The following is a 55207-nucleotide window of genomic DNA, read 5'->3' as shown; positions in this document are numbered from 1 at the left end:
CGAAGAGGAGTTGATCGCCCATGCGACCGGCACCCACTGAAGCCGTGCAATCCGGCCGCGCGTTGCGCTTCGCGCATCGACTGTATGCGCTCGGGCCGCTCGTCGGACTGATCGCGCTGTGCGTGATCGGTACGCTGCTCAACCGCGATTTCGCCACCGTCGACAACATGATGAACGTGCTCACGCGCACCTCGTTCATCGGCATCATCGCGGTCGGCATGACCTTCGTGATCATTTCGGGCGGCATCGATCTGTCGGTTGGCTCGATGGCGGCGCTGATCGCGGGCAGCATGATCTGGCTGATGAACGGACTCGCGGCGGGCGTCGGCGGACACGCGTTTCCGCCGCTGATGATTCTCACGCTCGGCATCGTGGGCGCGCTGATGCTCGGCGGCCTGTTCGGCTGCGCGCACGGCTTGCTGATCACCAAAGGACGCATCGAGCCGTTCATCGTCACGCTCGGCACGTTGGGCATCTTTCGCGCGGTGCTGACCTGGCTAGCCGATGGCGGCGCGCTGACTTTGGATAATTCGTTATCCGATCTGTACGGCCCGGTGTATTACGCGAGCCTGTTCGGCGTGCCGGTGCCGATCTGGGTGTTTCTCGTGGTCGCGGCCGGTGGCGCGTTGATTCTCAACCGCACGGCATTCGGCCGCCACGTGCAGGCGATCGGCTCGAACGAACAGGTCGCGCGTTACGCGGCGATTCGCGTCGACACCGTGAAGATCGTCACCTATGTGCTGCTCGGCATCTGCGTGGGAGTCGCCACCGTGCTGTACGTGCCGCGACTCGGCTCGGCCACGCCGACGACCGGTTTGCTATGGGAACTCGAAGCGATCGCTTCGGTGGTGGTCGGCGGCACCGCGCTCAAGGGTGGCGAAGGGCGCGTGATCGGCACGGTGATCGGCGCGATCCTGCTTTCGGTGATCGCCAATATTCTGAATCTGACCAGCATCATCAGCGTGTATCTGAACGCGGCGGTGCAGGGCGTAGTGATTATCTTCGTCGCGTTCGTACAACGTGGACGGCGGTAGCGGTGGCGCTTCATATTGCGCCTTGAATTTTGCAATCACGGCGAGTTGAGAATCGGGGCGCACGAACGCCTCACACAAGGAGACACAACCATGAAGCAGGTCATTCGAGCGGTCGGCGCCGGCATGCTGGCGTTGGGGATACTGGGCACGGCGAACATTGCGCGCGCCGATGAAAAAGTCACATTGGGCGTTGCGATTCCGACGGCCGACCACGGCTTCACGGGCGGCATCGTCTGGTGGGCGAACAAGGCCAAGACCGATCTGGAGAAGGCGCATCCCGATCTGAAGGTGATCGTGAAGACCGCGGCCGGCGCTCCTGAGCAGGCCAACCAGTTGCAGGATCTTGTGACGGTCAACAAGATCAATGCGCTCGTGATCTTCCCGTTTGAATCGGCCTCGCTCACGCAACCGGTCGCGCAGGTGAAGAAGAAGGGCGTGTACGTGACGGTGGTGGATCGCGGCCTGACCGACACCAGCGCGCAGGATGCGTACGTGGCGGGCGACAACACCGCGTTCGGCAAGATTCCGGCCGAGTTTCTGGCGAAGGAGCTGGGCGGCAAGGGCGATGTCGTCGCGCTGCGAGGCATTCCGACGACGCTCGACAACGAACGCTGGACCGCGTTTACCGGCGTGTTAAAGGCGTATCCGAACATCAAGATTCTCGATGCGAAGTACGCGAACTGGAATCGCGACGACGCCTTCAAGGTCATGCAGGATTACCTGACGCGCTTCAAGCATATCGACGCCGTCTGGGCCGCCGACGACGACATGGCCGTCGGCGTGATCAAGGCGATCGAGCAGGCCAAGCGCACCGACATCAAGATCGTGTTCGGCGGCGCGGGCTCGAAGGGCATGGTGAAGAACGTTATGGACGGCGCGCCGATGATCAAGGCCGACGTGTCGTACTCGCCGAAGTTCATCTACGACGCTATCAAGCTCACTGCCGAAGCGCGTCTGAAGGGCGACAAGCTGCCGGCCACCACGATCATTCCGTCGGTGCTGATCACGAAGGAAAACGCGCAGCAGTTCTATTTCCCGGACTCGCCGTTCTGACCTGAGCATCCGGGGCGCGCTGCCTGATGTCGTGCAGTGGGTGGCACAGCGAGCGCGCCCTCGTTCGAGGAACCGTACGATGAAAACCATCAAAGGGCCGGCGATCTTTCTCGCCCAGTTCATGGGCGACGAGGTGCCGTTCGACAACCTCGCGCATCTCGCCGAGTGGGCCGCGGGTCTCGGCTTCAAGGGGATTCAGGTGCCGTGCGACAGCCGCCTGATCGATCTCGAGAAGGCGGCGGCGAGCCAGACGTATTGCGACGGGTTGCGCGAGATCGTGGACGACGCGGGCGTGACGATCACCGAACTCTCGACGCATCTGCAAGGGCAGCTCGTCGCCGTGCATCCGGCCTATGACGCGTTGTTCGACGGCTTTGCCGCGCCGCATGTGCGCGGCGATCCGGCCGCGCGCACGCAGTGGGCGATCGAGCAGATGAAGCTTGCGGCGAAGGCTTCGCAGCGTTTGGGACTGACCACGCACGTGTCGTTTTCAGGGGCGCTAGCGTGGCCGTATTTGTACCCGTGGCCGCAGCGTCCCGCAGGTTTGGTCGAAGCCGCGTTCGACGAACTCGCGCGCCGCTGGACGCCGATTCTCGATGCGTTCGACGCGGCGGGCGTCGACGTGTGCTACGAACTGCATCCCGGTGAAGACCTGCACGACGGCGTGACCTTCGAGCGGTTTCTCGATGCAGTGAAGCAGCACGCGCGCGCGAACATTCTGTACGATCCGAGCCATTTCGTTTTGCAGCAGCTCGACTACCTTGCGTTCATCGACATCTATCACGAGCGTATCAAGGCTTTCCATGTGAAGGACGCGGAGTTTCGTCCGAACGGCAAGCAGGGCGTGTACGGCGGCTATAGCGGATGGGTCGAGCGGGCGGGGCGCTTCAGATCGCTCGGCGATGGCCAGATCGATTTCGGAGCGATCTTCTCGAAGATGGCGCAATACGATTTCCCCGGCTGGGCCGTGCTCGAATGGGAGTGCGCGCTCAAGCATCCGCACGACGGCTCGCGCGAGGGCGCGGAGTTTATTCAGCGGCACATCATCCGCGTGGCCGAGCATGCGTTCGATGATTTCGCCGGCAGCGGCGTGGACGCCGCGCAGTTAAAGCGTGTGCTCGGCATTTAAGGTGCGCGGCCATACCGCGAAGGAGTAACGGCGATGCCACAACGAAGGCTCAGGCTGGGGATGGTCGGCGGCGGGCAGGGCGCGTTCATCGGCGCGGTGCATCGGATCGCGGCACGGCTCGACGATCGGTTCGAACTGGTGGCGGGCGCGTTGTCGTCCGATCCGCAGCGCGCGCAGGCGAGCGCCGATGAGGCGGGAATCGCGCGCAGCTATGCGGACTGGCGCGAGATGGCGCGCGCCGAAGCCGCGCGCGACGACGGCATCGACGCGGTAGCGATCGTCACACCGAATCATCTGCACGCGCCGGTCGCGACGGCGTTTCTCGAAGCCGGCATTCACATCGTGTGCGACAAGCCGCTGGCGATTTCGCTGGCGGAAGGCGAGGCGCTGGCGAAACTGGCTCGCGAGAAGAACAAGCTGTTTGCGTTGACGCATACCTACTCCGGCTATCCGCTGGTGCGTCATGCCCGCGAGTTGATCGAACGCGGTGAGTTGGGCGAAATACGCGTCGTGCAGGTCGAATACGCGCAGGACTGGCTGGCGGAGCCGATCGAAACGAGCGGCACGAACAAGCAGGCGGGTTGGCGCACCGATCCGGCCTTAGCGGGGCCAGCGGGATGTCTCGGCGATATCGGCACGCATGCGTATCACCTTGCTGCATTCATCACGGGTATGACGCCGCATGCACTCGCGGCGGAAGTGCATACGTTCGTGCCGGGGCGCCGGATCGACGATCACGTGCAGGCGATGCTGCGTTATCCGAACGGCGCGCGCGGCATGTTGTGGGCGAGCCAGGTGGCGAGCGGCGCGGAAAACGCTTTGCGTTTGCGAGTGTATGGGACGAAAGCCAGCCTGAGCTTCGATCAGGAACATCCGAATGAATTGTGGTTCACGCCGTTGGGCGGCGCGGCGGAGCGCCTGACACGAGGGCGCGTGAAGAGCGCGATCGCGGCCCACGCGACGCGCGTGCCGTCGGGGCATCCTGAAGGTTATCTGGAAGCGTTCGCGCAGTTGTACAAAGACGCGGCGTTGCAGATCGAAGCGTTGGACGCGGGGCGCGCGCTGCCTACCGAGAGCCTGTTGCTGACGACGGTGGAGGATGGCGTGGCGGGGCTGCGATTTATCGAGGCGATGCTCGCGAGTAGTGCGGCGGATGGGCAGTGGCGGGAGATAAAACCCGCTTGACGCTGAATGCGTGACATGCGTGATTCACAAACATTGTCTCGACTAAAGTGAAGCGATGGCGAAGTCACCCTCTCCCGAAGCAAGTGGAAAGCACGGATGACAAACAGAAAGAGCGAGCCAGGCAACGCGAATGGCGAATCGACAAGGCCCTTGCCGAGCATCATCGGCGCGTGCTTGAACTCGCGTCTCCTACCGGAGCGACAAACTCAAGCACGCAAGGAAAACGGTCTTCAGGAAAGTGAAGCGACGTCTGTGCATCGCGCACATTATCGCCGGGTGTTGGCAGATCAAATACCCAGCCACCGCTCGATATCAGCCATCTGGCTGTTGGCGAGTGTTTCACCGTTGAAGTACCGGCGCACCAGATCTGGCGTCAACTGTCCGAAACCGTCGTCGATCATTTCCTGCTGTAACCCCTCCGGAGCCGGCTCGTTGCCGTCCAGCCAGTTCAAGATGGCATCGCGCACACGCGGTTGCATGTTGTTCGCGATTTGATCGTCACCGCTTACGAATTGGCGCATTTCCGCACGCCCCCAACCCGGGACCGTGGCCGCACCGCCTGCCTCACCGGCACCGGATGGTCCCGCGACGGGAGAAGACGAGGGTCCGGCTGCGGGCGACGACGCGGACGGCTCCACGCGCTGTCGCTTGGCCGGCGGCTCAGGATTCTCCGGGTCGGAGATAGGCTCAACATAGGCCTGCTTCGACGGCGACCAGTAGCCGTAACCATGCTCGACGTCCTTGACCGAAGACTCGGGCACTCCGGTCTGTTGCGCAATCTGTTGGGGGGATAAGTGGCCTTCGTCGTAGAGCTCGAGGATCTGATCATACTGTTGCCGGGTCATTGGCTCGACGGTGGGCTGCGGCGCGGGTTCGGTCGGCGCCGTCGGATCTGCCGCTCGTCCGGCGCCACCGGCGGCCGCGCGCGCGCGGGCCTGCTCAATTATTTGTTTGGGCTTCCCCGTTTCGGTCGCATAGCGCATCGCGCCACGGTAGGCCACGGAGATATTTCCATTTGTCAACTTATCGGCGAGCACTTGCAGCGGCACTCCGGCTTCCAACTGCTCATAAATGGGTCTTCCCCAAGTGGTCCCGAGCTTTTGCTCGCTGGAAGTTATCTCTATTTTCGGCAATCCGTGATCATCTGCATACTTTGTGTAGTATTTTTGAGCGCTACTTTCCGATATACCCCGTTTTTTTGCGATCTCGCTATAACTGAGACCGGTGTCGTAGTCCGTGTAGACCTGCCGCCCCAGCTCGTCTGTGTACTTCGACGGGGCTCCACCCTTCAGCCCGGTATCCGTATTCACTTCCCAGTTCCCGTCGCTGTTCAGCCGCACCGCATATGACGGCTTCGTGCCGCCTTCCGGCGACTGCACTCTCCACGTTCCATTGTCACGGTCGTAGGCCACTGCGTACGTCTTGTCGCCCTGCTGGATAAAGCCCCGGCCCTTGCTGTCACGATAGATGCCGCGGAATTGCGGGTCCGGCGTCAGCTCGCCTGCCGGCTTGCTCAGGTAAGTGTCGGGCACGTCCGGTACCCCTCGGGCGCCATCTGGCCCGGCGTGTGACGCCTGCCCCGCTGCCGGGTGGCCGAGGCCGTCCACGCCACCGCCGCCGTCCGTGCCCGACGGCTTGCCGTTGCTCTCCCCCGTCTTGCCCGCACCCGGGCCAACTTCGCCCTCGCCACCGGGATGCATTTCGGAGCCGCCCTTCCCACCCTCGATTTCCCCAGCCCCGATTTTCCCGCCCACCCGTCCCCCTGGAATCTTCGCTTCCCCGGCTATTCCGCCAAGCACATTGGTGAACAGGTCGATACCCAGTTTCTCCTCGGGCGTTAGCGAGTCGGCGGGAACGAGATAGTCCGTAAACAGATTCACGCCCGGCACGAGCCCAACCGTGATCCGGCCAATCACGTCCTCAGCCTGCTGCAGCCACTTCGGCCTGGGAGGCATGTGCGCATCCACAACTGCCTTTTCCAACGGGCCGCCCTGACGGACCGCGCCATACATCGTGGAGTTCTCGCCGATACCCATGTATGCCGTCTGGTAGCGGTACAGCAGAGCCCCTGCGAAGTTTCCCATCGGCAGATCATCGGCATGGATGTTTGTGAAATCCTGTGGCGGCTGCGGCGGCTTTACACCGTCCCGCAACGCATAGTCAGGGGTGGTCATCCGGGCAAAGTACGGCAGCTGGGCACTCGCCCATGCGCTCTTTTGAGCCGCATCTTTGTACCAGTTGTTGAGGGCCTGGAAATGCTTGGGATCGTGCTGCATCCGGTAAAGAAATTCCTGTGCGTTGCGCGGTGAGGTAAATGCCTTTTCGGCAAATTTCTGAAGCCGGGCAAACGACATCCTGCCAGTCTCCTGATCATCACCCTGCAGCCCGCTTGCTTCCTTTAGCGCCAGATCCAACTCCCTGTCGGCCTCGGCCCACTGCGCATCAGTCTGCGCATGCGCCCGCGTAATAGCGCTTGCTATCTGCTGTTGCATCGTCTGACGGATCCCGGCCGCCTGCCGGAAAAGCGCCTCGCGTTCCGCGGGTGTTTTCGCCTGCTCGAATTGTTGACCCAGGAGCCTGAGCAGCGCGACCTGCTGCTTTCCCGCAGCGCCCAGATACTGCGACCCGTAGGGCGGCGTGAACTCCAGCTTCACCCGTTGCGCCGGATCGTTCATCACCTGCTGGTATGCCGCATCCACCGGCTCTCGCACGCACGTCGTGAGCGCACTGGCAATCTTCTGGCGATCGCTGGCAGAGGTCGCGTGTTCGTATGCGTCGATCGCTGCCGCCGCCATGCCGAGGTATCGCTCGCGCGCTTGCTGGGGAAGCGCAGCGATTTTCTGCAGGAGCATGGTTACCTGCTGGTCGAACTGCACCGCGTCCTGAGGCATGCCGCGCAGACCGCCGCCCTGCAGATCCGCGAGCGCGGTGGCGTTCTTGCTGTCGTCCGGATGGTTCGTACTGTTCTCGTAACCGTCGACCAGATGTCCTGCCTCCACTGACGAAATGGCTGGGCCGCCTGTTACGGGCGCGCGGGGCTGGGTCGTGGCCGGCTGGGTGATGCCGAGGTGCCCGAGCGTCGACGGGGACGGGGATGGTCGGGCACGGTTGGCGTTTGGCTGTCTCTCGCCGCCAGTCAACGATCGCCGCCCGGCGCCGGGCGATCCGTTTGACAGTTGCTGTTGCGTGACGGCATCGCCGCCTTCGGGACTGTCGTCGTCGTTCAGCTTCAAATTCTGGTCATCCTTGTCATCGGACGTTGAAATGGGAGTATGAGTAGTTGCGCTAGAGACATACATATTGATTCTCCGGAAAGCAAAACGAGGCCGCCCGCGATCGACCGCTCCATCCACGCAGGCGTAGGCTGCACGCCAGCTGAACTTCGCGTTCGCCGGCGCTCCAGGTCAGTTTGCTTTGCGCGTTTCTGGTGTGGTGGTAACGGAGTAGGCGCCCGGGCTTTGTCACGTTGGTCCAGCGAAGTCACCACGTTTGGAGGACATGGACTGTGTGCTCATCGGCTGAACGGATTTTTGGGCGACGCCGTTCAATCCGCGCCAAGCCGGGTGCGGCGCGATGAGGTGGACTGAAGAAAGTGGAGATCGGTTTCGCGTATTGACCCTCCCGAAGGTTTACGCCGCTCGGTCTGCGTGATGCGTTTCTGGTTGCTCTGCTCGTCGAGAAGGTGTGCGATCTGCGCACGCAACTGTTGCATCTTCTGCGTCAGCTGCAGCAGTTCATTCACGTACTTCTGCTGGAAAGCCAGCGCCGACTCCTCCCATGCGCGCGCAAAGCGGCACGCCGCTTTTCAATTTGTTTGATCAGCGTGTTGAATGCCTTCTGGCCCTTCGACTGGGTGGGTTGGTTGTGGCGCGATGCTGAGGGATTTAGCGCTTGTCCGGGGCATGGAGCCGGTATGTTTCATCATTAAATCAGATGAACGCTGCCTAGCTGCCCTTGCTCTTCTTGATCTGCTCTTCGAACGCGATGTCCAGCTTGCTCGCCTTGCGCGGCTTGGGTGGACCGAAAGCGTCGACGAATTTGACGAAGTCATCGAGCGTCAGCGGATCGGAGACTTTTTTGTCCGTGCCGCTCGATTTGTCGACCAGATAGAACAGGCCGCCGGACAGGCTGATCGCGGCGAACTGCGGATTGCCGCTGCGGGCTTTTAGCCGCTCGACGGCGTGGATGGCTCGGGTGGTGCGCATGATGGGAAGGCGTCTAACAGAAGGTCCGGACTTTAACAGTAATCCAGCCCGTGCCTGACTCTTGCAAGGAACGGGCAGACCACGATGCCTTCAGCCGCAGCCCGGATTTGTACGATTTTTTTGATATGTACGATTTTATGATGCGCTGCTAAAAAATCGTACACATGCAAATTTATGCCGCGTGCCGCCAATTCCTTTCTTGAAGCCCAGGTGCTCGCCGACGCATGCGACGCCTTTGGGCGCTCTACCGGCATTTTCAGGGCAACGCCTGCTCGCAAGCATGTTTCGTATAGCGACGCGTCGATCTCTTTCGACCTTGCCGGACGGAAATTCGAAATGCCTACGCTCGTCACGACCCGGCTGGGACTGGCGGAGATGGCAAACACTCTTCTTGCGGAAAGCCGGTCTTCTGCGATGGAGCCACATTCGCTCTACCGCCGGCTCATGCTGGTCGCTCCTTACGTCGAGCCGCAACTCGCCCGGCCGCCTGATCAAGCAGAACGTGCCGTTCCTGGACGCAGCGGGCAACGTCTTTCTGAGCGAGCCCGAAGGTATGGTCATGATTAGCGGCCGCCCAAGGGCGAAGTTGTAATGAATGTGCTGGGGTTCCGGGAGGCCGTCGACGAGTCCGTTGAAATCGATCTGGGCGATGGGCTCATGGTGCCGGTTGTAACTCTGCCCGCGCTTGTGCTTCTGAAAATTCTTGCGTGGCGTGACCGGCGAGTCTCGAAGAATAACGACGCATCTGACCTGCTTCTGATTCTTCGCAACTACGGCCAAGCGGGCAACACGGCCCGCATCTTGGACGACGGCGCAGACCGTGTCGAGCAGAACGGCTTCGATGTCGATCTCGCCGCATCCGCGCTACTCGGGCGCGAATCGCGGCAGATCGCTTTACCGGCATCGTTTAATGCAGTTTCGGCAATCCTTTCGGATGATGCCGTGTATGACACGCTGAGGCGCGACATGCAGGCACGTGCCGTCGCCCAGACGCTGGACGACTTCGCCGATGGATCCGACCGGACGTTGTCAGCATTCCGGAACGCACTTCTGGGCACATCGGCCGGCGTTTGACCGGGTCAAGAGCCGGCCGTGAGCTGCCTCACTGGCTCAAATAAACAAACTTCCCGTTCTTGATCACACCCATCACGCTCGCCCGCTGATCCAACCCCACGTGATCCTTCGGGCTCGTGTTGACCACACCGTTCGGCACGACCAGTTCATGCGCGTGCTCCAGTTCCTCACGCAGCGCGGCGCGGAACGCCGGCGTGCCCGGCTGCGCCGTCTTCAACGCGCGGGCCACGGCGTCCTGCAAACGCGGAAACACGCCCGCAGCATCGCCAGCGAATTGCGTGACACTGCCCGGGCCGTACTTCGCCTCGTATTCATTCGTGAACGCGAGCGCCGCCTTCTTCGCCGGATGATCGGCCGGCAGCGTGCGCGCCACCACGACCGGCTGGGTCGGGAACAGCGTGCCTTCCACGTCCTTGCCGCCCAGCTTGATGAACTCCGGCGTGGCGATGCCGTGCGTCTGGTAGATCGGGCCTTTGAAGCCTCGCTCGATCAGCGTGCGTTGCGGCAGCACGGTCGGTGTGCCGGCGCCGGCGATCAGGATCGCGTCCGGCCTGGCGGCCATCAGCTTCAGAATCTGGCCGGTGACGCTCGCGTCGGTGCGGTTATAGCGCTCGGTGGCGACCAGTTGAATATGGCGCAGCGCCGCTAACTTGCTGAACTCGTTGAGCCAGCTTTCGCCGTAGCCGTCGGCGAAACCGATGAAGCCCACTGTCTTCACGTTGTGGTTCGACATGTAGCGCGTCATCACGTCGGCCATCGCGCTGTCGGTCTGCGCCATCTTGTAGGCCCACACCTTCTTGCCTTCCTGCGGCTCCACGACGCTTGCCGAGCCGATCAGCGTGATCATCGGCGTCTGGCTCTCGGCGACCGGATCGAGCGCGGCCATCGCCGCCGGCGTGATGTTCGGGCCGACGATCACGTCCACATGATCCTCGTTGATCAGCTTGCGAATGTTGCGCACGGCGGCGCCGGGGTCGGAGGCGTCGTCGAGGAAGATGTAGTCGGCTTTCTGGCCGGCGATCGTGGCCGGCCACATCAGCATCGCGTTCTTGCTGGTGATGCCGATCACGGCCGCCGGGCCGGTGCTCGACAGATCGATGCCGACCTTGATGTCGGCGTGTGCAGCGGTGGCGAGCAGGAGCGCGCCAAAACCGAAAGCGGCGGCGAGGCCGCTGAATTTTTTCTTATACGACGTCATCGAAGGGTCTCCGTAGCGAGAAGCGGTAGTGATATCAAAGTTCGTAGGTTTCGTGTTCGCCCTTGAGCGCCTGCTCGATCAGCTTGCGGTTCATGCTCGGCGACAGCAGCTCGACGAGCGTATACACATAGCTGCGCAGATAGGCGCCCTGTTTCAGCGCGACCCGCGTCACGTTGCTGCCGAACAGGTGGCCGACCGGCATGGCACGCAAATGGCGGTCGCGCTCGGCGTTGAACGCGATATCCGCCATGATGCCGACGCCGAGACCCAGTTCCACATAGGTCTTGATCACGTCGGCGTCGATTGCCTCGAGCACGATGTCCGGATGCAACCCGCGCAGACGGAACGCCTCGTTGATCTTGGTGCGGCCGGCGAACGCGTTGTCGTACGTGATCAGCGGATACTGGGTCAGATCATCCAGCGACAAAAGTTTGCGGTCGAGCAGCGGATGATCCGGTTGCATCACCGCGATGTGGTGCCACTGGAAGCAGGGCAGCGAGACCAGCTCCTTATAGTTAGCGATCGCTTCCGTGGCGATACAGAGGTCGGCCTGGTCGTGCAGCACCATCTCGGCGACCTGAGTCGGGCTGCCTTGCAGAATCGAAAGGTGAACTTTGGGAAAGCGCTTCTTGAACTCGGCGATGGCGGCCGGCAGGGAGTACCGCGCCTGCGTGTGGGTGGCGGCGATCACCAGATTGCCCTGATCTTGCGCCGCGTAATCTTTACCGACCCGTTTAAGGCTCTCCACCTCCTGCAGGATCTTCTCGACTGACTGCAAAATGATGCGTCCCGGCTCGGTCAACGAGCGCACGCGCTTGCCGTGCCGCGTGAAGATTTCCACGCCCAGCTCGTCTTCCAGCTCGATGATTGCCTTGGAAACGCCCGGCTGGCTTGTAAACAGCGCCTTGGCCGCTTCCGTCAGGTTGAAGTTCTGCCGCACAGCCTCGCGGACGAAGCGGAATTGATGCAGGTTCATATATAACCTCTCCGCATATCAAAAGAATTTTTTAGTCGTTTGAAATATAAGGGCAGTTTATTACGATCTGTCCATCTTTTTCAATATGGATATCTGTATTTGTCATAAGCAAATGAACGATGGGTCTAAACGTTCGTCTGCGGATGGTGACAAACAGGGTATCCAAGGCGCGGCGAAACCGGATCGCGGCGTATCACTTGCAAAAAATTGGGGTCCCCGAATGTACCAATACGATCAGTACGACCAGACCATCGTCGATGAACGGGTCGCGCAGTACGCCGATCAGGTTCGCCGCCGCTTGTCGGGCGAATTGAGCGAAGAGGAGTTCCGTCCGCTGCGCCTGCAGAACGGCCTGTACATGCAGCGTCACGCGTACATGCACCGCATCGCGATTCCGTACGGCAACCTGCGCAGCGACCAGATGCGCGTGCTCGCGCAGATCGCGCGCGAACACGACCGCGGCTACGGCCATTTCTCGACGCGCTCGAACATCCAGTACAACTGGATCAAGCTCGAAGAAACGCCGGAAATCCTGCGCAAGCTCGCCGCGGTGCAAATGCACGGCATTCAGACTTCGGGCAACTGCATCCGCAACATCACCGCCGACCAGTTCGCCGGCGTCGCGCCGGATGAAGTCGTCGATCCGCGTCCGTGGGCCGAAATTCTGCGTCAATGGTCCACGTTCCACCCGGAGTTCGCGTGGCTGCCGCGCAAGTTCAAGATCGCCGTGTCGGGTTCGAAGGAAGACCGCGCTGCCGTGCAGATTCACGACATGGGCGTGTATCTGCGGAAGAACGAGCAGGGCGAGCTGGTGGCCGATATCCTGGCCGGCGGCGGCATGGGCCGTACGCCGATCATCGGCGCGATCATCCGCAAAGATCTGCCGTGGCAACATCTGCTGACGTACTGCGAAGCCGTGCTGCGTGTGTATAACCGCTACGGCCGCCGCGACAACATGTACAAGGCGCGCATCAAGATTCTCGTGAAGGCGTTGAGCCCGGAGAAATTCTCGGCGCAAGTCGAAGAAGAATGGCAGCACCTGAAGGACGGTCCTTCGACGCTCACGCAAGCCGAAGTGGATCGCGTGTCGCAGTACTTCCAGCCGCCGGTGTACGAAAAGCTCGCCGACACGGACGCTTCGTTCGAAAAGCATCTGCTGGAAAACCGTGCGTTTGCCCGTTGGGTCGAGCGTAACGTGCGTCCGCACAAGGTGTCGGGCTACTCGTCGGTCACCTTGTCGTTGAAGCCGACCACGATCGCTCCGGGCGATGCAACCGATACGCAGATGGAAGCCGTCGCCGATTGGGCCGACGAGTATTCGCTCGGCGAAATCCGTGTGTCGCACGAACAGAACCTGATCCTCGCCAACGTGAAGAAGCGTGACCTGTTCGCGCTGTGGGAAAAGGCCAAGGCGCAAGGTTTCGCGACGCCGAATATCGGCTTGCTGACCGACATCATCGCGTGCCCGGGCGGCGACTTCTGCTCGCTCGCGAATGCGAAGTCGATTCCGATCGCGCTGGCCATTCAGGAACGCTTCAACGATCTGGACTACGTGTACGACCTCGGCGACGTGTCGCTGAACATCTCGGGCTGTATCAATGCGTGCGGTCACCATCACGTCGGCAACATCGGCATTCTGGGCGTCGATAAGGACGGCTCGGAGTGGTATCAGGTGACGCTCGGCGGCGAGCAAGGTACGGGCGCTACTGGCGCGCACCTCGGCCGCGTGATCGGCCCGTCGTTCTCGGCGGAAGAAATGCCGGACGTGATGAGCAAGGTGATCGATACGTTCGTGGAAAACCGCCACGAAGGCGAGCGCTTCATCGAAACGTACAACCGCATCGGCATCACCCCGTTCAAGGAACGTGTGTACGCCTCGCGTCAACCGGCTCACGCGTAACCGCGAAAAGGATACTGAACAGATGGCTTCTATCATCAAGAATCGCGCGATCGTCAACGATGACTGGACGGTGGTGCGCGCCGCTGAAGACGGCACGCTGCCCGCAGTCGATGCATTGCCCGCAGGCAAGGTGCTGGTGCCGCTCGCGCTGTGGCAGGGTGAACGCGATGCGTTGATCGCTTCGCGCAGCGCCGCTGAAATCGGCGTGTGGCTCGCGCCGGATAGCGAACCGGCGGATATCGTCGCCGACTTCGACAAGATCGCGCTGATCGGCGTGGACTTCCCGGTGTTCCGCGACGGCCGCGGCTATAGCATCGGCCGCCTGCTGCGCGAGCGCTATGGTTACAAGGGCGAACTGCGCGCAATCGGCGACGTGCTGCGCGATCAACTGGCGTTCATGTTCCGTTGCGGCTTCGACGCTTACGCATTGCGTGCGGACAAAGATTTCGACGACGCGCTCAAAGCGTTCGATGAATTCAGCTTCAACTATCAGGGCGCGGTGAACTCAGTGCCGCTGTTCCGCCGCCGTGAAGCGGGCGAACTGGCGAAGGCCTCGGCATGAGCGAAGTTCAAGCCCTCACGCCGGAACTCGCCGCGAAGGTCGAGCGCCTCGATGCGCTGCTCGACTCGATCGCCGCGCGTCACGAGAACGTGAAGCTCGCCTGCAGCCTCGCAGCGGAAGACATGCTGCTCACGCACGCGATTCTGTCGCGCGGCGTGAAGATCGGCATCTTCTCGCTGAACACGGGCCGTTTGCATGCGGAAACGCTCGGCATGCTCGATCGCGTGAAAGAGCGCTACGGCTACGACATCGAACAGTTTCATCCGCAAGCTGCGGCGGTCGAGGAATACATCGGCTCGCACGGTCTGAACGCATTCTATGAAAGCGTCGATCTGCGCAAGCGCTGCTGCGAAATCCGCAAGGTCGAGCCGTTGAACCGCGCGCTGTCGGATGTCAGCGCATGGGTCACGGGCCAGCGTCGCGAGCAATCGGTGACGCGTGCTGAGTTGCATGCTGAAGAGCATGACGCCGCGCGCAACATCGCCAAGTTCAATCCGCTGACTGACTGGACCGAGGCCGAAGTGTGGGCCTATCTGAAAGCGTTCGATGTACCGGTCAATCCGCTGCATGCGCGCGGCTACCCGAGCATCGGCTGCGAACCGTGTACGCGCGCCGTGCGCCCCGGCGAAGATAGCCGGGCAGGGCGCTGGTGGTGGGAGTCGCGCGATACGAAGGAATGCGGCCTGCACATCACGACGATTACGCCGATCGCGGTCGATCGCAGCGCAAACGCCTCGGCCTGAAGTTTGAGCGAACGGGCCTTGGTTTCCGGCCCGAACACCGCACATACCGATTTGAATACCTCCGCGACACGAGCAACCGCTTGCGACGCGAACCAACGAAGGACCCAGATATGAGCACCACGCTCGATTCCACTGTGAACGCACCGCTCGCCAACACGGCAAACCGTATGGATCACCTCGACTGGCTCGAAGCCGAGTCGATTCACATCCTGCGCGAACTGGTCGCCGAATGCAGCAAGCCCGCGCTGCTGTTTTCGGGCGGTAAGGATTCGGTCGTGGTGCTGCACCTCGCGCTGAAGGCCTTCGGTATCGGCGCGAATCGCAAGACCGTGCTGCCGTTCCCGCTCGTGCATATCGACACCGGTCACAACTACGAAGAAGTGATCGACTTCCGCGATCGTCGCGCGAAAGAGATCGGCGCTGAACTCGTGGTCGGTCATGTCGAAGATTCGATCAAGCGCGGCACGGTACGTCTGCGTCGTGAACTGGATTCGCGCAACGCCGCGCAGGCCGTGACGCTGCTCGAAACCATCGAAGAATATGGCTACACCGCGCTGATCGGCGGCGCGCGCCGCGACGAAGAAAAGGCCCGTGCGAAAGAACGGATCTTCTCGTTCCGCGACGAGTTCGGCCAATGGGATCCGAAAGCGCAGCGCCCGGAACTGTGGAGCCTGTATAACGCGCGTCTGCATAACGGCGAACATTTGCGCGTGTTCCCGATTTCGAACTGGACCGAACTCGACGTGTGGCAGTACATCGCTCGCGAACAGCTCGAACTGCCGTCGATCTATTACGCGCATCAACGCGAGATCGTGCGCCGCAATGGCCTGCTCGTGCCGGTTACGCCGCTCACGCCGAAGCGTGAAGGCGAAGTCAGCGAAACGGCGCTGGTGCGCTTCCGCACCGTCGGCGACATTAGCTGCACGTGCCCGGTGGAAAGCGATGCGGACGATCTCGAGAAGATCATCGCCGAAACGGCCGTGACCGAAATCACGGAACGCGGCGCGACGCGGATGGACGATCAGGTCTCCGAAGCCGCGATGGAACAGCGTAAGAAGCAAGGTTATTTCTAAGCACACGGACGAGGGTAAAGCAATCATGAGCGGTATTCACCAACCAGAAGACCTCGGCGTGCTGCGTTTCATTACCGCGGGCAGCGTCGACGACGGCAAGAGCACGTTGATCGGCCGCCTGCTGTACGACAGCAAGGCTGTGCTTTCAGATCAACTCTCGGCGCTGTCGCGCGCGAAGAATAAGCGTACCGTCGGCGACGAAATCGATCTGTCGCTGCTGACGGACGGCCTCGAAGCCGAACGTGAGCAAGGCATCACGATCGACGTCGCGTACCGTTACTTCGCGACCGCGAAGCGCAAGTTCATCATCGCCGATACGCCGGGCCACGAGCAGTACACGCGCAACATGGTGACGGGTGCGTCGACCGCGCACGCGGCGATCATTCTCGTCGACGCGACGCGTGTGACTTTCGTCGATGGCGTGGCGCAATTGCTGCCGCAAACCAAGCGTCATAGCGCGATCGTCAAGTTGCTCGGTTTGCAGCACGCGATCGTCGCGATCAACAAGATGGACCTGGTCGATTACAGCGAGCAGCGCTTCAACGAGATTCGTGACGCGTATGTCGAACTCGCGCGTCAACTGGGGTTGAACGATGTGCGCTTCGTGCCGGTGTCGGCGCTCAAGGGCGACAACATTGTGACGGCGAGCGAAAGCATGCCGTGGTACGCGGGCGAGCCGCTGCTGGACCTGCTCGAAGCGTTGCCGGTCGAAGTGCCGACGGGTCAGGCGCTGCGTTTCCCGGTGCAGTGGGTGGCGCGTCAGGATGGCAGCCAGGCCGACGATTTCCGCGGCTACATGGGCCGTGTCGAAGCCGGTGAAGTGAAGCTCGGCGATACGATCGTCGTGCTGCCGGCCAATCGTGAAGCGACGGTTGCAGAGATCATCGCGCCGGTGCCGGGCGGCACGGCTGCGGTGGACCGCGCGTTCGCCGGTCAGACGGTGACCATCCGTTTGGCGGAAGACGTCGACGTGTCGCGTGGCGACACCTTCGTGCTGCGTGAAGCGGCGCCGGAGCCGGCGAAGAAGCTGGAAGCCGATCTGTGCTGGTTCGACGACACGCCGCTGTCGACGCAACGCAAGTATCTGTTGAAGCAGACCACCAATACGGTGTTCGCGCGCATCGGTGCGATCAAGGAAGTGCTCGACGTGCACACGCTGTCGCAGGCGACCGATCGCAAGGATCTGACGATGAACGATATCGGCCGCGTGGCGCTGACGTTGCAGAAGCCGCTGGTGTGCGATGTGTATGACTCGCATCAGGGTACGGGTGCATTCGTGCTGATCGACGAAGCGACGCACCACACCGTTGCTGCCGGGATGATCCGGGCGTTTTCGGCTTAAGCGGGCGAGGGCGCATGGCGACGCAATGCGTGGCCCGCGCCCCAACCAACAGGTTGATTCAAATGGGTAAGGTTTATCTGATCGGCGCGGGGCCCGGCGCTGCGGACCTGATTACGGTACGCGGCGCGCGGCTGCTCGGCACCGCCGACGTGGTATTGCACGACGCGCTGGTCGAACCGGCCATGCTCGATTACGCGCCTGCGCACGCGCGGCGGATTGCGGTGGGCAAACGCTGCGGGCAATTGTCGACGGCCCAGCAGTTCATCAACAAGCAGATCGTCGATGCCGCTTTGGAGCACGACGTGGTGGTGCGCCTGAAAGGCGGCGACCCGATGCTGTTCGGCCGCGCCGACGAAGAAATGCGGGCGCTGGAAGCGGCCGGCATCGACTATGAAGTGGTGCCTGGAATTACCGCTGCGCTGGCGAGCGCGGCGTCGTTAAAGCGCTCGTTGACGCTGCGGGGTGTATCGCGCAGTGTCGCGCTGGCCACGTTCAGCCGTGCGCCGGGTTCCGACGAGATTCGTGAACAGGTCAACGCGGACTCGCTCGTGTTTTACATGGGCCGCGATAGCGGCGTCGAGATCGCACAGCAGTTGATCGATGCGGGCAAGCCTGTTGCCACACCTGTGGCGATTGTCGAAGCTTGCAGCACCGAGCGCGAGCGCATGCTGACGCTCACACTCGAAGAACTCGCAGCCGGCGACGCGCAGCGCTGGGTCGATGCATCGCAGCCGAGCCTGCTGATGATCGGCGACGCGTTTGCCGAGCGGCGGCTCGACGTGGTGCGTGCGGCCGACGGAATGCTGGTCGCCGCGTAAGCCATCGTCCCCGAAATCAGCCTCGCAACTCCCCCGGCCCTTTCCCTGTCCAGCGCTTGAGTGCCCGCCGGAAATTCGCCGGATCGCTGAAGCCGAGCAGCATCGCGATGTCGTCGGTGCTCATCTTCGTGGTCTTCAGATATTCGGTGGCAAGCGAACAGCGCACGTCGTCGACGATTGCGACGAACGACGTGCCTTCGCTCTCCAGCCGCCGTCGCAACGTGCGGCTCGTCATCTTCAATGCTTGCGCGGCTTCTTCCATCCCCGGAAATTCGCCGGGCTTGCGCATCAGCATCTGATACACCTCCCCCGATACGCCGACCGAAGTCTTTGCCTGCCCGATCAAGCGGTCGCAGGTTTCCTGCAATAACGTGGCGGTGAGCCGGTGCGCGAGCTGCGGCTTCTGCTCGAGAATGCTGCTGTCGTAATGAAGCTCGCATTGCGGCTGATCGAAATAGCACGGACAGCCGAGGTATTCGCTGTAGACGTTCGCATGCGCGGGCGCCGGATACGAAAAGCAGGCTTTGGTCGGCGGACAGCTTCGGCCCGCAACGTCCTGAAGATGCGTGACGTGCTGCATGAACTGTTGTTCGAGCAGGAACTGGCGCAGTTCGGGCGACGGACTGGAGATGAAAGCGTCCGGAAAGGTCCAGATGCCTTCGTCCGGATATTCGGTCCATTCGATCGTGAGCGTCGGCGTCGCAAGCTGGTGATACTTCACGCCCAGCCGGAAGTAATCGCGCAACGACAGGCAGGACATCAGCGCGTAGCCGTACATCCCGTACGCGGACAGATGCAGCCGCGAGCCGGTGATGAACGGCGTCGCCGGACTGCATGACAGCAGGATCGCATTGCGGCACACGGCCACGTATTGCCGCACCGAAGTTAGCGCCGCCGCATCGTTGATCCGCTCGGCGTCCACACCGCTGCCTTTCAGGCACTCCTCGGGCGCAATACCCTGTTCGCCGAGGACTTCGACCAGCGCGGCGATCTTGTACGGCGCGTAAATACGCTCGTTCTGCAACGGCAACTTCGACGGCATGGCTTCACCTCAGATTGTCCCGGAACAACATCCGCGTGTCCGAAAATGACCTTACGGGCGGCATCGTATCCCACTAACATCGGTATCACAACAGGCAGTCCATTCGTGGATCGCCGCCGATAAGGAGACACCCTTGCTCAACCGCAAAGTCATTATTTCCTGCGCAGTGACCGGCGCGACGCATACGCCGTCGATGTCCGAATATCTCCCTCTGACGCCGGCGCAAATCGCCGCCCAGTCGATCGAAGCGGCCGAAGCCGGCGCCGCGATCCTGCATCTGCACGCGCGCAATCCCGCCGACGGCAAACCGACGCCTTCGCCCGAAGTGTTCCGGCAATTCGTGCCCGCGATCGTCGAGGCCACCGACGCGGTCATCAACATCACGACCGGCGGCAGCACGCGCATGACGCTCGCCGACCGGCTCGCCTACCCGCGCCTCGCGAAGCCGGAAATGTGCTCGCTGAACATGGGCTCGATGAATTTCTCGATCCACCCGATCGCCGCGCGCATGCAGTCGTGGCGCTATGACTGGGAGAAGGACTACATCGAAGGGATGGAAGACACGATCTTCCGCAATACCTTCAAGGACATCAAAAGCATCCTGCTCGAATTGGGCGAGACCGGCACGCGCTTCGAGTTCGAATGCTACGACGTCGGGCATCTGTATAACCTTGCTCATTTCGTCGACGAGGGTTTGATCAAGCCGCCGTTCTTCATTCAGTCGGTATTCGGCATTCTCGGCGGACTCGGCGCGGACCCCGAGAACATGACGGTGATGCGTTCGACCGCGGACAGGCTGTTCGGCCGCGAAAACTACCAGTTCTCGATTCTCGGCGCGGGCCGTCACCAGATGGCGTTCGTGACGATGGGCGCGATCATGGGCGGCAATGTGCGCGTGGGCCTCGAAGACAGCGTGTATCTGTCTAAAGGCGTGAAAGCGGAAAGCAACGCGCAGCAGGTGCGCAAGATTCGCCGCATTCTCGAAGAGCTGTCGTTCGAGATCGCGACACCGGCCGAAGCGCGACAGATGCTCGGCCTCAAAGGTGCGGACAAGGTCAGCTTCTGAGCCGGACCCCGCGCAATCCGCCGACCCGCTGAACCGGCGAGCCGGTCAAACCCAATCGATAAAAACAACAACACGCCTGCTTAGGTGGAGACATCATGACAACCCAGAGCGCCGGCCTTGCCGGCAACGCGCTGCATCGCATCGCCACGCATAAGGCGATGCTCAGACTGGTCCCGCTGATGTGCGTGATCTATTTCATGTCGTACCTCGACCGCACCAACGTGTCGCTCGCGAAGGCGCGGCTCGCCACCGATCTCGGCATCAGCGCGGCCGCGTACGGTCTCGGCGCGGGCATCTTCTTCATCGGCTATGCGCTGCTCGAAGTGCCGAGCAATCTGATCGCGCACCGGGTCGGGCCGCGTCGCTGGATCGCGCGGATCGCGGTCACGTGGGGCGCACTCTCCGCGTCGATGATGTTCGTGCAGGGCGAGTGGTCGTTCTATGCGATCCGCGTGCTGCTCGGCATCGCCGAAGCGGGTCTTTTCCCGGCGCTGATGTACATGGTGACGATGTGGTTCGCGCCGCAGGATCGCTCGGTGGCGGTGGGCTGGATCTACACCGCGCCCGCGCTTGCGCTCGTGATCGGCAATCCGCTGGGCGGCGCATTCATGCAGATGGACGGCCTGGGCGGCCTGCACGGCTGGCAGTGGCTGTTCCTGCTCGAAGGCTTGCCGACCATCTTCGTGGGCGTGCTTCTGTGGTTCAAGCTGCCGGAAAAGCCTTCCGACGCACGCTGGCTGTCCGCCGACGAAGCGCGTGCACTCGAAGCGCGCGCCGTGCCGGATGCCGCGCATCCGGGAATGTTCTCGCAAGACTGGGTCGCCGCGTTGAAGCGTCCGGCCACGGTGCTGATCGGCCTGATCTACTTTCTGAACCAGGTCGCGTTCGTCGGGCTCGTGTTCTTCACGCCCGCGATGATCCAGCAGATGCATGTGAAATCGCCGCTGATGATCGGCGTGCTGTCGAGCAGTGTCGGGATCGGCTTTCTGCTCGGCGTGCTGGTGCTGCCGCGCATCCATCGCCGGGTGACGAACGACTGCCTCTATCTGGGCGTGCTGACCCTGGGGCTGGCGATCAGCGCGATTCTGTTCATCTCGACGAGTGTGCTGTCCGTGCAACTCCTGCTGTTCGTCGCGACCGCGTTCTTCGCGGGCGGCGTGTTGCCGCTCTACTGGGCAATCGCGATGAAGCGGCTGCACGGCATCCAGGCCGCGGCGGGACTCGCGTTCATCAACACGCTCGGCCTGATCGGCGGATTCGTCGGGCCGTATCTGTTCGGCCTCGCGGAAAGTGCGTCAGGTCATAGCGCGTCCGGCTTTTCGGTGGTCGTGGGCGCGTCGATTCTCGGCCTGGTCCTCGTGCCTTTGCTCGCGAAGGCGATTCAGTCAGAGGGACGCGCGGCGAGCCTTGCCGAACCGCTGTTGAACACCGAGTCATAATTGCAGCGCCATTCCGGCGCTTCCGACTACGAGAACAAACAATGAGATTGAATGGAAAGGTCACCATCGTGACGGGCGCGGGGCAGGGCATCGGCGCTGCGACCGCACTCAAATTCGCGAAAGAAGGCGCGCGCGTCGCGGTGTGCGACGTGAATCACGACGCGGTGTCCCAGGTCGTGGCCGCGTGCCACGCGGCGGGTGCGCAAGCGCTCGGCTTTACGCTCGACGTGACGAACCGCGCGGCGGTGGACGGCATGGTCGCCGACGTGCGCGAGCGGTTCCGGCAGATCGACGTGCTGGTGAACAACGCCGGCATCACGCGCGACGCGCGCCTGCAAAAGATGACGCTCCAGCAATTCGACGACGTGATCGACGTGAATCTGCGCGGCGTGTTCCATGCGGCGCAGGCGGTCGTCGACACGATGATCGCGCAGGGCTCGGGCGTGATCCTCAATGCAAGTTCCGTGGTCGGCCTGTACGGCAACTACGGCCAGACCAACTATGCGGCGGCGAAGTTCGGCGTGATCGGCTTTACGAAGACGTGGAGCCGCGAACTGGGACCGAAGGGCATTCGCGTCAACGCGATTGCACCGGGCTTCATCGACACACCGATTCTCTCGACCGTGCCGCAGGAAGTGCTCGCGAAAATGCGCGAGCAGGTGCCGCTGCGCCGGCTCGGCACGCCCGAGGAGATCGCCAATATCTACGCCTTTCTCGCGAGCGACGAAGCGAGCTATATCAACGGCGCCGTGATCGAAGCATCCGGCGGCATGACGCTTTAAACATTCGAGGACCTGCATGAAAACCATCGACCTTCTCAGACCCACTCCCGGACTGCGCGTGCTGATTTCAGGCGCCGCGGCGGGCATCGGCGCGGCGATCGCGCAGGCGTTTCTGGATGTTGGCGCGAACGTCTATATCTGCGATGTCGATCCCGCCGCGATCGACCGCGCTAAAACCGCGCATCCGCAACTGCACGCCGGCGTCGCGGACGTGTCGGATAGCGCGCAGGTGGACCGCATCATCGACGACGCGCGCGCGAAGCTCGGCGGCCTCGATCTGCTGATCAACAACGCGGGCATTGCCGGACCCACCGGCGCGGTCGAGGACCTCGATACGGCGGAGTGGGAGCGCACGATCGGGACGAACCTGAACAGCCAGTTCTATTTTCTGCGCAAGGCCGTGCCGCTGCTGAAGGAAACGTCGGCCAACCCGGGCATCATTGCGATGGCGTCGGTCGCGGGACGCCTCGGTTACGCGTTCCGTACGCCGTACGCGGCGAGCAAATGGGCGATTGTCGGGATGGTCAAGTCGTTGGCCGTCGAGCTTGGGCCGAACAACGTGCGCGTGAACGCAATCTTGCCGGGCGTTGTGGAAGGCGAACGGATGGACCGAGTGATCTCTGCGCGCGCCGAGTCGCTCGGAATCGGCTTCGATCAGATGAAGGGCGAATATCTGCAGAAAATTTCGCTGCGCCGGATGGTGACCGTGCACGACGTCGCCGCGATGGCGCTGTTCCTCGCTTCGCCGGCGGGGCAAAACATCTCGGGGCAGGCAATCAGCGTCGACGGGAATGTCGAATATCTTTGAGCGATGAAGCGGGGCCGCTGCGGGGGGAAGTGCCTGGAGGAGTAGGGTCGCTTTTCCTAGCGGCGGTTTGCCGGCGTCATCCAGTCTGGCGCTGGCAATACTGCGCGACCGCATCGAGAACCGCTTCGTCCTCGCCGACCGCCACCGCGCAATCGATCCGCACGTCCGGCTGCGCCTCACGGCAGCGTTCGATCAGTTCGGGCAAATCCTTCCTGATATGTCCGCCTTGCCCGAAGAACACGGGCACCACGGTAATCACATCGCAGCCCTGAGCCACGAGTTGAGCTACCGCCGTGGGCAAGCTCGGTTCCATCAATTCGAGAAATGCCAGGGAGACCGGGCCGGCTGTTTCGTCCGTTGCACGCAGCGCGCGCAGCTTGTCAGCGAGCCTCTCAAACGGCTCGCGCCAGCGCGGGTCCCTTGCGCCATGGCCAAACAGAACCAGCCCTTGCGTAGCCATTTCATCCGCTCCTAATGCCGATCAACCCACTTCAACCCGACCAACCCGAGCACCAGATAAACCAACCCAGGTGTAGCCGCGGTCAAAGGCGCAGGCCAGGTATTCAACGTGCCGATATGCGAGAACAAAGTGTTGAACAGCTGAAAACTCATCCCCAGCATGATCCCGCCGAAAACCTTCATCCCGACGACACCAGCCCGCGTATGCAAATACGCAAACGGCAACGACAACACCAGCATCACGAACACCGCAAACGGATAAAGCAGCTTGCGCCACAGCGCAATTTCATACCGCTGCGTATCCTGATGATTCTCGGTCAAATGCTGGATATACCGGAACAGATTGAACATCGACATCCGATCCGGCGACACCAGCAGCACCGACAGAATCTGCGGCGTCAATTCCGAGCGCAGCGAATACTCCGGCACCGCGACTTCCTTCGCCCGATACACCGGATTCAGCGCATCGGCGGGCGTACCCGGAGGAGGGGGCACATCGATCAATTGCGTATCGGTCACGCCAGTCAACTGCCAATGACCCGGCGGTTGGTACTTGCCGCTCTTCGCGGTCCGCACATTCGAGAGCCGGAATTTCGAATCGAATTCGTAGATGCGCACATTGCTGATCGTGGCGTCGGGCTTCAATTCGCCGACATTCACGAAACGCGTCACCTGCTCGCCATCCGAGCGCGCCGTGAGCGTATCTTTCACCCACACGCCGGACTCGAAGTTACTGGACACCGAAGACCCCAACGCCTCGAGCCGCACGCGCTCCGACAACTGATCCGTGTAAGGCCCGACCACTTCGCCGATCAGATACGTCAGCAAAACAAGCGGAATGCCGATCTTCAACAACGAACGCAACGCCTGATTCGTAGCAAGCCCGGACACGCGGAAAATCGTGTACTCGGAATTCGCCGCCATCTGCGCGAACACATAGATCGCGCTGATCAACGCCGCGACCGGAATGATTTCGTAGAAGCGCGACGGCGTTTGCAACGCAACCCGCAATACCGCGTACTGGAATTTGTAGTTGCCGTGGCCAACCGAATTCAGCTCATTGATCAGGTCAAAGAAGAAAAACAGACCCGAAAACGCAAACAGAATGAAGATGAACGTGAGATAGATCTGACGCGCGAAGTACCTTTCATAGATGCGCATCGGTCAGGCTCCCTGCGAACGGCTGAACATTGCCCGCGTGAAGAGCGGCCGGTTGCGCACGCGCAGCCAGAAAATGAACGCGACGATCGCCGCGACGATCACGTGCAGACCCACCAGCCCGACCGGGAACGACATCTTGCCCTGCTCGATCCACGACTGCACCACGTTCAACAGATTCGAATACGTCAGATAGATCAGCACCGCCATCACGAGATTGATGGTGCGGCTGCGCCGCGGGTTCTGGTGGGCGAGCGGAATGGCGAGCAGCATCAGGTTGAGCGCAATGAGCGGCAGCCCCGCGCGCCACGCGAATTCGGCGAGATTGTCGTTGGTGGGATTGCGCAGCAGCGTGAGCGTGGGCGTGCCGGTGGTACTGGGCGTATTGACGACCGGCTGGCTCTGGATCTTCACGCCGTAGCGTTCGAACTCCATGATGCGGAAATCGGGCTGTCCCGGCTGGCCGTCGTAACGTCGGCCGTTTTCCAGTACGACGAAGCGATCGCCGTTCTTACGCGTTTCCGTATGGCCGGTCTTCGACACGACCACGTTGACCTTGCCGTTTTCCGTGCTGGTCACGAACACATTTTCCACGCGCGCCTGGTCGGGCGACATCTTCTCGATGAAGAACACGCGGTGGCTCGTGGCCGACTCGCGGAACTGCCCCGGCGCGAGCAGCGAGACCTCGTCGCGCTGCTGGAAGCGCGCGCGGATCAGCTTGCTCTGCTGGTTCGACCACGGCCAGCCGACGAACACGAAGAAACAGATGAGGATGATGATCGGCGTGGCAAAAATGCCGATCGGCTTGATGAATTGCGTCAGACTGACACCCGACGAAAGCCACACGACCATCTCGGAGTCTTTGTACCAGCGGGTCAGGACGAACAGGATCGACACGAACAGGGTCGCGACTAGCATGATCGCCAGGTAGCCGATCACGGTCAGGCCGATCAGGACCAGCACGTCGCGCGGGTCGATCTCGCCCGAGGCTGCGAAGCCGACGATGCGGATCATCATCGTCGTCAGCACGAGCGTGAGGAGAACCATGAACACGGCACCAGCCGTGTACGCGAGTTCGCGCTGGAGGGAGCGTTCGAAGATCATTATTGATGATGAGAGGGGGCGCTCTCAGTGGCGCACGGGTTGCTTCCCGTCACACCTCCGGTGCAGCCGCCGCAGGAAAAATAGCGGATAATTGCGGCTTTCATCCTAAGCCCAGATTTTATCCGAGGACAAGCGCGATGGACTTTAGCATAAAAGCCTGTGATTGGACCAAAGGCTCGTCAAACGGTTTCCTGACTGGGAAATCCGATTGCATCGTAATCGGCGTGTTCGAGTCGCAAACCCTGTCGGGCGCGGCTCTCGAGATCGACGAGGCCACCCGCGGCCTGCTGACCCGCATCATCAAGGCCGGCGACATGGACGGCAAGGCCGGCACCACGCTGTTCCTGCATGAAGTGTCGGGCATCGGCGCTTCCCGTGTGCTGCTGGTCGGCCTCGGCAAGCAGGACGCTTTCACCCAGAAAGCCTACGGCGACGCCGTGCGGGCCGCCTGGCGCGCACTGCTCGGCACCAAGATCGTCCAGGTCACCTTTACGCTGGCGCAAGCGCCGATCCTCGAACGCACGGCCGATTGGGGCGTGCGCGCCGCGATCCTCGCACTGCGCGAACTGACCTACAAGTTCACGCAGATGAAGAGCAAGCCGGAGAATTCGGCGCGCGCCTTGAAGCGCATCGTCTTCAGCGTTAATACGGGCGACGAGAAGGCCGCCAAGCTGGCCGCGAAGCAGGGCGCCGCGCTCGCCAACGGCATGGACCTGACGCGCGACCTCGGCAATCTGCCGAGCAATGTCTGCACGCCGACCTACCTCGCCAACACCGCCAAGAAGCTCGCCAAAGACTGGAAGCTGAAGGTCGAAGTGCTGGGCGAAAAGCAGTGCGAAGCGCTCAAGATGGGCTCGTTCCTGTCGGTCACGGCCGGCTCGGTGGAACCGGCGCAGTTCATCGTGCTGCAGTACCAGGGCGGCGCCGCGAAAGCCGCGCCGGTGGTGCTGGTCGGCAAGGGCGTGACGTTCGACACGGGCGGCATCTCGCTGAAGCCCGGCGAAGGCATGGACGAGATGAAGTACGACATGTGCGGCGCCGGTTCGGTGCTGGGCACGTTGCGCGCCGTCGCCGAAATGGGGCTGAAGCTCAACGTGGTCGGCATCATCCCGGCTGTCGAGAACATGCCGTCGGCCACGGCCACCAAGCCGGGCGACATCGTCACCAGCATGAAGGGCCTGACGATCGAAGTGCTCAATACTGACGCCGAAGGCCGCCTGATCCTGTGCGACGCGCTCACCTACGCCGAGCGCTTCAAGCCGGCCGCGGTGATCGACATCGCCACGCTCACGGGCGCCTGCATCATCGCGCTGGGCCACCACAACAGCGGCCTGTTCTCGAAAGACGACGCGCTGGCGGGCGAGCTGCTCGACGCATCGCGCGAAGCGTCCGACCCGGCCTGGCGCCTGCCGCTCGACGATGAGTACCAGGACCAGCTCAAGTCGAACTTCGCGGACCTCGCCAATATCGGCGGCCGTCCGGCGGGCAGCGTGACGGCGGCGTGCTTCCTGTCGCGCTTCACCGACGCCTATCCGTGGGCGCACCTGGACATCGCGGGCACGGCGTGGAAGAGCGGTGCGGCGAAGGGCGCCACGGGCCGTCCGGTGCCGTTGCTCGCGCAGTTCCTGATCGATCGGGCCGCGGACGGTCGCGCCACGCAATGACGCAATGCAGTAAAGAAGCAGGCGCGGCTGCAAACGCCGCCGCCAGGCGGAGCCGCCGATGACGAGAATCGACTTTCACTCGAACGTCGGCGATTCGCTGCTGTATGCGTGCCGCCTGATCCGCAAGGCGTATCAGGCGGGCCAGCCGACCATCGTGCTGGCCGAGCCGGCGCGCCTGAAGGCCTTCGACGAACAGTTGTGGACCTTCGCGCCGCTCGACTTCGTGCCGCACTGCATGGCGGGCACGCCGCTCGCCGCGCAAACGCCGATCGTGCTGGCTTCCAGCCTCGATGACGTGCCGCATCATCAGGTGCTGCTCAATCTGGGCGCCACGGTGCCGGTGCAATTCGCGCGCTTCGAAAGATTGCTGGAAGTGGTCGGTAACGCACACGAGGAGCTCGCGGCGGGCCGCGAACGCTATCGCTTCTATCGCGATCGCGGCTATGCTCTGAACAACTACAAGCAAGGCAGCTAGGTCCCATTCGGTCCGCGTCGCGCGTGTCTGGTCTCAGGCATTCGGCGTGCACGCGGGCTGCTTCAGCTTCGACTCAAACACGGAGAGCGCACGTGTCCGATCCCAACGACGATTCGATCCCGATTCTGCACGAGGTTCTCGTGCAAGGTCATTCCGTGCAGCCGCGCCAAACGTCGGGCGATGCGGCCGAACTCGACGGCCCGCGCGAACCCAGTTTCAAGGCGGAGCCCGTGCTCGCGCCGCAGCCGGTGCTGACGCCGGAACAGATGAGGTCGGCGGAGCCGGTGCTCGCGGCGCAGCCGTTGCATGCACAGGAACCGACCCTCGCAGCGCAACCGGCGATTGCACCGCAGCCGGCCGATCATCATCATCCGAAGAAGCGTTCGCGGGCACACCAGGCCGCCGAACCTCGGCATGCGCACGACGACGCCTTCGCAACGTCGGCGGGCGTGTTCGATCGGGCCGAGCCGATTACGCCGCTCGAGGCGGGCTCGACCGTACCGCCGGATATCGCGCGCGAAGGCGCCGTCGAGCCATCTCAGGACCTTGAACTGGATGTCGACGTTATCGCCGAACGTCTGCGCAGACGCGTCGCCGGTTTCCTTGCGGGCGACGGGCGCAGCGTGATCGAGGAACGTTGTCGGGAGACCTTGCACGCCCACACAGGGTGGCTGATCGACCAGATCACGCGTGAAGTGGCGCTGACGCTCGAAGACGAGATGACCGCCTGGGTGCGGGAAGCGGTAGTGGAAGAGATCGCGCGGCGCGCTTCGGGCAAGGCGTGATTCTGTGAGGTGAAGCGCGGGCGCGCCGGGCCTCGCGCGCGGCGCTCCTTGCCTGAACCGCTTATTTGAGCGTGAGCACCCAGCTCGCGAGCGTAGCCGCCTGATCGGGCGTGAGTTGCGTATTCGCGGGCATCGGCACCTCGCCCCACACGCCCGTGCTGCCGTCCAGAATCTTGTGCTTCAGATACGTGGCGGCATCTTCGCGGCCGGCATATTTCGCCGCGACATCGTGCAGCGCCGGTCCCATGAAGGAGCGCGTGACTGAGTGGCAACTCATGCAGTTCCGCTGCTGGGCCAGCGCGAGGCCCGCGGCCTCGGCCTGCGCCGCCGGACTGCCGGCACTCAACGCGGCGCCCAGCACGACGGCGGTTGCAAGCGCTGTGTGCGACTTTGATTTCATTCTGGTCTCCGTCGGTGCGAGTGCCCGACTTGTGGTGCCAGCATTATAAAAGGAAAGGGGCGCACGGCTTCCCATGCGTCCCTTTCGCTTTTACGTAGCTTTAGGCGTGCGCACAGGGCGGTCGTAGCGTTACCGGACCACGCGTGTGCTCGCCCAGCCAGCCGTAGCCGTGACCGTCGCTCAGCCCGTTATCGCCCCCTTGTTGGCCGGCTGTGCCAAGGCGAAGTACTTGGCCATCACGCCACGCGTGTAACGCGGCTTCGGCTGTTGCCATGCGGCGCGGCGTCGCTCCAGCTCGGCGTCGTCGATGTTCAGTTGCAGCAGCAGCTTGTGCGCGTCGATCGTGATCGAGTCGCCTTCCTGCACGAACGCGATCGTGCCGCCCATGAAGGCTTCCGGCGCGACGTGACCGACCACCATGCCCCACGTGCCGCCCGAGAAGCGGCCGTCGGTGATCAGGCCGACGCTTTCGCCGAGACCCTTGCCGATGATCGCCGAGGTCGGCGCGAGCATCTCCGGCATGCCGGGGCCGCCCTTGGGGCCGAGGTAGCGCAGCACCACGACGTCGCCAGCCACGATCTTGTCGGCCAGAATCGCTTCGAGCGCGCTTTGCTCGTCGTCGAACACACGCGCCGGGCCGGTGATGACCGGGTTCTTCAGACCGGTGATCTTGGCGACCGCGCCATCGACGGCCAGATTACCCTTCAGGATCGCCAGGTGGCCTTCCTTGTAAAGCGCCTTGTCGATCGGGAAAATTACCTGCTGATCGGCGCGCGGCTTACTTGGCACGTCCTTCAGTTCTTCGGCGATGGTCCGGCCGGTGATCGTGATGCAGTCGCCGTGCAGCAGGCCCGCGTCGAGCAGGATCTTCATGACTTGCGGAATTCCGCCGGCCTTGTGCAGATCGGTGGCCACGAACTGGCCCGAGGGCTTCAGATTGCAGATCACCGGCACCTTCTTGCGCATGCGCTCGAAGTCGTCGATGCTCCATTCCACTTCGGCCGCGTGCGCGATCGCCAGGAAGTGCAGCACGGCGTTGGTCGAGCCACCGGTGGCCATGATCACGGCCACGGCGTTCTCGATCGACTTCTTCGTGACGATGTCGCGCGGCTTCAGATCCTTCTTGACTGCTTCGACCAGCACGCGGGCCGATTCGGCCGCCGAGTCGACCTTTTCCTGATCCGGATTGGCCATCGTCGACGAATACAGCAGCGACATGCCGAGCGCCTCGAACGACGAGCTCATGGTGTTGGCGGTGTACATGCCGCCGCACGAGCCGGTGGACGGGCACGCGTTCTGTTCGATCCCGTCGAAATCTTCCTGCGACATCCGGCCGGCCGTGAACTCACCGACGGCTTCGAACGACGACACGATGGTCAGGTCGGTGCCCTTCCAGTTGCCCGGACGGATCGTGCCGCCGTAGACGTAGATGCTCGGCACGTTGGTGCGCAGCATGCCGATCATGCCGCCGGGCATGTTCTTGTCGCAGCCGCCGATCACGACCACGCCGTCCATCCACTGGCCTTGCACGCAGGTCTCGATGCAGTCGGAGATCACTTCGCGCGACACCAGCGAGTACTTCATGCCTTCGGTGCCCATCGACATGCCGTCCGAGATGGTCGGCGTGCCGAAGATCTGCGGATTCGCGTCGGCGCCCTTGATCGCGGCGACCGCTGCATCAGCGAGACGCTGCAGGCCGGCGTTGCATGGCGTGATGGTCGAGTGACCGTTGGCGATGCCGATCATGGGCTTGTCGAAGTCGGCCTTTTCGTAGCCGAGCGCGTAGTACATCGAGCGATTCGGCGAACGCGCCACGCCCTGCGTGATGTTCTTCGAACGACGGTTGTATGCCATGGGGAGCTCCTGTCTGTTTTGTTTTGATCCGCGCTACTGCGGGTTCAGTCGCGCCGGCGTGGGCTGCCGGCGGCATCCGTCCAGTGTAGACCGGCATGCCGCGCAACGACGCAGTTTTGCGATACGCGCGTCCAATGTATTATTCGTGGCTCATTAGGTCGTAAAATGTATCACTCATGCTGCCAGCCATTCCTGATCTGCGCCAGTTGCGCTATTTCGTGACCGTCGCCGAAGAGAAGCACTTTGGGCGCGCGGCGGTGCGTCTCTCGATGACGCAGCCGCCTTTGTCGCAAGCCATCCGCGCGCTCGAGGAGACGCTCGGCGTCGAATTGTTCGCGCGCACCAAGCGCTCTGTCGAACTGACCTCAGTGGGCGCCGATCTGCTGCCCGAGGTGCAGCGCCTGCTGGCGAGCGCCGAAGGGCTGCGCCCGCTCGCGCAGAGCCTCGCGCGCGGCGAGGCCGGCGTGTTGTCGCTGGCTTTCGTGTCGACCGCGGATTATGGCCTGCTGCCGCTGTTGCTGCGCGATTTCGGCGCGCGCCATCCGCGCGTTCGGCTGGAATTGACCGAAGCCACCAGCGACATACAGGTGGACGAACTGGTGGCCGGGCGCATCGACGCGGGTCTCGTGATCGCGCCGCTGCCGTCGCGCCACGCCACCCAGCTCTCGTGGCTGCCGATCGCGCGCGAGCCGCTGGTGATCGCCATGTCGACGGAGATGGCGGCGCGCGTCGCGGGCGTCAGTGGCGACCATGCCGACCCGCGCGCCGAATGGCTGGACACGCCGATCAGCCTGCGCGATGTCGCCGACGCACCGCTCGTGGTCTTCCCAAGACGTCTGGCGCCAGGCTTTTATGACATCATTATGGATTGCTACGGCGTGGCGGGCCTTGCGCCCCGGGTCGGCCAGGAAGCGATCCAGATGCAAACGATCGTGAGTCTCGTGTCGGCCGGCATGGGTGTCGCACTGGTGCCGCAATCGTTACGTAATCTGCGCCGCACCGGCGTCGTGTACCGGCCGCTTTCCGAGTCGGTGCCCGCGATCGAGACGGGCCTTGTCTGGCGGACCGCGGAGGTGAGCCCGGTGCTGGCGGGTTTCATCGACGTCGTGCGCGCGCATGCGGCGACCGTCGAGGCGCAACAGTCCGCCGTGCCGCGCATGTAGACGCGTCCTCGCGAACGCATTGCCGGCCGGACCGTCCAATGCATGCACCGCAAGCTGCGGGCAGCGCCGCCCGTTACTCGATATTTCGCTTCTGAACCTGAACTGCCCATAACAACACGATGCTCATTCACCCCAATTTCGACCCCATTGCCATTCATCTGGGGCCGCTCGCCGTGCGCTGGTATGGACTGATGTACCTCGTCGCATTCATCGCGGCGATCGTGGTCGGCCGGTTGCGGCTGCGCTTGCCGTATGTCGCCGCGCAAGGCTGGACCGTCAAGGATATCGACGACATGCTGTTTTACGGCGTGTTGGGAACGATTCTCGGCGGCCGGCTCGGCTATGTGCTGTTCTATAAAGCGAGCTTTTATTTCGCGCATCCGCTCGACATCTTCAAGGTGTGGGAAGGCGGCATGTCGTTTCACGGCGGCTTTCTCGGCGTGACGCTGGCCATGGTGCTGTTCGCCTATCAGCGCAAACGCTCATGGCTGCAGGTCACCGACTTCGTCGCGCCGATGGTGCCGACTGGCCTCGCGGCGGGGCGTCTCGGCAATTTCATCAACGGCGAGTTGTGGGGCCGCGTGACCGATCCGTCGGCGCCGTGGGCCATGCTGTTTCCGGGCGCCGCGCCCGACGACGCCGCGTGGCTCACCGCGCATCCGCAACTGGCCGCGCAATGGCACCTGAACGAAGTGTTCGCGCAATATCACATGCTGCCGCGCCATCCGTCGGAACTGTATGAAATTGCGCTGGAAGGCGTCGCGCTGTTCTTCGTGCTGTTCTTCTTCTCGCGCAAGCCGAAGCCGCTGGGCGCGATTTCCGCGGTGTTTCTGATCGGCTATGGCCTCGCGCGCTTCACGGTCGAATTCGCGCGTGAGCCGGACGACTTCCTCGGCCTGCTGGCCATGGGCCTGTCCATGGGCCAATGGCTGTCGCTGCCGATGATCCTGGTCGGTATCGGCCTGCTCGTGTGGTCCTATCGCCGTGCGCGTCATGAACCGGCTCAGGCGGTCGGCGTGAACTGATTGCTACGGTTTATCGTAGCGAGTGCTCAAATAAGAAAAGCCACGGCATGCCGTGGCTTTTTCTCTTGCTGCTTCGACGCAGTGCTCTGACGCGAGAACGCGTTACTTCATCTGCACCGAGCCCGACACGTTGACGGTCACCGTCGACGTGCCGCCTTCGATCGGCACCGGCGCTGCGGATTTCGCGTCGGCGCCCATGGCGCGCGCGCTCATCATCATCACCGGACGCGGCATCACGCCGTTGTGGCCGACGTTGACCTCGCGAATCGAATAACCGCTGTAGCCGAACGCCTGCGCGGACGAAGCGGCCTGCTCGCGGAACGATTTGATCGCTTCGCCGGTGAGCTTTTGTTCGGCCGCGCGCTGCGCTTCAGGCGAGAGCGAGAACTGCACGTTGCCGACCTGCATGATCGATGCCATCTGACCTGCGAGCTTCGACACCGCGGCGAAGTCGTGCGATTCGAGCACGATCTCCGTGCGGCCGCGCCATGCGGAAATGCGCCCGTCACGATCGGTGGACGGATAAATCGAGAACGAGCCTGTGCGCGCCGTCACGCCATTCACACCCTTGGCTTTTTGCAGCGCCGAGTCGGCGCGCTGGTTCAGCGTTGACGTGAGCGCCGACGGATCGCTCGCTTCCTGCTCGTAGAACAGTGTGATATCGACGACGTCTTGCGGCACTTCCGCGCTGGCCTGCGCGTTCAGCGACAGCACGCCGGCCGGCTGATATTGGCCGGTGCTTTGCGCGCGTGCCATGGCCGGCGTCAGTGCGAGCGCGGCGGGCGCCGCGCAGACGAGAGCGAAAGCGAGTGCACGTGCGGTGTTTTTCGTCATTGTTGGACTCCTTGCTAGAACAGGTTGTGCACGATTGGGCAAACGCCTCGCCGTGGCATGGCGTTTGCGAGATCGTTAGGCGCTTGTAACCTGAGCTTGGTTCCCGGGTTTGACGTTGCTTTAACGTTTGCGTGTGCATGAATGCGCGCCGCGCATCCATCTGGCAAGCACGATCAGGCGAGCCGCCTGGTGATGAAACGCCATTCGGCTTCGGTCACCGGTGTGATCGACAGGCGGTTGCCCTTGGCGAGCACGCGCATGTCAGCGAGTTCGTCGTGCTCGCGTAACGCGGCGAGCGGAATCAGCGGGATCTTCTTCTTGAACACCACGTCGACGAGCACCCAGCGCGGTGTTTCCTGCGACGACTTCGCGTCGTAGTAGGGGCTCTTCTTGTCGAACTGCGTCGGGTCGGGATACGCAGTGGACGAAACCTCCGCAATGCCCGCGATGCCGGGCTCAGGACAACTCGAGTGATAGAACAGCACACCGTCGCCGACCTGCATCATGTCGCGCATGAAGTTGCGCGCCTGATAGTTGCGCACGCCGGTCCACGGCAATGTGCGATGCGGTGCGTTGGCGAGATGGTCGATGCTTGCTTCGTCCGGTTCGGACTTCATTAGCCAGTAGCGCATGAATCGAATTGAACGTTAAGAGGTTGAAGATGCGGAAGAAATCGGCGAACAAAAAACAGCGCCCAAAGAAAAACGGCACCGAACCGAAGTCCGATGCCGTTCTAAATAAGGTCCCCGCCTTAGCCGCTAGGCCGGCATCCTGAACCGGGGGTTCAGAATTGGTCGCAGTTAGCAACACTTCGGGTACATCAGACAGAGTGACGCGCACACCCGTGCTACAAATTTCCGCAACCGTGCACATGGCATTGGTTCAAGGAATATATGACCTTGGCGAACCAGGCAGGGAAGCTAAACCGATGAAGCTAAAAACAAACTACCGATAGAACTCAAACGTTTGCTGAATCTTGCACACCTTGTGCTCACACATTCCGTTTGAATCCGCCGCCGATCTCAGGACCGGCAGCACGATAACACATGAGGCTCTTATTGCATGCTGTACTGCTCAATCACAGTACCTAGTTGTTCGTTCATTTGATGCATTGTACGCCGGATTTCTTCAGCGGGAAATGCTTCTCCGTGTCTCACGCTCGATTGCAGTCTAAGCAGTTCCGATGCCAGCGACAGCGCAGCCATGACAGCAATGCGATCCGTGCCGCGCACGTTGCTGTTATTGCGGATCTTCGACATTTCGGCGTCGACGCGTGCGACCGCTTCGAGCAGCGCTGCTTCCGTTTCCGGCGAGCAGGCGAGGCGATAGGGCACGCCGAGAATCGATACTTCGATCTGCTTGGTGGTCATGCATTTTCTCCGTGGCGGGTCACGTCGCTCTCGGTTTCGGCTACTTGCTGAGCGGGCTCGAGCAGATCGAGCTGGCTGTCCGGCTCACTGTGCGCGCGAGCACGCGGCAGCTTCTCGAGGATCGCATTCAGGCGCACTTGTGCGTCGTCGATCTTCGCCGACAGCGCGTCGCGTTCGGCCTGCAACGCGTTACGTTCCTCGCGCAGCATTGCAAGTTCCGTGCGCGTGGCTTCGGCATCGGCGCGCGATTGCGCGAGTTGCTCTTCGAGCGCGAGTCGCGCTTCATTGTGGCGCTGGCTGATCGCGATCAGCTTGCCGATATTCTGTGAAAGTGTTTCGAGTTCGGTGAGCATCTGCTGCGTCCTCTAAAGACATCGCATTTTAGCGCGGAATGTCGCAGGTTCCGACAATTGTCTCGTTTCGAGACGTAACAACATCGCTTTCTGCAGGCTTTTTATCGACCATATGATGAAAAAGTACTCACGCGTCGGACAATAGCCTGCACTTAACAGAACACATGGCCTGCGGTTTCACCATTCTTGACGGACTCCGAGGCCGCTCCTAAACTGCCCGCACTCTGGTGCCCGCGTGCGTTTTTCAACGGCGCACGCAGTTAAACGGGAAGCAGGGCGCGCGATTGAACTGAACGCGCCAACCTGCGCTGCCCCCGCAACGGTAAGCGACCGCATTCGTCATGCAAGTCGATCCTGATCGCGTGTTGGAAGTTCAACTCGCGAGTGTGCCACTGCGCGTCTCGCGTGGGAAGGCGGGATCGATGTGTCGCCAGCCCGGATACCGGCCAGAGGGAGAGGCACGTCACGCGCGCAAATGTTAAATACGCGGGCGCCTCGTTACGCATCGGCCTGCGGGGAAGCGGGCCGCGCACGCTATCCACAGGACTTTCATCCCATGCTGTCCCCCATCGCCCGCGCGGCGCTGCTCGCTTTTGCGAGCCTGCCGATCGTCGTGCACGCGCAAGCTGCGTCTTCGTCTTCGTCTTCTGCTTCATCTGCTTCGTCTTCGTCGGCGGATTCTTCGAGTTCGGCGTCATCTTCGGCGGTGTTGTCGCCCGTTGTGGTGACCGCGGATCGCGCGCCGCAAGCACTCGCCGACACGATCCCGCAGACCTCGTTGTTCGATCAGCAGGATATCGCCGACACCACCGCGACCGATTTGCCCGGCCTCCTGCAACTCGCGCCCGGCGCGCAAATCTCGCGCACAGGTGGTCCCGGTTCGACAGCGAGCCTCTCTTTACGCGGCGCGTCGTCGACGCAATCGCTGCTGCTGATCGACGGCGTGCGCGTCGATTCGGTAAGCCTGGGTGCGCCGCAACTCGCGCAGATCCCGCTCGATCAGATCGATCACGTCGAGGTGGTGAACGGCAACGTGTCGGCGTTATACGGCTCGGGCGCGATCGGCGGCGTAGTGCAGGTGTTCACGAAAGACGGCGGCGACCATCCGCCGCGTTTCAATTTTTCGCTCGGCTACGGCAGCTATCACACGCAGACGCAGCAGGCGGGTGTGAACGGCGCATTGGACAAAGACGGCAACACCACCTTCAGCATTTCGCTCGCGCGTTCGAAGGACGACGGCTTCTCGTCGCTGAACACGAAGGAGGCGCCCAACGCCAATCCAAATGCGAACGGCTATCTGAACGAGAGCATCTCCGCCTCGCTGCGCCACAAGTTCAACGACAGATGGGATGTGGGTGTCAGCTACTTGCAGTCGAACGGCAACAACAGCTACGACAATGCGTACGGCCTGCCCACCGATCTGAACAACCTGTATAGCAAGGTGCGCCAGGTCTCTGCGTTCGCGAACGGCAAGCTGACCGACTGGTGGACCACGCACTTCATCGTCGCCGAAGGCGACGACCGCAGCGTGTCGAACACCAACGGCGTGTACAACGGCCGCTTCGATACCGACAATCGCCAGTACACATGGCAGAACGATTTCGCGCTCGCCGCGCAGCAGAAACTGCAGATCGGCTATGAGCATCTCGACCAGAGCCTCGACTCGGACACGTTCGCGGCGCCGGACCGTCATGTGGATTCGGGCTTCGTCGGCTACACGGGGCGCTTTGGACGCAACCAGATTCAGGCCAACGTGCGGCGCGACCAGTATTCCGATTTCGGCGGAGCGAACAGTTACTATCTCGGCTACGGCTTCGACATCACCGGCCATTGGAAGGTGACCGCAAGCTATTCGGATTCGTTTCGCGCGCCGAGCTTCGACGATCTGTACTATCCGTTCAGCGGCAATCCGTCTATCCAGCCGGAGCGCAGCCATTCGATCGAAGCCGCGCTGCAGTACGCATCGAATGCGCTCGGCGTGATGCGCCTGACCGCATTCCAGACGCGCTACTCGAATCTGATCAACTATGAGCAGGTGACGCCCGGCATCTATCTTGCCGAGAACGTCGGGCATGCGAAGGTGCAAGGACTCGAAGGATCATGGAGCGGCCATGTCGGCAAGACGGACGTGCGCGCTTCCGTAACGCTGCAGAATCCTGTGGATCTCGACAACGATGCCGACCTCGTGCGACGTGCGCGGCGCTTCGGCGCGCTGACGGTGAACCGCAGCATCGCCGGGTGGCGGGTGGGCGGCGAGTGGATCGTGAGCGGCCCGAGCAATGACAGCAGCGGCAAGCTGGGCGGCTATGGCGTGGTGAATCTGTCGGCGCGCTACAACATCACGAAAGCATGGTACGTGGCCGCGCAAATCCAGAATCTGTTGGACAAGGACTATGAAACGGCCTACTCGTATAACTCGCCGCGGCGCGGTGCGTATCTCACGGTTGGATGGCAGCAGCAGTGATGCTTGCACCTCCTCGTTGAGTTCGCGCGGATGAATCGCCACTCGAGTTCGATGTCCGCGACTTTGCGCGTGATGAGCGCGAAGCGCGCGGCCGCGATCTGGCTGGCGCTCGCCGTCATCGCGCTAGCGGTACTGATGGCGTCGCTCGCGCTCGGCAGCGTATCGCTCGCGCCGATGCGCGTGCTGGCGGCGCTGATGCCGTCGCATGCGCCGTCTGCCGGTTCTGCCGATCTGGCGGCGGAAATCGTCCGCACGCTGCGTTTGCCGCGCGCGCTGGCGGGCTTCGCCTGCGGCGCGTTGCTCGCATTGGCCGGCGCGTTGCTGCAAGTGCTGCTGCGCAATCCGCTGGCCGAGCCCTACGTATTGGGTGTATCGGGCGGTGCGGCGAGCTTCGCGCTGGTCGCGATGATCGCCGGCTGCGCATGGTGGATCGTCGACGCCAGCGCATTCGCCGGCGCATTCGTGTCGATCCTGCTGGTGCTCGGCCTCGCGCGCCGCGAGTTGTGGCGCGGCGAGCCGCAGGACACCTCGCCGCGTTTGCTGCTGACTGGCGCGGTGATCGCGGCGGGCTGGGGCGCGCTGATTACTTTGCTGCTCAACCTTGCGCCGGACAACCGCTTGCGCGGCATGCTGTTCTGGCTGACCGGCGACCTCAACGGCGGCGCGATGCCGTGGACGGCGCTCGCCGCGCTCGTCATTGTGTTGCTTGCGATCGTGCCCGCCGCGCCGCGTCTGAATGTGCTGCTGCGTGGCGACGCCGCCGCGCAGGCGTTAGGCGTCGCGGTGATGCCGCTGCGTCTGCGGGTGTATCTGGTGGCCTCGCTCGCCGCGGCCGCGGCGGTGACGACAGCGGGCACCATCGGCTTTGTCGGACTGGTCGTGCCGCATATGCTGCGGCTCGCGTTCGGCAACGATCAGCGCATGCTGCTGCCGGCCGCCGCGCTCGGCGGCGGCGTCGCGGTGATGGGCGCGGACCTGATCGCGCGCACCGTGATCGCGCCGGCGCAGTTGCCGGTCGGCGTGATCACGTCGATCATCGGCGTGCCGGTGTTTCTGTGGATGCTGTTGCACAGGCGCCGATAATGCAAACCCGTCACGCTCCTTCTCACGAATCGGCACTCAGCGCGCAGCGTCTGACCTTGCGTGCCGGCGCACGCACCTTGCTCGATGCCTTCACGCATACCTTCTACGCTGGCGAGATCTGGTGCATCGCCGGCCCGAACGGCGCGGGCAAGACGACTTTGCTCTCCACGCTCGCGGGTTTGCTGCAACCGTCGGCGGGACATGTCGAACTCGACGGCGTGCGCCTCGCCGACTGGCCGCCATTGCCGCTCGCGCAACGCCGCGCGCTGATGCCGCAAAGCGCGCCGGACGCATTCAGCGCGAGCGTGCTCGACATCGTGATGCTGAACCGCTTCCCGCATCTGACCGGCTGGGGCTGGGAGCGCGAAGCCGATCGCGCAGCGGCGCACGCGGCGCTGGATCTGTTGGGACTCGCCGCATTCGCCGCGCGCGATGTGCTGTCGCTCTCGGGCGGCGAGCGGCAACGCGTGGCGCTGGCGGCGGTGCTGTGCCAGGACGCGCCGTTGCTGCTGCTCGACGAACCGTTGTCGCATCTCGATCTGCATCATCAGATCGACTGCCTCGAAGCGCTGGCCGCGTGGACGCGCGAGCCTCGGCGTACAGTCATGTTTTCGTGCCATGACCTGAACCTCGCGCGCCGTTTCGCGACGCATGCGCTGCTGCTCGACGGCGTGGGCGGCGCGTATGCCGGACCGGTGCACGATGTGTTGACGCCCGCGCTGGCGAGCCGCGCATTCGGTTATCCGTTGCTTCTGATTCGCGACGGTGAACACGAGGCGCTGATTCCCGCGCCGCGCGCGCGTCACGAATCGCCTGCCGGTCATGACACGCCGGCAAGCTAATCGCTTCATTCCAACATTCTCTTTCAGACACGCTCATGACTTCATTGCCACGCTTGCCCGGATTGCCCGAAGTCGAACCGCTCGATCAAACGCTGCGTGACGAGTTGCAGCACATCATCGATACCAAGACGAAGCCGCCCGGCAGTCTCGGCCGGCTCGAAACGCTCGCGCGCCAGATGGGCCTGATTCAGCGCACGACGCATCCCACCGTGACGCGCCCGGCGATGATCGTGTTCGCCGGCGACCATGGCGTGGCCGACGAGGGCGTGAGCCCTTATCCGCAAGCGGTGACCGCGCAGATGGTCGCCAACTTTCTCGCGGGCGGCGCGGCGATCAATGCGTTGAGTCGCGTCGCGGGCATCGAGCTCGAAGTCGTCAACGCGGGCATTGCGACGCCGTTGCCATGCACTGCGGGTCTTATCGACATTCCGATTGCGGCCGGCACGCGCAACTTCGCACGCGAACCGGCCATGAGCCGCGACCAGGCGATCGCTGCGATGCAGGCGGGCGCGGCGCGCGTGCGGCATCACGCGGCGCTCGGCACGAATGTGATCGGCTTCGGCGAGATGGGCATTGCGAACACCTCGGCGGCCGCGTGTCTGATGAGCCGCTTGTGCGGCGTGCCGATCGACGAATGCGTCGGCCGCGGCACGGGTCTCGACAACGCCGGGCTCGCGAAAAAGCGCAACGTGCTGGCTTCGGCGCTCGCGCGTCACCCCGTGTCCAGCGATCCGCTCGACGTGCTCGCCACCTTCGGCGGCTTCGAGATCGCGATGATGGCGGGCGCGTATCTCGCGGCCGCCGAGGCGCGCATGACGATTCTGGTCGACGGCTTCATCGGCACCTCGGCCTTGCTGATTGCCGACGCCTTCGCGCCGAGCATGCGCGAGTACTGCGTGTTCGCGCATGCGTCGAACGAAGCGGGGCATCGGCGGATGCTCGATCATTTCGGTGCGCTGCCGTTGCTGTCGCTCGACATGCGTCTCGGCGAAGGCACCGGCGCGGCGCTCGCGGTGCCGTTATTGCGCGCGGCAACGGCGTTCATCAACGAAATGGCGAGCTTCGAATCGGCCGGCGTCGCGAATCGCGATGCGTGATCCGCTCGATCCGTCAGACCGAAACGCACACCGCGCACGCTCATGAATCCGCTCGCTGAACTGCGGTACTTCTTCACTGCGCTCGGCTATTTCACGCGTGTGCCCGTGCCGCGTTGGGTCGGCTATGAGCCGCATTATCTGAACGCGGCGGCGCGTTATTTTCCGTTGGTCGGTGTATTGGTCGGCGGATTGAGCGCACTGGTCTATCTCGCCGCGCTGCGCATATTTCCGCCGGGCGTGGCGGTGCTGTTGTCGATGGCCGCGTCGCTGCTCGTAACCGGCGCGTTTCACGAAGACGGCCTCGCCGATTGCATCGATGCGTTCGGTGGCGCCTATACGCGCGAAGACGTATTGCGAATCATGCATGACTCACGCATCGGTGCTTTCGGCGCCATCGCGCTCGTCATAGCGCTTGCATTGAAGTGGCAAACGCTCGCCGCATTGCCGCCGATGCGCGCCGCAAGTCTGATGATTGCCGCGCACGCGGCGAGCCGTACCTGTGCGATCAGCTACCTGGCCACGCTCGACTACGTGCGTGCCGAAGGCAAGGCCAAACCGGTCGCGCAGCGCCTGAGTGCCGGAGCGTTCATTTGCGCCGCGATGTTCGGTTTGCCGTGGTTGCTGTGGCCCAATGGGCTCGCCGCGCCGGACTGGCGCTTCGCGTGTTCAGTGGTCGTGGTTCTGGTTGTACTTCGCGTGGCAATGGGCCGTTATTTCGTCCGACGCATTGGCGGGTACACCGGCGACTGCCTCGGCTTCGCGCAGCAGGTTTTTGAATTGAGCATTTATCTGGTGGGGCTCGCATGGATATCGTCCTGATTCGTCATCCCGCGGTCGCGCTCGATGCGGGCGTGTGTTACGGCCACAGTGACGTGGCGCTCGCCGAAGATGCCGAAGTGTCGTCGGCGACGCTCGCCCTGAAGCTCGCGACCTTGCAGGTGCCCGCGCCACGCGTGCTGATGTCGAGTCCGCTGAAGCGCTGCTCGGCGCTCGCCGCCGAGTTGGCGAACGACTTCGGCAGCGTCGTCAGTCACGACGACCGGCTGATGGAAATGAACTTCGGCAATTGGGAAGCGCAGCGCTGGGACGCGATCGATCGCGAATTGCTCGACGACTGGGCGGCCAACTTCGAACACGCGCGGGCGCATGGCGGCGAAAGCGTCGCGCAGTTCGTCGCGCGGGTGCGTGCATGGCTCGACGCATTCGCGCTCACGCGCGAGTTGTCGCCGGCTTATGTGGTCACGCATGCGGGCGTGATGCGGGCGATCGCGTCGATCGTGCTGGACGTGCCGCTGGAGCGCTGTCTGCGATGGTCGCTCGATACGACCGGGATCGTCTGGTTGCGCCGGAACGATGAAACGCAGCAGTGGGTGTTGGTGCGGTGGAATGCGTGAGGCGTGGCTTGTAGTTGACCTTGCGTGAGTTACTGCGCGCTTGGCCTCCTGCGAGAGCGCGCTACTTCGAGGTCCTCGCACATTTGCTTCGCGCCTTGCGCGATGCGTGGCGCCGGGCGGTTGATCAGATCGCCGTCGATAGCAAAGAGATTGTTGTTTGCCACGGCAGTCAGGCTCGGCCATGCGCGCCATGCGCCGAGTTGCGGCAAGGTGGTGTCCGGCTTGGTCGCGCCCGGTGCGGCGGTGACGATTGCTTCCGGATTCGCGGCGAGCACCGCTTCGGTCGAAACCGTCGGCACCAGCGGCTCCAGTTTGGCGAACACGTTGCGGCCACCGCATAGCGCGATCACGTCGCTGACCATGTGCTCGCCGTTGAGCGTCATCAGCGGCTGATCCCACACCTGATAGAACACGCTGACGGGCGGCCGGCTCGCATACTGGTTGCGCAGCTTTGCGATTTCCTGACGATAAGCGGCCGCCGCCGCATCCGCGGTCGATGACGTGCCGAGCAATTGTCCGAGTTTCGTCAGCGACACGGCGACGTCGTCGAGATGATGCGGCTCGCTGAAGAACAACGGAATGTGCATCTCGCGCAGGCGATCGAGTTGACGCTGCGCATTGCCATGCCGCCACACCACGATCAGATCGGGTTTGAGCGCGACGATGCGCTCGAGATCGAGCGCCTTGTTGTCGCCGACGCGCGGCAACTGTTTCGCTTCGGGCGGATAGTCGCTGTACGACACGGCGCCGACCACTTTCGCGCCGCCGCCCGCGGCATACAGCAATTCGGTGACGTGCGGCGCGAGGCTGATGACACGTTGCGCGGGCGCGGGCAACGTGACGGTTGCGCCGGTGTCGTCGGTCACGGAGATGGCGGCGTGAGCGTGATGTGCGGTGACGAAGAGTGCGAAGGCGAGGGCGAGTCGGTTCATCGTGCGAGGCTGCGGAGCGCGTAGTTAGCGCGGAGTTATTGTGGGAGCGAGTTCGTTTTCTTTGAATCAGCCCGCTCGTGTGGGATCGATTTCTCGTACGGCCTCGCGCAAGCTTTCTTCGAAGCGTGCCCATTCGGCTTCGCTCGCGGGCAAGCCGAATCGAACGCTGCCCGACGATGTGAATAGACGCGTCCACACGCCGCGTCGCGCGAGGGCTTCGTGCAAAGCGGCGGCGCGTGGATCGTCGGTCCACGCGAAGAGCGGCGTGGTGCGTGTGTTGAAGCCTTGCGCGTGCAGCAGACCGACCAGTCGCGCGCTTTCTGCATCGAGCCGGATGCGCATATCCCGTTGCCAAACTTCATCGGCAAATGCGGCTTTGACGGCGTGACGGGCCGGACCACTGACCGTCCACGCGCCGAGCGTGACGCGCAAACTGTGAAGCAAGGCAGGCACGCCGAGGACGAACCCCGCTCGTACGCCGGCGAGGCCGAAGAATTTTCCCGGCGAGCGCAACACGATCAAACCTTCGCGATGCGTGCTTGCCGCGAGTGAGGCGGACGGCATCGTATCGGCGAAAGCTTCATCGACCAGCAGCGTGCCGCCGCGCGCGCTCAGTTGCGCGTGCCAGTGCAGCAGCGTGGCGGCGCTCAGATGCGCGCCGGTCGGGTTGTTCGGATTCACGACGACCACATGCATGAGCGCTTCGGGCAATGTTTCCCAAGCGACATCGAGCGGCGTCACTTCATGGCCGCTGCGCTCGAATGCAGGCGCGTATTCGCTATACGTAAGCGGCGCGATGCCGACGCATGCGCGCGGCAACAGCGCGGGCAGCGCGCGAATCGCCGCCTGGCTGCCCGCGACCGGCAGCACATGCGCCGCATCGGGCGCGCCGTAATAGCGCGCGGCGCAAGCGGCGAAATCATCACCGTCGTCGGGCAGACGGCGCCAGGCGTCGGCGGGAACCGGCGGGACCGGATAGCCGTGCGGATTGATACCCGTCGACAGATCGAGCCACTGCGCGTACGGAATGTCGTAGCGCCTCGCCGCTTCGTGCAGATTGCCGCCGTGCACGACGGCATCTGTCGCGGCGCCTGCTTCGCCGTCCACGTGTCCGTTCATCGAATCAGCCATGAAACGGCACGCTCAACAACGCCAGCACGATCAGCACCGCGAGCCACAGAATCACCGTACGCTCGACCAGCATCAATGCGGCGCTCACGTGGCTGGCTTTCGCGGTATGTCCGAAGCCGAGTGTCGGCCGATGTTCCAACGCGCCGTGATACACCGCCGGGCCGCCGATCAGCACGTTCAAACTGCCCGCGCCAGAAGCCATCACCGGCCCGGCGTTGGGGCTGTCCCACCGTGGCGCCTGCTCGCGCCAGCAGCGCCACGCGGTGCGCGTGTCGCCGAGCAGCGCGTAGCTGGCGGCGGTCAGGCGCGCGGGAATCCAGTTGAGCACGTCGTCGATACGCGCGGCCGCCCATCCGTAGCGCAAATAGCGCGGCGTGCGATAACCCCACATTGCGTCCAGTGTGTTGGCGAGGCGGAAGGCGAGCGCGCCCGGACCGCCCGCGATGGCGAACCAGAACAGCGCGCCGAAGATCGCGTCGTTGCCGTTTTCGAGCGCCGATTCGACGGCGGCGCGCGATAGCGCGCCTTCGTCGGCATCCGCGGTTTCTCGCGAGACGATGCGCGCGGTCAGCAAACGCGCCTGTGCGAGATCACGTTGCGCCAATGCCTGTGCGATCGGCGCGATGTGCTCATGCAGACTGCGCGCGCCGAGCGCGAACCACAGCAGCAGCACATGCACAACGCAGGCCGCGTAAAACGGCAGCACGGCGACCAGACACCACGCGATCAGCACCGGCGGCATAACCGCCAGCGACCACGCCAGCAGACCTTTGAGCCGCAAGCGCCGGCCGGTGTTGTAGCGGGTTTCCAGACGCTTCGCCCAGTTGCCGAAGCCCACCAGCGGATGCGCCGCGCGCGGCTCGCCGAACCAGCGGTCGACGGCGACGCCCGCAGTGGCCAGCGTCACGAGAAGCGGAAGCGAGAGCATCACGCGTGGCTCGCGGTTTTCAGCGCGAGCGGCAATCCGGCGACCATCATCGTGGCCTGGGTGCTCAATGCGGCGATGCGCTGGTTGAGCCGGCCGAGTTCATCGACGTAAAGACGCGTGGCCGCGCCGAGCGGCACCACGCCCAAACCGATTTCGTTGCTGACCACGATGAGCTTGCCTTTGACGTTGACGAGCACCGCTTCGAGCGCGGCGACGTGCGCGTGATAGCGATCGAGCGGCAGGGCGTCTTCTTCTTTTGGCGGACACAGCAGATTGGCGAGCCACAGCGTCAGGCAATCGATCAGGATGCAGTGGCCGGACGCGTCGTTTTGCGACACGGCGCCCGCGAGATCGACGCCCGCTTCGAACAACTGCCAATGCGCCGGACGCCGTTCGCGATGATGCGCGATGCGAGCGCGGAATTCGACGTCGTCCGTCACGCGCGCGGTGGCGATGTAGGTGACGGGGAGGGCGCTGTCGGCGGCAAGCTGTTCGGCGTGCGCGCTCTTGCCTGAGCGGGCGCCGCCGAGTACGAAGGTGAGATCGCGGGGAGTCATCGCGTGATTGTACCGGCGTGCAGCGTGGGTCGGCGCGATGGATAATGCTGGGTTTGATGGGTAGAGTGCGCTCGTCGCGCTCGTCGCGTTCGGTGCGAACAACGCGAACAACGCGAATGACGCGAATGACGCGAGCAATGCAAGCGACGCAAAGCGAGTTGCATGCAGGCATTAGCCGCGTCCCACACCCCGCACACACCGCCGCTGCGTCAACGCGGCATTGCCGCTTGCTTCCCTGCTCAACCCGATTGACTCACTGTTCGCCGCCGAGCCCAAGATTCCGTGACCACCACTTCGACCCCGCCTGACGCCGTACCCGTGCCGCGCGGCACGCTGATGATTCAGGGCACCACCTCCGATGCCGGCAAGAGCACCCTGGTCGCCGGTTTATGCCGGCTCGCGCGCCGCGCCGGTGTGCGGGTCGCGCCGTTCAAGCCGCAGAACATGGCGCTCAACAGCGCGGTGACCGTGGACGGCGGCGAGATCGGCCGCGCTCAGGCTTTGCAGGCGATCGCCGCGGGCATTGCCGCGCACACGGATCTGAACCCCGTGTTGCTCAAACCGACCAGCGACCGCGGCGCGCAAGTGATCATCCACGGCAAGGCGCGCATGAATCTCGACGCGCGGGCGTATCACGACTACAAACCCGTCGCGTTCGAGGCGGTGCTGGAATCGTATGCGCGTCTGCAGGCGGCGTACGAGACCATATTCGTCGAAGGCGCGGGCAGTCCGGCGGAAATCAATTTGCGCGATCGCGATATCGCCAACATGGGTTTCGCGGAAGCGGTGGATTGTCCGGTCGTGCTGGTCGCCGATATCGACCGCGGCGGCGTGTTCGCCCATCTCACGGGCACGCTCGCGTGCCTGTCGGAGAGCGAGCAGGCGCGGGTGCGCGGGTTCATCATCAACCGTTTTCGCGGCGACGTCAGTTTGCTGAAGCCCGGCCTGGATTGGCTCGAAGCGAAAACCGGCAAGCCGGTGCTCGGCGTCGTTCCCTACCTGCACGGCCTGACGCTCGACGCCGAAGACATGCTGCCCCCCGAATTGCGCGCGGCGCACAGCGGCGGCGCGGGACGCATGCTGCGAGTGGTCGTGCCGGTGCTGCCGCACATCAGCAATCACACGGATTTCGATGCGCTGCGCGCGCATCCGCAGGTCGATTTTCATTACGTGCGTAGCGGTACGCCGGTGCCGCCGGCTGATCTGATCATTCTGCCAGGCTCGAAGAACGTGCCCAGCGACCTGGCATTTTTGCGCGCGCAAGGCTGGGACGCGGTGCTGCAAAAGCATTTGCGTTACGGCGGCCGCGTGATCGGCATTTGCGGCGGCATGCAGATGCTCGGGCGTGAAGTGGCCGATCCGCATGGGGTCGAGGGTGCGCCGGGGACGTCGGCGGGGCTCGGCTGGCTCGACTACTCGACGGTGCTCACGCGCGACAAGACGCTCAAGAATGTCACCGGACACCTCGCATTGCCGGGCTCGGCGGAAGTGGCCGGCTACGAAATCCATATGGGCGAGACGCGCGGCCCGGCGCTCGACACGCCCGCGCTGCGCCTGGGCGATGCATCGGCGGCGCATCCCGACGGCGCGATTTCCGCCGACGGCCAGATTCTCGCGACTTACGTCCACGGGTTGTTCGATACGCCGGCCGCGTGCGCCGCGCTGCTCGCCTGGGCGGGTTTGAGCGATGCCGAGGAAATCGACTATCCGGCTTTGCGCGAGGCGTCGCTGGAACGGCTCGCGGATACGCTGGTGGAGCATCTCGATCTGCCGAAATTATTTGCGGCGATTGGGTGAGTTGGGGGTCCGGCGCGTCGGGCGGGGCAATTAACTCCCACTGAGAAATAATCAAAGCCCGTAGAACGGTTTTTCGCTTCATGTGGTTCGAATAGAGTTCGGACATCGACGGCCGCTTGCTGGCTGTCCCTCTCTCAAGGATCTCGTCATGAACTCGAACCGTTCCGCCGATCTGGCCGCTCTACTTCTTCGCGTCGCTTTGGGCGTGCTGTATCTCGCTCACAGTCTGCAGAAGATTTTCGTCTTCACGCTGCCCGGCACGGCACAGTTCTTCGTTTCGCTCGGCTTGCCGGGTTGGCTCGGCTATGTGACGGCGTTCGTCGAACTGTTCGGTGGCATCGCGCTGCTGCTCGGCCTGCAGGTCCGCTGGGTCGCGCTGGTGCTGCTGCCTTTCATGCTCGGCGCGATGTCGCAGCATCTGCATAACGGCTGGGGTTTTGCGTCGCCGCACGGCGGCTGGGAATATCCGGCGTTCTGGGCGGTGACGTTGGTGGTGCAGTCGCTGCTCGGCGGCGGGGCGCTGGCGTTCGGTGGGGCGAGGGCGCCGCGGACGGTGGCTGCCTGATCGGCCAAGGCCCAGCACGGGCAAGTCCAGTGCGGCCAAGCCCAGTACGGCTAGGCCCAGTACGGCCAAGCCCAGCAATAAAAAAGCACGCGCCCGGAAGGCCGCGTGCTTTTTCATGGCGCGTCACTCCGTTGCGCCACGTTCATCCAATCAATACAACACCATCTGCGTACACCGAAACAGCGCCATCGTCTTGCCGTTCGGATCGGTGACGGTGGCGTCCCACACCTGCGTGCTGCGCCCAAGATGCACGCCCGTCGCGACCGCGCGGATCGTTCCCTCCGTCGCCGTGCCGAGAAAATTGCTTTTCAGCTCGATGGTCGTGAAATTGCGCGCCGTCTCCGGCAAATGGGCGAGGCAGGCGTAGCCGCAGGCGGTATCGGCGAGGCCGATCACGGTAGCCGCATGCAAAAAGCCGTTCGGCGCGAGCAATTCCTTGCGCACGGTCAATTCCGCGGTCAGCACGCCTTCTTCCAGCGACAGCACATGCACGCCCAGCAAGCCGGGCAGCGAGCCTTTCTGGCGTTCGTGGAGACGTTCGACGGTGTATTCCGGGCGCAGTTTGCTCATGAGATTCGGGTCCTCGATGGAAAAATCGGCGGGGCACGGCGGCCGATTAGCCGTTTGGGGGCTTCGGCCCAAGTGCATTTGTCGATATTATCAACGGCTGGATCCGCAGGTGGCACTGAACCCGGCACGAATGCGGGCACACTTGCGCATGTCAAAGCAACTACGCGGCAAACCGGCTGGCGGCGTCCAGCCTTCTTTCCGGGAGAATTCATGACGGTGATCGTGGTGGCGAATCCGAAGGGCGGCGTGGGCAAAAGCACGCTGTCGACCAATCTGGCCGGCTATTTCGCCGCTGCCGGCGAATGGGTCGCGCTGGCGGACCTGGATAAACAGCAGTCCGCGCACGCGTGGCTCTCGTTGCGGCCCGACACGCTGCCGGCCATCGAAACCTGGGAAGTCAATCAGGACGCGCCGGCCAAACCGCCTAAAGGGCTGGAGCACGCGGTCATCGACACGCCGGCCGGGCTGCACGGCAATCGTCTGGGTATCGCGCTGGATCTGGCCGACAAGGTGATCGTGCCGCTCCAACCGTCCATGTTCGATATTCTCGCCACCCAGGAATTTCTCGAGCGGCTGGCCAAGGAGAAGGCCGTCAGGAAAGGCGCGATCGAAATCGGCGTGGTCGGCATGCGCGTCGATGCGCGCACCCGCTCGGCGGAGCAACTGCATCGTTTTGTCGAGGGTTTGAAGCTGCCGGTGCTGGGCTATTTGCGCGACACGCAGAACTACGTGCAACTGGCGGCCCACGGGCTGACCCTGTGGGACGTCGCGAAAAGCCGTGTGGAGAAGGATCTGGAGCAGTGGCAGCCAATCGTCGAATGGACTAACGGCAGCGGCAAGAAGGGATGAAGCGGCAGGGCAGGCGGCTGTGCCGCCTGCTGCAGGGCGATGCAGCTCACGTTTTGCGCGTTGCGCGCGCTAGTGGGCTACGAGGCGCTCAAGTCAGGATCAACGTTTGACGCCCCCACGCCGTAGCCCGCCCAGAGGGACGTTCGGCGCCGCCAGTAGCCCAGCGCTCAAGCGAACTACAGGGCGCTCAGGTCCAGTTCTGCGTCGGTACGTGATCGCGGCTGCCCTTGATCTTGTTGTTGTCGTCCACGAATACCAGGTCCGGCTTCCAGCCGGCCTTCAGTTCCGCTTCATCCACTACCGCGAACGCCGCGATGATCACCAGATCGCCCAGCTGCGCGCGCCGCGCGGCCGAACCGTTCAGCGAAATCATGCCGCTGCCGCGTTCGCCCTTGATCGCGTAGGTCGAGAAACGCTCGCCGTTGTTGATGTTCCAGATGTCGATCCGCTCGTTTTCGACGATGTTCGCCGCTTCCAGCAAATCTTCGTCGATCGCGCACGAGCCTTCGTAGTGCAGCTCGCAGTGCGTGACCGCGACGCGGTGGATCTTCGACTTCAGCATGTTGCGTTGCATGACCAATCCTGTGTGTTTTCTTATGCGTGTCTACGTCTGTCTAAGACGGCTTCAGATTTCGAGGTTGTCGATAAGACGAGTGGCGCCGAGCTTGGCGGCCGCCAGCACGACCAGTTCCGCGTTCGCGTCTTGCGGACCCGGCGGCAGCAGATCCGAGCGCTTGCGCACCGCGATGTAATCCGGCTGCCAGCCGCGCGCGGCCAAGGCCGCCATCGCCGCCTGTTCGACTTTCGCGAAGTCGCGTTCGCCGGAAAGCACGGCGTCGCGCACGCGATTCAGTTCAGCGGCCAGCTTCGGCGCTTCGGCGCGCTCGGCGGCCTGCAGATAGCGATTGCGCGAGCTGAGCGCGAGACCATCCGTGTCGCGCACGGTGTCCGCGGCGATGATGTCCGTGGGCAGCGCGAACTGGTTGCACATGCGGCGCACGATCATCAACTGCTGGTAATCCTTCTTGCCGAACACGGCGACGCGCGGCTGCACGCACGACATCAGCTTCATCACGACCGTGCACACGCCCTGGAAGAAGCCAGGCCGGAATTCGCCTTCGAGGATATCGCCCAGATCGTGTGGCGGATGCACGCGGTACTCCTGCGGCTCCGGATACAGATCCTTTTCCGTCGGCGCGAACAGCACGTAGACGTTTTCCTTCTGAAGCTTTTCGATGTCCGCTTCCATCGTGCGCGGGTATTTGTCGAAATCCTCGTTCGGACCGAACTGTAGCCGGTTGACGAAAATGCTCGCCACCACCGGATCGCCGTGCTGGCGGGCGAGACGCATCAACGACAGATGGCCCTCGTGCAGATTGCCCATGGTCGGCACAAAGGCCGTGCGATTCTGGCCGCGCAACTGGTCGCGCAATTCATGGATCGAGCTGATGACTTTCATGATCGGACAGGGATTTCCTCGCGCGGCGCGAGACTGGCTGGACGCAAAACCCTACGGAATCGCGCCGCCCGTCGCCTCACTGGTAATGACAGGTTCGGAGCGCCGGATTGTAGTGGATTTGCAGGCCCACCGCACCGGAAAGAGGCAGTTTGTCACGTCGGGCGGAATCCTGATATGCGGGACTTTGCCCCGTTCGAGGCTTTCAGGCGGGCAGATAGGCGAGGCGCACATAGATCGGCGCGAACGGTTCGGCCTGGGTGATTTCGACGAGCGTTTCGCGGCACAGTTCGAGCACGGCGATGAAATTCACCACCACCACCGGCACGCCCTTGCTGGTGTCGAACAGGTCGGAGAATTCGATGAAGCGCGCATTCTGCAGTTGCCGCAGGATCGAGCTCATATGCTCGCGCACTGACAGTTCTTCGCGCGAAATCTTGTGATGCTGGACCAGCTTGGCGCGCTTGATCACGTCGGCCCACGCGGCGCGCAGGTCTTCGCTGTTCACGTCGGGAAAACGCGGCGTGATGCTTTGCTCGATGTAGACCTCGGCGCGCAGGAAGTCGCGGCCGAGTTGCGGCAATTGATCGATGCGCTGCGCGGCAAGCTTCATTTGCTCGTATTCGAGCAGGCGCCGCACGAGTTCCGCGCGCGGATCTTCGGCTTCCTCGCCGCTGTCGGCCTTCTTGACCGGCAGCAGCATGCGCGACTTGATCTCGATCAGCATCGCGGCCATCAGCAGATACTCGGACGCGAGTTCGAGATTGGTCTGGCGCAACTGGTCGACATAGCCGAGGTATTGCACCGTGACGTCCGCCATCGGGATGTCGAGCACGTTGAAGTTCTGCTTGCGGATCAGGTACAGCAACAGATCCAGCGGTCCTTCAAACGTTTCGAGAAACACCTCGAGCGCGTCGGGCGGAATGTACAGGTCCGTCGGCAGCTTGAAGAGCGGCTCGCCGTACAGGCGTGCAAAAGCAATACCGTCGACGGTGTCCGGTGTCGAATCGGTGGCGGGCGCGGCGAGCGCGGCGTCGGCGGGGGCCGGCGGTGCGCCGTGTGCCTCGTCGGCGTGACTCACGCGCTTAGAAGTTTTGATAGTACGAGTAAGGCGTCTGTTCTACGCGCGAAGCTTTCTGCTCGGCGCGTTCTTCCAGATCGATCGGCTGTTTGTCCCACAGCAGCGCGCGGCCGCGGCGCTGTTCGGCTTCCAGATTGGGTTTCTGTTGCTTGAGCTGGTTCAGGAACTGGGTGATGTCCGATTGATACATGGCTCGACGTCCGTGGTGTGGGAATTGGCGGCTGCCCGGCGTGCATTTGCGATCGTCGCATTTGCATTGCTTCGCGCGGTGCCGCTGGTATCCCATAATTTTACCGCATGCGCGGCGCGGGGTCGAAAAACGGCGACGTAGCCCGGCGGGCGACGCATGAAAATAGCTGGAACCGGCGTGGCGCGGTGCGCGTCCAAAGCGGGCGCGTTGGCGGCTGGCGTGCTGCGGACGCCGTTTTAGAGATCTCGCGGCGCCGCGCCGATGTGGTCAAATAGCGTGCTTCGGCCGCCGCGGCGCGCCTGGGCGACAAAATTCATCAACCACGGCCGGAGGTCCTGTTTGGCGGGGTGTGCGATCGACAAGCCGCGGCTGCGGCGCGGCAAGGCCGGTTCCGGGTCTGGGCGTTGCACGCCCATGCGGCACTGGCTGCGCACGTGGCTGGCATTCGGCCTCGTCATGCTGACGCTGGCAACCGGCAACGCCCATGCCGCGAAAGCGGCGGCCAGTTACAAGGTCGACATCGAAGCCACGCCGCGCTCGCTGCGCAAGCTGCTGGAAGCGCATCTGGATATCGCCCGCTTCGCCAAACGCCCCGACATCAGCGACGATCAGTTCGAGTTTCTGATCACCACCACGCCCCAGCAAGTGCGGGATCTGGCCTCCACGCAGGGCTATTTCACGCCGGTCGTGCGCACCGACGTGCGCACCGTCGACAATGCGAAGCGCGTCACGGTAAGCGTCGATCCCGGCCCGCAGACCGTCATCTCATCGGTCTCGCTGTCGTTTCGCGGGCCGGTGCTGACCGAAGATCCCGAGCAGGAAAACACCGCGCGCTTCGCGTTTTCGCTGCACGAAGGCGAACCGTTCTCGCAGGGCGACTGGGACGATGCGAAAAACGCGTCGCTCAAGGCCTTGCAGGCGCGCCGCTATCTGGGCGCGAAGATCTACCACTCGGAGGCGCGCGTCGATCCGCGCACGCACGAGGCGAAACTGTCGGTCACGTACGAAAGCGGGCCGACTTTCACGATGGGCAAGCTCGACGTATCGGGCACACGGCGCTATCCGGAACAGATCGTCGACAACGTGAACCCGATTTCGGCGGGCGAGATCTACGACGTTCAGCGCATCACGGAATTGCAGCGGCAATTGCAGAACACGCCGTACTACGCGAGCGTCGCGATCGACGTGGACAGCGATCCGGCCAAGCCGGCCGACACGCCGGTGCACGTGAAGGTGTCGGAATATCCATACAACAGCATTCGAGGCGGGGTCGGCTATTCGACGGATAACGGTCCGTTGGTCCAGGGTTCCTATTCGTATCTGGACACGTTCGGCAAAGCGTGGCCGTTCACCATCCAGGGGCGCGTCGATCAGATCCAGCAATACGGGCAAATCCAGCTCGCCATGCCGCCGGGGCCGCGTGCGTGGACCAATAGCGTGCTGGCGTCCTACACCACGACCGACGTATCCGACACGCGTATTTACAGTATCCGCGGCGGTGTGCAACGGGCCCGGACCTCGCAATTCATCGACTACAACTACGCGCTCCTGTACTACCAGGACCGGCTCGATCAGAACGCGGCGGCGCCGACCACGAGCCGCGCGCTGGTACCGTCCTGGTCGTGGACCCGGCGCAATACCGACGACCCGTTGTTTCCGCGCAGCGGCAACCTGATTCACGTCGAGGCGGGTTTCGCGGTCAAAGGCGTGCTGACCGACCAGACCTTCGTTCGCGGCTACGCGCGCGGTCAGCAGTATCTGCCGATCGGCAAGGAAGATCTCGTGCTGATTCGCGCCGAACTCGGTGGCGTGTTCACGAGCGGCCCGTCGAGCGGCATTCCGGCGTCGCTGCTGTTTCGGGCGGGCGGATCGAATTCGGTGCGCGGCTATGGCTACCAGAGCATTGGTAATAGCGTCGACGGTTCGGTGCTGCCCACCAAGTATCTCGTCACGGGCTCTGCCGAGTACCAGCATTGGTTCAGTCACGACTGGGGCGCGGCCGCGTTCTTCGACATTGGCACCGCCACCGACGCATGGGGCGAAAAAGTCTTTTATCCCGGAGTCGGCGTAGGGGCGCGTTGGCGCAGCCCGGTCGGCCCGGTCAACGTCGATGTCGCCTACGGCATTCGCAACAAGAGCGTGCGGCCGTATCTGACGCTGGGCATCGCCTTCTGATGACAACCTGCTTCCACATGATC

At 63.1% G+C, this 55207-nt stretch carries 56 protein-coding genes, 1 other RNA gene and 1 riboswitch (1 of these 58 only partly in view); of the genes, 32 read left to right on the top strand and 25 right to left on the bottom strand.

Annotated elements, in window-relative coordinates; all coding sequences use genetic code 11:
• The 5 genes from PQR54_RS26255 to PQR54_RS26235 form a co-directional block, all read left to right on the top strand.
• Positions 1 to 40, top strand: the final stretch of a protein-coding gene (locus PQR54_RS26255; protein WP_408250773.1) for a sugar ABC transporter ATP-binding protein. It extends 1448 nt beyond the left edge of the window; only the last 40 of its 1488 coding nucleotides appear in the window; the start codon falls outside the window, past its left edge; it ends in the stop codon at positions 38 to 40.
• Positions 21 to 1034, top strand: a complete 1014-nt coding sequence (locus tag PQR54_RS26250; RefSeq protein WP_408250771.1) for an ABC transporter permease — start codon at positions 21 to 23, stop codon at positions 1032 to 1034. The genes PQR54_RS26255 and PQR54_RS26250 overlap by 20 nt, the downstream gene beginning before the upstream one ends.
• Positions 1035 to 1124: 90 nt before the next feature.
• The gene (locus tag PQR54_RS26245; protein WP_408250769.1) at positions 1125 to 2087 is read left to right on the top strand and encodes a substrate-binding domain-containing protein; all 963 of its coding nucleotides are present in this window, start codon (positions 1125 to 1127) and stop codon (positions 2085 to 2087) included.
• A gap of 79 nt (positions 2088 to 2166) precedes the next feature.
• Entirely contained in the window at positions 2167 to 3216 is a 1050-nt protein-coding gene (locus PQR54_RS26240) for a sugar phosphate isomerase/epimerase family protein (protein ID WP_408250767.1), read from the top strand.
• A 33-nt stretch (positions 3217 to 3249) separates the two neighbouring features.
• Positions 3250 to 4401 (top strand): Gfo/Idh/MocA family protein, encoded by a 1152-nt coding sequence (locus PQR54_RS26235; protein ID WP_408250765.1) that lies wholly within the window; start codon positions 3250 to 3252, stop codon positions 4399 to 4401.
• Between the two features lie 287 nt (positions 4402 to 4688).
• Here PQR54_RS26235 and PQR54_RS26230 read toward each other — a convergent pair whose 3' ends face one another.
• The 3 genes from PQR54_RS26230 to PQR54_RS26220 all read right to left on the bottom strand — a co-directional run bounded on the left by PQR54_RS26230 (position 4689) and on the right by PQR54_RS26220 (position 8606).
• Positions 4689 to 7700, bottom strand: a complete 3012-nt coding sequence (locus tag PQR54_RS26230) for a hypothetical protein (protein WP_408250763.1) — start codon at positions 7698 to 7700, stop codon at positions 4689 to 4691.
• Positions 7701 to 7945: 245 nt separating this feature from the next.
• Complete coding sequence (locus PQR54_RS26225; RefSeq protein ID WP_408250761.1) at positions 7946 to 8143, bottom strand: hypothetical protein; 198 nt, start codon at positions 8141 to 8143, stop codon at positions 7946 to 7948.
• Between the two features lie 202 nt (positions 8144 to 8345).
• Positions 8346 to 8606 (bottom strand): hypothetical protein, encoded by a 261-nt coding sequence (locus PQR54_RS26220; protein WP_408250759.1) that lies wholly within the window; start codon positions 8604 to 8606, stop codon positions 8346 to 8348.
• A gap of 174 nt (positions 8607 to 8780) precedes the next feature.
• Here PQR54_RS26220 and PQR54_RS26215 point away from each other — a divergent pair, with 174 nt between their 5' ends.
• Both PQR54_RS26215 and PQR54_RS26210 read left to right on the top strand, forming a co-directional pair.
• Positions 8781 to 9173 (top strand): hypothetical protein, encoded by a 393-nt coding sequence (locus tag PQR54_RS26215; protein WP_408250757.1) that lies wholly within the window; start codon positions 8781 to 8783, stop codon positions 9171 to 9173.
• Positions 9174 to 9197: 24 nt separating this feature from the next.
• Positions 9198 to 9680 carry a hypothetical protein gene (locus PQR54_RS26210; RefSeq protein WP_408250755.1) on the top strand — a complete coding sequence of 161 codons (483 nt, stop codon included), beginning with the start codon at positions 9198 to 9200 and terminating at the stop codon, positions 9678 to 9680.
• 28 nt (positions 9681 to 9708) lie between these two features.
• On the opposite strand, the gene PQR54_RS26205 is transcribed toward PQR54_RS26210, so the two are convergent.
• A complete protein-coding gene (locus tag PQR54_RS26205) occupies positions 9709 to 10878 on the bottom strand; it encodes an ABC transporter substrate-binding protein (RefSeq protein WP_408250753.1) in 1170 nt (389 codons plus the stop codon).
• A 34-nt stretch (positions 10879 to 10912) separates the two neighbouring features.
• A complete protein-coding gene (locus PQR54_RS26200; RefSeq protein ID WP_408250751.1) occupies positions 10913 to 11854 on the bottom strand; it encodes a CysB family HTH-type transcriptional regulator in 942 nt (313 codons plus the stop codon).
• 220 nt (positions 11855 to 12074) lie between these two features.
• Between PQR54_RS26200 and PQR54_RS26195 the strand changes: the two genes are divergently transcribed.
• The 6 genes from PQR54_RS26195 to cobA all read left to right on the top strand — a co-directional run bounded on the left by PQR54_RS26195 (position 12075) and on the right by cobA (position 18292).
• A complete protein-coding gene (locus PQR54_RS26195) occupies positions 12075 to 13754 on the top strand; it encodes a nitrite/sulfite reductase (RefSeq protein WP_408250750.1) in 1680 nt (559 codons plus the stop codon).
• 22 nt (positions 13755 to 13776) lie between these two features.
• A complete protein-coding gene (locus PQR54_RS26190; RefSeq protein ID WP_408250748.1) occupies positions 13777 to 14316 on the top strand; it encodes a DUF934 domain-containing protein in 540 nt (179 codons plus the stop codon).
• The gene (locus PQR54_RS26185; protein ID WP_408250746.1) at positions 14313 to 15059 is read left to right on the top strand and encodes a phosphoadenylyl-sulfate reductase; all 747 of its coding nucleotides are present in this window, start codon (positions 14313 to 14315) and stop codon (positions 15057 to 15059) included. The genes PQR54_RS26190 and PQR54_RS26185 overlap by 4 nt, the downstream gene beginning before the upstream one ends.
• Positions 15060 to 15169: 110 nt before the next feature.
• Positions 15170 to 16132, top strand: a complete 963-nt coding sequence (gene cysD, locus PQR54_RS26180; RefSeq protein ID WP_408250744.1) for a sulfate adenylyltransferase subunit CysD — start codon at positions 15170 to 15172, stop codon at positions 16130 to 16132.
• A gap of 25 nt (positions 16133 to 16157) precedes the next feature.
• Complete coding sequence (locus PQR54_RS26175; RefSeq protein ID WP_007175960.1) at positions 16158 to 17474, top strand: sulfate adenylyltransferase subunit 1; 1317 nt, start codon at positions 16158 to 16160, stop codon at positions 17472 to 17474.
• 62 nt (positions 17475 to 17536) lie between these two features.
• On the top strand, positions 17537 to 18292 hold the full coding sequence (gene cobA, locus PQR54_RS26170) for a uroporphyrinogen-III C-methyltransferase (protein WP_408250742.1): 756 nt from the start codon (positions 17537 to 17539) through the stop codon (positions 18290 to 18292).
• A gap of 16 nt (positions 18293 to 18308) precedes the next feature.
• Here the strand turns inward: cobA and PQR54_RS26165 are convergent, their stop codons facing one another.
• Complete coding sequence (locus tag PQR54_RS26165; protein WP_408250740.1) at positions 18309 to 19334, bottom strand: AraC family transcriptional regulator; 1026 nt, start codon at positions 19332 to 19334, stop codon at positions 18309 to 18311.
• A gap of 133 nt (positions 19335 to 19467) precedes the next feature.
• On the opposite strand from PQR54_RS26165, the gene kce reads away from it, so the two are divergent.
• The 4 genes from kce (at position 19468) to PQR54_RS26145 (ending at position 23429) form a co-directional block, all read left to right on the top strand.
• Positions 19468 to 20400, top strand: coding sequence for a 3,5-dioxohexanoate:acetyl-CoA acetone transferase (gene kce, locus PQR54_RS26160; RefSeq protein WP_408250738.1), 933 nt, complete (start codon positions 19468 to 19470; stop codon positions 20398 to 20400).
• A 95-nt stretch (positions 20401 to 20495) separates the two neighbouring features.
• Positions 20496 to 21839 (top strand): MFS transporter, encoded by a 1344-nt coding sequence (locus PQR54_RS26155; RefSeq protein ID WP_408250736.1) that lies wholly within the window; start codon positions 20496 to 20498, stop codon positions 21837 to 21839.
• Positions 21840 to 21880: 41 nt separating this feature from the next.
• Positions 21881 to 22621 carry a 3-oxoacyl-ACP reductase FabG gene (fabG, locus tag PQR54_RS26150; protein ID WP_106305943.1) on the top strand — a complete coding sequence of 247 codons (741 nt, stop codon included), beginning with the start codon at positions 21881 to 21883 and terminating at the stop codon, positions 22619 to 22621.
• Positions 22622 to 22637: 16 nt separating this feature from the next.
• Complete coding sequence (locus tag PQR54_RS26145; RefSeq protein ID WP_408250734.1) at positions 22638 to 23429, top strand: SDR family oxidoreductase; 792 nt, start codon at positions 22638 to 22640, stop codon at positions 23427 to 23429.
• Between the two features lie 76 nt (positions 23430 to 23505).
• On the opposite strand, the gene PQR54_RS26140 is transcribed toward PQR54_RS26145, so the two are convergent.
• Genes PQR54_RS26140 through lptF form a run of 3 tightly spaced genes read right to left on the bottom strand, consistent with a single transcriptional unit; the run spans position 23506 to position 26150 of the window.
• Positions 23506 to 23889 (bottom strand): sirohydrochlorin chelatase, encoded by a 384-nt coding sequence (locus PQR54_RS26140; protein WP_408250732.1) that lies wholly within the window; start codon positions 23887 to 23889, stop codon positions 23506 to 23508.
• 11 nt (positions 23890 to 23900) lie between these two features.
• On the bottom strand, positions 23901 to 25049 hold the full coding sequence (gene lptG / locus PQR54_RS26135; protein WP_408250730.1) for an LPS export ABC transporter permease LptG: 1149 nt from the start codon (positions 25047 to 25049) through the stop codon (positions 23901 to 23903).
• 3 nt (positions 25050 to 25052) lie between these two features.
• Positions 25053 to 26150, bottom strand: coding sequence for an LPS export ABC transporter permease LptF (gene lptF, locus PQR54_RS26130; RefSeq protein ID WP_091796452.1), 1098 nt, complete (start codon positions 26148 to 26150; stop codon positions 25053 to 25055).
• A gap of 137 nt (positions 26151 to 26287) precedes the next feature.
• Here lptF and PQR54_RS26125 point away from each other — a divergent pair, with 137 nt between their 5' ends.
• The 3 genes from PQR54_RS26125 (at position 26288) to PQR54_RS26115 (ending at position 29074) form a co-directional block, all read left to right on the top strand.
• Positions 26288 to 27814 (top strand): leucyl aminopeptidase, encoded by a 1527-nt coding sequence (locus PQR54_RS26125; RefSeq protein ID WP_408250728.1) that lies wholly within the window; start codon positions 26288 to 26290, stop codon positions 27812 to 27814.
• 58 nt (positions 27815 to 27872) lie between these two features.
• Positions 27873 to 28289 (top strand): DNA polymerase III subunit chi, encoded by a 417-nt coding sequence (locus tag PQR54_RS26120; RefSeq protein WP_408250726.1) that lies wholly within the window; start codon positions 27873 to 27875, stop codon positions 28287 to 28289.
• A 92-nt stretch (positions 28290 to 28381) separates the two neighbouring features.
• Positions 28382 to 29074 (top strand): DUF2486 family protein, encoded by a 693-nt coding sequence (locus PQR54_RS26115; RefSeq protein WP_408250724.1) that lies wholly within the window; start codon positions 28382 to 28384, stop codon positions 29072 to 29074.
• A gap of 61 nt (positions 29075 to 29135) precedes the next feature.
• On the opposite strand, the gene PQR54_RS26110 is transcribed toward PQR54_RS26115, so the two are convergent.
• Together PQR54_RS26110 and ilvD are read right to left on the bottom strand one after the other, a co-directional pair.
• On the bottom strand, positions 29136 to 29474 hold the full coding sequence (locus tag PQR54_RS26110) for a c-type cytochrome (RefSeq protein ID WP_408250722.1): 339 nt from the start codon (positions 29472 to 29474) through the stop codon (positions 29136 to 29138).
• A 180-nt stretch (positions 29475 to 29654) separates the two neighbouring features.
• Positions 29655 to 31328 (bottom strand): dihydroxy-acid dehydratase, encoded by a 1674-nt coding sequence (gene ilvD / locus PQR54_RS26105; protein WP_408250720.1) that lies wholly within the window; start codon positions 31326 to 31328, stop codon positions 29655 to 29657.
• A gap of 176 nt (positions 31329 to 31504) precedes the next feature.
• On the opposite strand from ilvD, the gene PQR54_RS26100 reads away from it, so the two are divergent.
• Together PQR54_RS26100 and lgt are read left to right on the top strand one after the other, a co-directional pair.
• Positions 31505 to 32491, top strand: a complete 987-nt coding sequence (locus PQR54_RS26100; RefSeq protein ID WP_408250718.1) for a LysR family transcriptional regulator — start codon at positions 31505 to 31507, stop codon at positions 32489 to 32491.
• 119 nt (positions 32492 to 32610) lie between these two features.
• Positions 32611 to 33516, top strand: a complete 906-nt coding sequence (gene lgt, locus PQR54_RS26095; RefSeq protein ID WP_408250716.1) for a prolipoprotein diacylglyceryl transferase — start codon at positions 32611 to 32613, stop codon at positions 33514 to 33516.
• 102 nt (positions 33517 to 33618) lie between these two features.
• Here the strand turns inward: lgt and PQR54_RS26090 are convergent, their stop codons facing one another.
• The 5 genes from PQR54_RS26090 to PQR54_RS26070 form a co-directional block, all read right to left on the bottom strand.
• Positions 33619 to 34350, bottom strand: a complete 732-nt coding sequence (locus tag PQR54_RS26090) for an SIMPL domain-containing protein (RefSeq protein WP_408250714.1) — start codon at positions 34348 to 34350, stop codon at positions 33619 to 33621.
• A gap of 173 nt (positions 34351 to 34523) precedes the next feature.
• Positions 34524 to 34982 carry an EVE domain-containing protein gene (locus PQR54_RS26085; RefSeq protein WP_106305982.1) on the bottom strand — a complete coding sequence of 153 codons (459 nt, stop codon included), beginning with the start codon at positions 34980 to 34982 and terminating at the stop codon, positions 34524 to 34526.
• Positions 34983 to 35089: 107 nt separating this feature from the next.
• A non-coding RNA gene (ssrS, locus tag PQR54_RS26080) (6S RNA) lies at positions 35090 to 35271 on the bottom strand.
• 134 nt (positions 35272 to 35405) lie between these two features.
• Complete coding sequence (locus PQR54_RS26075) at positions 35406 to 35720, bottom strand: cell division protein ZapA (RefSeq protein ID WP_012432043.1); 315 nt, start codon at positions 35718 to 35720, stop codon at positions 35406 to 35408.
• Positions 35717 to 36073 (bottom strand): ATPase, encoded by a 357-nt coding sequence (locus PQR54_RS26070; protein WP_408250712.1) that lies wholly within the window; start codon positions 36071 to 36073, stop codon positions 35717 to 35719. The genes PQR54_RS26075 and PQR54_RS26070 overlap by 4 nt, the downstream gene beginning before the upstream one ends.
• A gap of 208 nt (positions 36074 to 36281) precedes the next feature.
• A riboswitch (cobalamin riboswitch) is annotated at positions 36282 to 36538 on the top strand.
• 91 nt (positions 36539 to 36629) lie between these two features.
• Between PQR54_RS26070 and PQR54_RS26065 the strand changes: the two genes are divergently transcribed.
• Genes PQR54_RS26065 through cobC form a run of 6 tightly spaced genes read left to right on the top strand, consistent with a single transcriptional unit; the run spans position 36630 to position 42953 of the window.
• Positions 36630 to 38537 carry a TonB-dependent receptor domain-containing protein gene (locus PQR54_RS26065; RefSeq protein WP_408250710.1) on the top strand — a complete coding sequence of 636 codons (1908 nt, stop codon included), beginning with the start codon at positions 36630 to 36632 and terminating at the stop codon, positions 38535 to 38537.
• 30 nt (positions 38538 to 38567) lie between these two features.
• A complete protein-coding gene (locus tag PQR54_RS26060) occupies positions 38568 to 39620 on the top strand; it encodes a FecCD family ABC transporter permease (RefSeq protein WP_408250708.1) in 1053 nt (350 codons plus the stop codon).
• Entirely contained in the window at positions 39620 to 40462 is an 843-nt protein-coding gene (locus tag PQR54_RS26055; RefSeq protein WP_408250706.1) for an ABC transporter ATP-binding protein, read from the top strand. Before PQR54_RS26060 ends, PQR54_RS26055 begins: the two co-directional genes overlap by 1 nt.
• 35 nt (positions 40463 to 40497) lie before the next feature.
• On the top strand, positions 40498 to 41559 hold the full coding sequence (gene cobT, locus PQR54_RS26050) for a nicotinate-nucleotide--dimethylbenzimidazole phosphoribosyltransferase (protein ID WP_408250704.1): 1062 nt from the start codon (positions 40498 to 40500) through the stop codon (positions 41557 to 41559).
• Positions 41560 to 41601: 42 nt separating this feature from the next.
• Entirely contained in the window at positions 41602 to 42378 is a 777-nt protein-coding gene (locus PQR54_RS26045) for an adenosylcobinamide-GDP ribazoletransferase (protein ID WP_408250702.1), read from the top strand.
• Entirely contained in the window at positions 42363 to 42953 is a 591-nt protein-coding gene (cobC, locus tag PQR54_RS26040; RefSeq protein WP_408250700.1) for an alpha-ribazole phosphatase, read from the top strand. The genes PQR54_RS26045 and cobC overlap by 16 nt, the downstream gene beginning before the upstream one ends.
• 29 nt (positions 42954 to 42982) lie before the next feature.
• Here cobC and PQR54_RS26035 read toward each other — a convergent pair whose 3' ends face one another.
• The 4 genes from PQR54_RS26035 to cobU form a co-directional block, all read right to left on the bottom strand.
• The gene (locus PQR54_RS26035; RefSeq protein WP_408250698.1) at positions 42983 to 43885 is read right to left on the bottom strand and encodes a cobalamin-binding protein; all 903 of its coding nucleotides are present in this window, start codon (positions 43883 to 43885) and stop codon (positions 42983 to 42985) included.
• A gap of 66 nt (positions 43886 to 43951) precedes the next feature.
• Positions 43952 to 45016: a threonine-phosphate decarboxylase CobD gene (gene cobD, locus PQR54_RS26030; protein WP_408250696.1), complete on the bottom strand. Its 1065-nt coding sequence runs from the start codon at positions 45014 to 45016 to the stop codon at positions 43952 to 43954.
• Positions 45009 to 45944, bottom strand: a complete 936-nt coding sequence (cbiB, locus tag PQR54_RS26025; protein ID WP_408251028.1) for an adenosylcobinamide-phosphate synthase CbiB — start codon at positions 45942 to 45944, stop codon at positions 45009 to 45011. The genes cobD and cbiB overlap by 8 nt, the downstream gene beginning before the upstream one ends.
• On the bottom strand, positions 45944 to 46501 hold the full coding sequence (gene cobU / locus PQR54_RS26020) for a bifunctional adenosylcobinamide kinase/adenosylcobinamide-phosphate guanylyltransferase (RefSeq protein WP_408250694.1): 558 nt from the start codon (positions 46499 to 46501) through the stop codon (positions 45944 to 45946). Before cobU ends, cbiB begins: the two co-directional genes overlap by 1 nt.
• A 336-nt stretch (positions 46502 to 46837) precedes the next feature.
• Here cobU and PQR54_RS26015 point away from each other — a divergent pair, with 336 nt between their 5' ends.
• Complete coding sequence (locus PQR54_RS26015) at positions 46838 to 48298, top strand: cobyric acid synthase (protein ID WP_408251026.1); 1461 nt, start codon at positions 46838 to 46840, stop codon at positions 48296 to 48298.
• Positions 48299 to 48446: 148 nt separating this feature from the next.
• Positions 48447 to 48863, top strand: coding sequence for a DoxX family protein (locus PQR54_RS26010; RefSeq protein WP_408250692.1), 417 nt, complete (start codon positions 48447 to 48449; stop codon positions 48861 to 48863).
• A 150-nt stretch (positions 48864 to 49013) separates the two neighbouring features.
• Here the strand turns inward: PQR54_RS26010 and PQR54_RS26005 are convergent, their stop codons facing one another.
• Positions 49014 to 49433, bottom strand: coding sequence for a PaaI family thioesterase (locus PQR54_RS26005; protein ID WP_012432057.1), 420 nt, complete (start codon positions 49431 to 49433; stop codon positions 49014 to 49016).
• Between the two features lie 210 nt (positions 49434 to 49643).
• Between PQR54_RS26005 and PQR54_RS26000 the strand changes: the two genes are divergently transcribed.
• The gene (locus tag PQR54_RS26000) at positions 49644 to 50282 is read left to right on the top strand and encodes a nucleotide-binding protein (protein WP_012432058.1); all 639 of its coding nucleotides are present in this window, start codon (positions 49644 to 49646) and stop codon (positions 50280 to 50282) included.
• Positions 50283 to 50469: 187 nt separating this feature from the next.
• Here the strand turns inward: PQR54_RS26000 and panD are convergent, their stop codons facing one another.
• The 4 genes from panD to PQR54_RS25980 all read right to left on the bottom strand — a co-directional run bounded on the left by panD (position 50470) and on the right by PQR54_RS25980 (position 53009).
• Positions 50470 to 50856: an aspartate 1-decarboxylase gene (gene panD / locus PQR54_RS25995; RefSeq protein WP_012432059.1), complete on the bottom strand. Its 387-nt coding sequence runs from the start codon at positions 50854 to 50856 to the stop codon at positions 50470 to 50472.
• Positions 50857 to 50907: 51 nt separating this feature from the next.
• Entirely contained in the window at positions 50908 to 51741 is an 834-nt protein-coding gene (panC, locus tag PQR54_RS25990; RefSeq protein ID WP_408250690.1) for a pantoate--beta-alanine ligase, read from the bottom strand.
• Positions 51742 to 51943: 202 nt separating this feature from the next.
• Positions 51944 to 52819, bottom strand: coding sequence for a segregation and condensation protein A (locus PQR54_RS25985; RefSeq protein WP_116119239.1), 876 nt, complete (start codon positions 52817 to 52819; stop codon positions 51944 to 51946).
• Positions 52820 to 52823: 4 nt separating this feature from the next.
• Positions 52824 to 53009 carry a DUF3460 family protein gene (locus tag PQR54_RS25980; protein WP_007175923.1) on the bottom strand — a complete coding sequence of 62 codons (186 nt, stop codon included), beginning with the start codon at positions 53007 to 53009 and terminating at the stop codon, positions 52824 to 52826.
• Between the two features lie 339 nt (positions 53010 to 53348).
• Between PQR54_RS25980 and PQR54_RS25975 the strand changes: the two genes are divergently transcribed.
• Positions 53349 to 55184, top strand: a complete 1836-nt coding sequence (locus PQR54_RS25975; protein ID WP_408250688.1) for an autotransporter assembly complex protein TamA — start codon at positions 53349 to 53351, stop codon at positions 55182 to 55184.
• Positions 55185 to 55207: the final 23 nt, after the last annotated feature.

It is taken from the genome of Paraburkholderia phytofirmans (assembly GCF_046028095.1).
GTDB classification, from domain to species: Bacteria; Pseudomonadota; Gammaproteobacteria; order Burkholderiales; family Burkholderiaceae; genus Paraburkholderia; species Paraburkholderia phytofirmans_A.
The sequence above is the reverse complement of the archived record's forward strand: the minus strand, read 5'-3'. Positions and strand labels throughout refer to the sequence as shown.

What these genes read in the sequence shown, in the direction of transcription:
- cobD (WP_408250696.1), bottom strand. Translation starts at nt 45,016, where the DNA reads ATGGCTGATTCGATGAACGGACACGTGGACGGCGAAGCAGGCGCCGCG.
- PQR54_RS26140 (WP_408250732.1), bottom strand. Translation starts at nt 23,889, where the DNA reads ATGGCTACGCAAGGGCTGGTTCTGTTTGGCCATGGCGCAAGGGACCCG.
- PQR54_RS26110 (WP_408250722.1), bottom strand. Translation starts at nt 29,474, where the DNA reads ATGAAATCAAAGTCGCACACAGCGCTTGCAACCGCCGTCGTGCTGGGC.
- PQR54_RS26055 (WP_408250706.1), top strand. Translation starts at nt 39,620, where the DNA reads ATGCAAACCCGTCACGCTCCTTCTCACGAATCGGCACTCAGCGCGCAG.
- PQR54_RS26060 (WP_408250708.1), top strand. Translation starts at nt 38,568, where the DNA reads ATGAATCGCCACTCGAGTTCGATGTCCGCGACTTTGCGCGTGATGAGC.
- PQR54_RS26155 (WP_408250736.1), top strand. Translation starts at nt 20,496, where the DNA reads ATGACAACCCAGAGCGCCGGCCTTGCCGGCAACGCGCTGCATCGCATC.
- PQR54_RS26075 (WP_012432043.1), bottom strand. Translation starts at nt 35,720, where the DNA reads ATGACCACCAAGCAGATCGAAGTATCGATTCTCGGCGTGCCCTATCGC.
- cobT (WP_408250704.1), top strand. Translation starts at nt 40,498, where the DNA reads ATGACTTCATTGCCACGCTTGCCCGGATTGCCCGAAGTCGAACCGCTC.
- PQR54_RS26175 (WP_007175960.1), top strand. Translation starts at nt 16,158, where the DNA reads ATGAGCGGTATTCACCAACCAGAAGACCTCGGCGTGCTGCGTTTCATT.
- PQR54_RS26195 (WP_408250750.1), top strand. Translation starts at nt 12,075, where the DNA reads ATGTACCAATACGATCAGTACGACCAGACCATCGTCGATGAACGGGTC.
- PQR54_RS26230 (WP_408250763.1), bottom strand. Translation starts at nt 7,700, where the DNA reads ATGTATGTCTCTAGCGCAACTACTCATACTCCCATTTCAACGTCCGAT.
- PQR54_RS26165 (WP_408250740.1), bottom strand. Translation starts at nt 19,334, where the DNA reads ATGCCGTCGAAGTTGCCGTTGCAGAACGAGCGTATTTACGCGCCGTAC.
- cobC (WP_408250700.1), top strand. Translation starts at nt 42,363, where the DNA reads ATGGATATCGTCCTGATTCGTCATCCCGCGGTCGCGCTCGATGCGGGC.
- cobA (WP_408250742.1), top strand. Translation starts at nt 17,537, where the DNA reads ATGGGTAAGGTTTATCTGATCGGCGCGGGGCCCGGCGCTGCGGACCTG.
- cbiB (WP_408251028.1), bottom strand. Translation starts at nt 45,944, where the DNA reads ATGCTCTCGCTTCCGCTTCTCGTGACGCTGGCCACTGCGGGCGTCGCC.
- PQR54_RS26000 (WP_012432058.1), top strand. Translation starts at nt 49,644, where the DNA reads ATGACGGTGATCGTGGTGGCGAATCCGAAGGGCGGCGTGGGCAAAAGC.
- PQR54_RS26210 (WP_408250755.1), top strand. Translation starts at nt 9,198, where the DNA reads ATGAATGTGCTGGGGTTCCGGGAGGCCGTCGACGAGTCCGTTGAAATC.
- panD (WP_012432059.1), bottom strand. Translation starts at nt 50,856, where the DNA reads ATGCAACGCAACATGCTGAAGTCGAAGATCCACCGCGTCGCGGTCACG.
- PQR54_RS26240 (WP_408250767.1), top strand. Translation starts at nt 2,167, where the DNA reads ATGAAAACCATCAAAGGGCCGGCGATCTTTCTCGCCCAGTTCATGGGC.
- PQR54_RS26185 (WP_408250746.1), top strand. Translation starts at nt 14,313, where the DNA reads ATGAGCGAAGTTCAAGCCCTCACGCCGGAACTCGCCGCGAAGGTCGAG.
- lgt (WP_408250716.1), top strand. Translation starts at nt 32,611, where the DNA reads ATGCTCATTCACCCCAATTTCGACCCCATTGCCATTCATCTGGGGCCG.
- PQR54_RS26070 (WP_408250712.1), bottom strand. Translation starts at nt 36,073, where the DNA reads ATGCTCACCGAACTCGAAACACTTTCACAGAATATCGGCAAGCTGATC.
- PQR54_RS26065 (WP_408250710.1), top strand. Translation starts at nt 36,630, where the DNA reads ATGCTGTCCCCCATCGCCCGCGCGGCGCTGCTCGCTTTTGCGAGCCTG.
- PQR54_RS26215 (WP_408250757.1), top strand. Translation starts at nt 8,781, where the DNA reads ATGCCGCGTGCCGCCAATTCCTTTCTTGAAGCCCAGGTGCTCGCCGAC.
- PQR54_RS26205 (WP_408250753.1), bottom strand. Translation starts at nt 10,878, where the DNA reads ATGACGTCGTATAAGAAAAAATTCAGCGGCCTCGCCGCCGCTTTCGGT.
- PQR54_RS26145 (WP_408250734.1), top strand. Translation starts at nt 22,638, where the DNA reads ATGAAAACCATCGACCTTCTCAGACCCACTCCCGGACTGCGCGTGCTG.
- PQR54_RS26200 (WP_408250751.1), bottom strand. Translation starts at nt 11,854, where the DNA reads ATGAACCTGCATCAATTCCGCTTCGTCCGCGAGGCTGTGCGGCAGAAC.
- PQR54_RS26015 (WP_408251026.1), top strand. Translation starts at nt 46,838, where the DNA reads ATGATTCAGGGCACCACCTCCGATGCCGGCAAGAGCACCCTGGTCGCC.
- PQR54_RS26125 (WP_408250728.1), top strand. Translation starts at nt 26,288, where the DNA reads ATGGACTTTAGCATAAAAGCCTGTGATTGGACCAAAGGCTCGTCAAAC.
- lptG (WP_408250730.1), bottom strand. Translation starts at nt 25,049, where the DNA reads ATGCGCATCTATGAAAGGTACTTCGCGCGTCAGATCTATCTCACGTTC.
- PQR54_RS26010 (WP_408250692.1), top strand. Translation starts at nt 48,447, where the DNA reads ATGAACTCGAACCGTTCCGCCGATCTGGCCGCTCTACTTCTTCGCGTC.
- PQR54_RS26045 (WP_408250702.1), top strand. Translation starts at nt 41,602, where the DNA reads ATGAATCCGCTCGCTGAACTGCGGTACTTCTTCACTGCGCTCGGCTAT.
- PQR54_RS26005 (WP_012432057.1), bottom strand. Translation starts at nt 49,433, where the DNA reads ATGAGCAAACTGCGCCCGGAATACACCGTCGAACGTCTCCACGAACGC.
- lptF (WP_091796452.1), bottom strand. Translation starts at nt 26,150, where the DNA reads ATGATCTTCGAACGCTCCCTCCAGCGCGAACTCGCGTACACGGCTGGT.
- PQR54_RS26090 (WP_408250714.1), bottom strand. Translation starts at nt 34,350, where the DNA reads ATGACGAAAAACACCGCACGTGCACTCGCTTTCGCTCTCGTCTGCGCG.
- PQR54_RS26235 (WP_408250765.1), top strand. Translation starts at nt 3,250, where the DNA reads ATGCCACAACGAAGGCTCAGGCTGGGGATGGTCGGCGGCGGGCAGGGC.
- PQR54_RS26190 (WP_408250748.1), top strand. Translation starts at nt 13,777, where the DNA reads ATGGCTTCTATCATCAAGAATCGCGCGATCGTCAACGATGACTGGACG.
- PQR54_RS26035 (WP_408250698.1), bottom strand. Translation starts at nt 43,885, where the DNA reads ATGAACCGACTCGCCCTCGCCTTCGCACTCTTCGTCACCGCACATCAC.
- PQR54_RS25980 (WP_007175923.1), bottom strand. Translation starts at nt 53,009, where the DNA reads ATGTATCAATCGGACATCACCCAGTTCCTGAACCAGCTCAAGCAACAG.
- cobU (WP_408250694.1), bottom strand. Translation starts at nt 46,501, where the DNA reads ATGACTCCCCGCGATCTCACCTTCGTACTCGGCGGCGCCCGCTCAGGC.
- ilvD (WP_408250720.1), bottom strand. Translation starts at nt 31,328, where the DNA reads ATGGCATACAACCGTCGTTCGAAGAACATCACGCAGGGCGTGGCGCGT.
- PQR54_RS26250 (WP_408250771.1), top strand. Translation starts at nt 21, where the DNA reads ATGCGACCGGCACCCACTGAAGCCGTGCAATCCGGCCGCGCGTTGCGC.
- panC (WP_408250690.1), bottom strand. Translation starts at nt 51,741, where the DNA reads ATGAAAGTCATCAGCTCGATCCATGAATTGCGCGACCAGTTGCGCGGC.
- PQR54_RS26120 (WP_408250726.1), top strand. Translation starts at nt 27,873, where the DNA reads ATGACGAGAATCGACTTTCACTCGAACGTCGGCGATTCGCTGCTGTAT.
- PQR54_RS26085 (WP_106305982.1), bottom strand. Translation starts at nt 34,982, where the DNA reads ATGCGCTACTGGCTAATGAAGTCCGAACCGGACGAAGCAAGCATCGAC.
- PQR54_RS26100 (WP_408250718.1), top strand. Translation starts at nt 31,505, where the DNA reads ATGCTGCCAGCCATTCCTGATCTGCGCCAGTTGCGCTATTTCGTGACC.
- fabG (WP_106305943.1), top strand. Translation starts at nt 21,881, where the DNA reads ATGAGATTGAATGGAAAGGTCACCATCGTGACGGGCGCGGGGCAGGGC.
- PQR54_RS26220 (WP_408250759.1), bottom strand. Translation starts at nt 8,606, where the DNA reads ATGCGCACCACCCGAGCCATCCACGCCGTCGAGCGGCTAAAAGCCCGC.
- cysD (WP_408250744.1), top strand. Translation starts at nt 15,170, where the DNA reads ATGAGCACCACGCTCGATTCCACTGTGAACGCACCGCTCGCCAACACG.
- PQR54_RS26245 (WP_408250769.1), top strand. Translation starts at nt 1,125, where the DNA reads ATGAAGCAGGTCATTCGAGCGGTCGGCGCCGGCATGCTGGCGTTGGGG.